At 46.2% G+C, this 57671-nt stretch carries 47 protein-coding genes, 5 tRNA genes and 1 other annotated feature (1 of these 53 cut by a window edge); of the genes, 20 read left to right on the plus strand and 32 right to left on the minus strand.

The genetic code is table 11. The features are described from left to right. The 3 genes from SCJ97_09505 to rsmD all read left to right on the plus strand — a co-directional run. Nucleotides 1-645: peptidase C11 (locus tag SCJ97_09505; protein MDW7740274.1), on the plus strand; the 645-nt coding region annotated here is incomplete at its 5' end. A 93-nt stretch (nucleotides 646-738) separates the two neighbouring features. Further along, entirely contained in the window at nucleotides 739-1191 is a 453-nt protein-coding gene (locus SCJ97_09510; GenBank protein ID MDW7740275.1) for a universal stress protein, read from the plus strand. Nucleotides 1192-1215: 24 nt separating this feature from the next. After that, on the plus strand, nucleotides 1216-1776 hold the full coding sequence (gene rsmD / locus SCJ97_09515; GenBank protein ID MDW7740276.1) for a 16S rRNA (guanine(966)-N(2))-methyltransferase RsmD: 561 nt from the start codon (nucleotides 1216-1218) through the stop codon (nucleotides 1774-1776). Here the strand turns inward: rsmD and hisC are convergent. Next, complete coding sequence (hisC, locus tag SCJ97_09520; protein MDW7740277.1) at nucleotides 1739-2845, minus strand: histidinol-phosphate transaminase; 1107 nt, start codon at nucleotides 2843-2845, stop codon at nucleotides 1739-1741. The genes rsmD and hisC overlap by 38 nt on opposite strands. A gap of 150 nt (nucleotides 2846-2995) precedes the next feature. On the opposite strand from hisC, the gene hisH reads away from it, so the two are divergent. The 4 genes from hisH to pdxT are packed head-to-tail and all read left to right on the plus strand — an operon-like array spanning nucleotide 2996 to nucleotide 5950. Further along, nucleotides 2996-3628 carry an imidazole glycerol phosphate synthase subunit HisH gene (gene hisH, locus SCJ97_09525; protein MDW7740278.1) on the plus strand — a complete coding sequence of 211 codons (633 nt, stop codon included), beginning with the start codon at nucleotides 2996-2998 and terminating at the stop codon, nucleotides 3626-3628. A gap of 28 nt (nucleotides 3629-3656) precedes the next feature. Beyond that, a complete protein-coding gene (hisF, locus tag SCJ97_09530) occupies nucleotides 3657-4445 on the plus strand; it encodes an imidazole glycerol phosphate synthase subunit HisF (GenBank protein MDW7740279.1) in 789 nt (262 codons plus the stop codon). A 33-nt stretch (nucleotides 4446-4478) separates the two neighbouring features. Then, nucleotides 4479-5363 carry a pyridoxal 5'-phosphate synthase lyase subunit PdxS gene (gene pdxS / locus SCJ97_09535; GenBank protein MDW7740280.1) on the plus strand — a complete coding sequence of 295 codons (885 nt, stop codon included), beginning with the start codon at nucleotides 4479-4481 and terminating at the stop codon, nucleotides 5361-5363. 5 nt (nucleotides 5364-5368) lie between these two features. Beyond that, nucleotides 5369-5950, plus strand: a complete 582-nt coding sequence (gene pdxT / locus SCJ97_09540; GenBank protein ID MDW7740281.1) for a pyridoxal 5'-phosphate synthase glutaminase subunit PdxT — start codon at nucleotides 5369-5371, stop codon at nucleotides 5948-5950. 56 nt (nucleotides 5951-6006) lie between these two features. Here pdxT and guaA read toward each other — a convergent pair whose 3' ends face one another. Genes guaA through SCJ97_09565 form a run of 5 tightly spaced genes read right to left on the minus strand, consistent with a single transcriptional unit; the run spans nucleotide 6007 to nucleotide 13629 of the window. After that, the gene (gene guaA / locus SCJ97_09545) at nucleotides 6007-7587 is read right to left on the minus strand and encodes a glutamine-hydrolyzing GMP synthase (protein MDW7740282.1); all 1581 of its coding nucleotides are present in this window, start codon (nucleotides 7585-7587) and stop codon (nucleotides 6007-6009) included. 7 nt (nucleotides 7588-7594) lie between these two features. Further along, nucleotides 7595-9004 (minus strand): amidophosphoribosyltransferase, encoded by a 1410-nt coding sequence (gene purF / locus SCJ97_09550; GenBank protein ID MDW7740283.1) that lies wholly within the window; start codon nucleotides 9002-9004, stop codon nucleotides 7595-7597. Then, complete coding sequence (locus SCJ97_09555) at nucleotides 8994-10364, minus strand: DUF5050 domain-containing protein (protein MDW7740284.1); 1371 nt, start codon at nucleotides 10362-10364, stop codon at nucleotides 8994-8996. The genes purF and SCJ97_09555 overlap by 11 nt, the downstream gene beginning before the upstream one ends. Beyond that, the gene (locus tag SCJ97_09560) at nucleotides 10365-11189 is read right to left on the minus strand and encodes a prolipoprotein diacylglyceryl transferase (protein MDW7740285.1); all 825 of its coding nucleotides are present in this window, start codon (nucleotides 11187-11189) and stop codon (nucleotides 10365-10367) included. 49 nt (nucleotides 11190-11238) lie between these two features. Next, nucleotides 11239-13629 (minus strand): DUF4339 domain-containing protein, encoded by a 2391-nt coding sequence (locus SCJ97_09565; protein MDW7740286.1) that lies wholly within the window; start codon nucleotides 13627-13629, stop codon nucleotides 11239-11241. Nucleotides 13630-13950: 321 nt separating this feature from the next. Between SCJ97_09565 and SCJ97_09570 the strand changes: the two genes are divergently transcribed. From SCJ97_09570 to SCJ97_09595, 6 genes are all read left to right on the plus strand, one after another. Further along, a complete protein-coding gene (locus SCJ97_09570; GenBank protein ID MDW7740287.1) occupies nucleotides 13951-15027 on the plus strand; it encodes a glutamine amidotransferase family protein in 1077 nt (358 codons plus the stop codon). Between the two features lie 18 nt (nucleotides 15028-15045). After that, entirely contained in the window at nucleotides 15046-16557 is a 1512-nt protein-coding gene (locus SCJ97_09575) for a glutamate synthase-related protein (GenBank protein ID MDW7740288.1), read from the plus strand. 9 nt (nucleotides 16558-16566) lie between these two features. Further along, nucleotides 16567-18780, plus strand: a complete 2214-nt coding sequence (locus SCJ97_09580) for an FAD-dependent oxidoreductase (GenBank protein MDW7740289.1) — start codon at nucleotides 16567-16569, stop codon at nucleotides 18778-18780. A 362-nt stretch (nucleotides 18781-19142) separates the two neighbouring features. Continuing rightward, nucleotides 19143-20897 (plus strand): ice-binding family protein, encoded by a 1755-nt coding sequence (locus SCJ97_09585; protein MDW7740290.1) that lies wholly within the window; start codon nucleotides 19143-19145, stop codon nucleotides 20895-20897. 167 nt (nucleotides 20898-21064) lie between these two features. Next, entirely contained in the window at nucleotides 21065-22387 is a 1323-nt protein-coding gene (glnA, locus tag SCJ97_09590; GenBank protein MDW7740291.1) for a type I glutamate--ammonia ligase, read from the plus strand. 129 nt (nucleotides 22388-22516) lie between these two features. Further along, nucleotides 22517-23080: an ANTAR domain-containing protein gene (locus tag SCJ97_09595; GenBank protein ID MDW7740292.1), complete on the plus strand. Its 564-nt coding sequence runs from the start codon at nucleotides 22517-22519 to the stop codon at nucleotides 23078-23080. On the opposite strand, the gene SCJ97_09600 is transcribed toward SCJ97_09595, so the two are convergent. Beyond that, a complete protein-coding gene (locus tag SCJ97_09600; GenBank protein ID MDW7740293.1) occupies nucleotides 23055-24665 on the minus strand; it encodes a CTP synthase in 1611 nt (536 codons plus the stop codon). The two genes, SCJ97_09595 and SCJ97_09600, sit on opposite strands and share 26 nt — an antisense overlap. Nucleotides 24666-25318: 653 nt before the next feature. Here SCJ97_09600 and SCJ97_09605 point away from each other — a divergent pair. The 4 genes from SCJ97_09605 to SCJ97_09620 all read left to right on the plus strand — a co-directional run bounded on the left by SCJ97_09605 (nucleotide 25319) and on the right by SCJ97_09620 (nucleotide 31574). After that, nucleotides 25319-28636 carry an LAGLIDADG family homing endonuclease gene (locus SCJ97_09605; GenBank protein MDW7740294.1) on the plus strand — a complete coding sequence of 1106 codons (3318 nt, stop codon included), beginning with the start codon at nucleotides 25319-25321 and terminating at the stop codon, nucleotides 28634-28636. Nucleotides 28637-28801: 165 nt separating this feature from the next. Next, complete coding sequence (locus SCJ97_09610) at nucleotides 28802-29449, plus strand: hypothetical protein (GenBank protein MDW7740295.1); 648 nt, start codon at nucleotides 28802-28804, stop codon at nucleotides 29447-29449. Between the two features lie 254 nt (nucleotides 29450-29703). After that, on the plus strand, nucleotides 29704-31008 hold the full coding sequence (locus SCJ97_09615) for an HD-GYP domain-containing protein (protein MDW7740296.1): 1305 nt from the start codon (nucleotides 29704-29706) through the stop codon (nucleotides 31006-31008). A 20-nt stretch (nucleotides 31009-31028) separates the two neighbouring features. Next, nucleotides 31029-31574: a DUF5317 domain-containing protein gene (locus SCJ97_09620; protein MDW7740297.1), complete on the plus strand. Its 546-nt coding sequence runs from the start codon at nucleotides 31029-31031 to the stop codon at nucleotides 31572-31574. 243 nt (nucleotides 31575-31817) lie between these two features. Here SCJ97_09620 and SCJ97_09625 read toward each other — a convergent pair. The 16 genes from SCJ97_09625 to SCJ97_09700 form a co-directional block, all read right to left on the minus strand. Further along, nucleotides 31818-31907: transfer RNA gene (locus tag SCJ97_09625), tRNA-Leu, on the minus strand. Between the two features lie 7 nt (nucleotides 31908-31914). Then, nucleotides 31915-31988 (minus strand) — tRNA-Cys (locus tag SCJ97_09630). Between the two features lie 7 nt (nucleotides 31989-31995). After that, nucleotides 31996-32070, minus strand: a tRNA-Gly gene (locus tag SCJ97_09635). Nucleotides 32071-32075: 5 nt separating this feature from the next. Next, a tRNA-Phe gene (locus SCJ97_09640) sits at nucleotides 32076-32151 on the minus strand. A 4-nt stretch (nucleotides 32152-32155) separates the two neighbouring features. Next, nucleotides 32156-32232, minus strand: a tRNA-Asp gene (locus SCJ97_09645). Between the two features lie 85 nt (nucleotides 32233-32317). Then, nucleotides 32318-33019: a redox-sensing transcriptional repressor Rex gene (locus tag SCJ97_09650; GenBank protein ID MDW7740298.1), complete on the minus strand. Its 702-nt coding sequence runs from the start codon at nucleotides 33017-33019 to the stop codon at nucleotides 32318-32320. A 43-nt stretch (nucleotides 33020-33062) separates the two neighbouring features. After that, on the minus strand, nucleotides 33063-34052 hold the full coding sequence (locus tag SCJ97_09655) for a polyprenyl synthetase family protein (protein MDW7740299.1): 990 nt from the start codon (nucleotides 34050-34052) through the stop codon (nucleotides 33063-33065). A gap of 67 nt (nucleotides 34053-34119) precedes the next feature. Continuing rightward, a complete protein-coding gene (locus SCJ97_09660; protein MDW7740300.1) occupies nucleotides 34120-34695 on the minus strand; it encodes a class I SAM-dependent methyltransferase in 576 nt (191 codons plus the stop codon). Between the two features lie 25 nt (nucleotides 34696-34720). Next, nucleotides 34721-35002 (minus strand): DUF503 domain-containing protein, encoded by a 282-nt coding sequence (locus tag SCJ97_09665; protein MDW7740301.1) that lies wholly within the window; start codon nucleotides 35000-35002, stop codon nucleotides 34721-34723. Nucleotides 35003-35029: 27 nt separating this feature from the next. After that, nucleotides 35030-36172: a radical SAM protein gene (locus SCJ97_09670; protein MDW7740302.1), complete on the minus strand. Its 1143-nt coding sequence runs from the start codon at nucleotides 36170-36172 to the stop codon at nucleotides 35030-35032. Between the two features lie 100 nt (nucleotides 36173-36272). Then, on the minus strand, nucleotides 36273-36650 hold the full coding sequence (locus SCJ97_09675) for a response regulator (GenBank protein MDW7740303.1): 378 nt from the start codon (nucleotides 36648-36650) through the stop codon (nucleotides 36273-36275). Nucleotides 36651-36653: 3 nt separating this feature from the next. Continuing rightward, complete coding sequence (locus tag SCJ97_09680; protein MDW7740304.1) at nucleotides 36654-37763, minus strand: PAS domain-containing sensor histidine kinase; 1110 nt, start codon at nucleotides 37761-37763, stop codon at nucleotides 36654-36656. 166 nt (nucleotides 37764-37929) lie between these two features. Continuing rightward, a complete protein-coding gene (locus tag SCJ97_09685) occupies nucleotides 37930-39354 on the minus strand; it encodes a hypothetical protein (protein ID MDW7740305.1) in 1425 nt (474 codons plus the stop codon). A gap of 33 nt (nucleotides 39355-39387) precedes the next feature. Beyond that, on the minus strand, nucleotides 39388-40845 hold the full coding sequence (locus tag SCJ97_09690) for an AMP-binding protein (GenBank protein ID MDW7740306.1): 1458 nt from the start codon (nucleotides 40843-40845) through the stop codon (nucleotides 39388-39390). 79 nt (nucleotides 40846-40924) lie between these two features. After that, complete coding sequence (locus tag SCJ97_09695) at nucleotides 40925-42583, minus strand: cation acetate symporter (GenBank protein ID MDW7740307.1); 1659 nt, start codon at nucleotides 42581-42583, stop codon at nucleotides 40925-40927. 30 nt (nucleotides 42584-42613) lie between these two features. Further along, entirely contained in the window at nucleotides 42614-42934 is a 321-nt protein-coding gene (locus SCJ97_09700) for a hypothetical protein (protein ID MDW7740308.1), read from the minus strand. 563 nt (nucleotides 42935-43497) lie between these two features. On the opposite strand from SCJ97_09700, the gene SCJ97_09705 reads away from it, so the two are divergent. From SCJ97_09705 to SCJ97_09715, 3 genes are all read left to right on the plus strand, one after another. Next, on the plus strand, nucleotides 43498-45174 hold the full coding sequence (locus tag SCJ97_09705) for a long-chain fatty acid--CoA ligase (protein MDW7740309.1): 1677 nt from the start codon (nucleotides 43498-43500) through the stop codon (nucleotides 45172-45174). A 141-nt stretch (nucleotides 45175-45315) separates the two neighbouring features. Then, nucleotides 45316-47244 (plus strand): DUF294 nucleotidyltransferase-like domain-containing protein, encoded by a 1929-nt coding sequence (locus SCJ97_09710; protein ID MDW7740310.1) that lies wholly within the window; start codon nucleotides 45316-45318, stop codon nucleotides 47242-47244. A gap of 20 nt (nucleotides 47245-47264) precedes the next feature. Next, the gene (locus SCJ97_09715) at nucleotides 47265-48086 is read left to right on the plus strand and encodes a 3'-5' exonuclease (GenBank protein MDW7740311.1); all 822 of its coding nucleotides are present in this window, start codon (nucleotides 47265-47267) and stop codon (nucleotides 48084-48086) included. A gap of 15 nt (nucleotides 48087-48101) precedes the next feature. On the opposite strand, the gene argH is transcribed toward SCJ97_09715, so the two are convergent. The 9 genes from argH to SCJ97_09760 all read right to left on the minus strand — a co-directional run. Further along, the gene (argH, locus tag SCJ97_09720) at nucleotides 48102-49478 is read right to left on the minus strand and encodes an argininosuccinate lyase (protein MDW7740312.1); all 1377 of its coding nucleotides are present in this window, start codon (nucleotides 49476-49478) and stop codon (nucleotides 48102-48104) included. Continuing rightward, complete coding sequence (locus SCJ97_09725) at nucleotides 49475-50710, minus strand: argininosuccinate synthase (GenBank protein ID MDW7740313.1); 1236 nt, start codon at nucleotides 50708-50710, stop codon at nucleotides 49475-49477. The genes argH and SCJ97_09725 overlap by 4 nt, the downstream gene beginning before the upstream one ends. 78 nt (nucleotides 50711-50788) lie before the next feature. Beyond that, nucleotides 50789-51037: a binding site (T-box leader), on the minus strand. A gap of 76 nt (nucleotides 51038-51113) precedes the next feature. Continuing rightward, on the minus strand, nucleotides 51114-52655 hold the full coding sequence (locus SCJ97_09730; protein MDW7740314.1) for an acyl-CoA carboxylase subunit beta: 1542 nt from the start codon (nucleotides 52653-52655) through the stop codon (nucleotides 51114-51116). A 45-nt stretch (nucleotides 52656-52700) separates the two neighbouring features. Next, the gene (gene mce, locus SCJ97_09735; protein MDW7740315.1) at nucleotides 52701-53099 is read right to left on the minus strand and encodes a methylmalonyl-CoA epimerase; all 399 of its coding nucleotides are present in this window, start codon (nucleotides 53097-53099) and stop codon (nucleotides 52701-52703) included. Nucleotides 53100-53115: 16 nt separating this feature from the next. Next, complete coding sequence (locus SCJ97_09740) at nucleotides 53116-53520, minus strand: cobalamin B12-binding domain-containing protein (GenBank protein MDW7740316.1); 405 nt, start codon at nucleotides 53518-53520, stop codon at nucleotides 53116-53118. Between the two features lie 31 nt (nucleotides 53521-53551). Next, nucleotides 53552-55225 (minus strand): methylmalonyl-CoA mutase family protein, encoded by a 1674-nt coding sequence (locus SCJ97_09745; GenBank protein ID MDW7740317.1) that lies wholly within the window; start codon nucleotides 55223-55225, stop codon nucleotides 53552-53554. 46 nt (nucleotides 55226-55271) lie between these two features. After that, entirely contained in the window at nucleotides 55272-56138 is an 867-nt protein-coding gene (sucD, locus tag SCJ97_09750) for a succinate--CoA ligase subunit alpha (GenBank protein ID MDW7740318.1), read from the minus strand. A gap of 47 nt (nucleotides 56139-56185) precedes the next feature. Beyond that, the gene (sucC, locus tag SCJ97_09755) at nucleotides 56186-57292 is read right to left on the minus strand and encodes an ADP-forming succinate--CoA ligase subunit beta (protein MDW7740319.1); all 1107 of its coding nucleotides are present in this window, start codon (nucleotides 57290-57292) and stop codon (nucleotides 56186-56188) included. A 30-nt stretch (nucleotides 57293-57322) separates the two neighbouring features. Further along, on the minus strand, nucleotides 57323-57671 hold the end of the coding sequence (locus SCJ97_09760) for a sigma 54-interacting transcriptional regulator (GenBank protein ID MDW7740320.1). 1340 nt of this gene lie beyond the right edge of the window; 349 of the gene's 1689 nt are visible here — the last part of the coding sequence; the start codon falls outside the window, past its right edge — the gene reads right to left on this strand; it ends in the stop codon at nucleotides 57323-57325.

Genomic DNA, 57671 nt, shown 5'->3' on the forward strand with positions numbered 1-57671 from the left:
TTCTATCAGAAAAACTATCTTGACGCAAGCAGTATCAAACTGACTCAAAAGGGAAATACCCGGGTTTTAAAACTCACGGACGATCAATGGGACCTGATCCAAACGATAGAACTTAATGTCTTTGTTGATGACGGTTACGGTTATATTGATTTAGGGCTCGATAACATCTATGAGTTTGACAGCGATGGCGATCTGATTATCGATTTTGACGGGACCTGGCTGGCTTTGGATAATCATGTTGTCGCATACTATGTAGAAAGCATTGAAGAATCCGGTGATTACTGGTCAATTACAGGACGCATCCCTGCCATGCTGAATGGAATGCTGGTAGATATAATCGTCCATTTCAACAACAGTTATCCCTATGGTATTGTTGCCGGCGCACGGATTAATTACGGCGAAATAACCGATACTGTAGCCAAGGGGTTAATCGAGATCAATCGTGGTGATGTTATAGATTTTCTATGCGATTTTTATTCATACAACCAGGAATATGAGGATAGCTACAACCTGGGTGAACAGATGATTGTTTCGGGCGATCTCATGGTTAGCAATGTAAGCATCGGTGATGCCCGCTATCTGGTCACTTATCGTCTGACCGATATTTACAACAACACTTACTGGACACCGGCAGTTGTGTATTAAATTATCCCACTGGCATGAGTAGCACAGCTAAAGGAGTTAGGCTCCATCCAATAGAAAGTATATCTTTAAATATAATTACGGAGAGTGATATTGATGAAAATCCTGGTATGCACCGACGGTTCAGCCCAAAGCCAGAAAGCTATAGATAAAACTCTCGAAATAACCGGCGGATGCAATGTTGAAAAGGTCACGGTAATTCATATTTATCAGAAGAGGTATGATTTTTTTGAAACAACGACAGACAGGCTTCCTATTACCCATGAAGACGTGAAGCATTTTCAAAATATAGAAGCAGAAGTAGAGAAAATGCTCCAGGAGATGCTCGATGATGCCATAAAGCCTTTTAAAGAAAGAAATATTAAAACCGATGCCGTTTTGAAGTCCGGCCACCCTTCCGAAACAATTGCCCGCTTTGCAGCCGAAGGAGACTACGATTTAATTGTGATTGGCAGCAGGGGATTGGGCGGTTTGAAAAAATTCTTTCTTGGCAGTGTAAGCAACGCTGTTCTGCAGGAAGCAGACCGTACAGTGATGGTTGTAAAATAAATTGATCGGTAAGTGGTGACTCCAGTGCGTGTTATAGCAGGCTCGGCAAAAGGGACAAAATTAAAAACGCCAAAGGGATTAACGGTCAGGCCAACAGCAGACCGGGTAAAAGAAGCGCTATTCAGCATTTTGGGATCATCTGTTATCGAATCGAACTTTCTCGATCTCTACGCAGGCAGCGGCGCTGTCGGCATTGAAGCTTTGAGCCGCGGGGCAGAAAGTGCTCTGTTTGTTGAAAATAAAAAGGAAAATATCGCTTTAATCAAGGACAATCTGGCCAAAACCAGGTTACTTGAAAGTGCCAGGTTAATTCATCTGGATGTTCTGAAAGCAATAAGAAAACTCGGTGATGAAAACTATAAGGCGGATCTGACATTTTTAGATCCGCCTTACGATATTCAGGATTTATCTTCAGTAGTTAAAAACATCTTCAAAGCAGAGATTATCGCCCGGGATGGGCTTATCATAGTCGAGCACTCCGTAAAAAACTGCGACTGGATAAAAAACTTCAGCAGTTACCGGCAGAAAAAGTATGGTGATACCTGCCTTACTTTAATTCGACCAGAACTTCTTTCAATGCGGTGAGGAAGCGCTTATTTTGTTCCTCTGTACCATAGGTTACCCTGATATATGTAGGATGACCGAAAATATCTCCGGTGCGGACAATTACACCCTTTCTTAGCAAGGCCTGAAAAGCCTGTTTCGAATCAACTTTGATATCGACAAAACAGAAATTAGCCTGATCGGGAACAGCTCTTAAGCCCAATTCAGCAAAGCCATCGGCCAGCTGCCTGCGGCTTTTCAGCACCAACTCACGGCTCTGCTCAAGGTGTTTAGTATCTCCCAGGGCTGCCCTGGCAGCAGCCTGGGCCATGGCGTTTACGTTAAATGGCTCACGGACCCGCCCCAGATCGGCAATAATTTCGGGAGTTGATATACCGTATCCGATCCGCAATCCGGCTAATCCGTAAATTTTTGAAAATGTCCTTAATGCTATTACCGGGTAACCCTTTTCGATATAATCCAATCCTGTCGGATGTTCCGGTTCATCAACATATTCAATGTAAGCCTGATCAAGAACAAGCAAAACATTATCCGGAAGTTTCTCAACAAACCGATCAAGGTCTTCTTTATAGACGATTGACCCGGTAGGGTTATTGGGACTGCAGATAAAAACAATTCTTGTTTTTTCATTAACCGCATTCAGGACTGCATCAAGATCGTAGGCAAAGTTCTCCCCGACCAGTGGGACTGCGCGGGGAATACCACCCATCAGCCGCATTGAAAAATCGTACTCGGAAAAGCTGGGCGCAACGGTAACAGCCTCTTCACCGGGGCTGACATAAAGCAGTGTAAGCAGAGCCAGCAGTTCGTCTGAACCGTTCCCGAAAACCAGCTGTTCAGGAGCAATCTTTATCTTTTCCGCCAAGAGCTGTTTTAGGTAAAAACAGTTTCCGTCCGGATAGATATGCATTTTCCTGACAAATTGCTGCATCTCTTCAATCGCCGCAGCTGAAGGCCCCAATGGGTTTTCGTTTGACGCCAGCTTGATAACATCTTTTAAACCTAGCTCTCTCTCAACTTCTTCCACCGGTTTTCCAGGCTGATATGGTTTGATCAATTGAAGGCATTCACGCATTAGCGGTTTCTTCATCAGATCCCCCCCTGACATATAAATTTATTATTATCTTTGCCGTAACCTTCAAATATCCTTTAAGATAAAAGATAATGATCAAATTTTAACTTACCGGGCAGCATCTTATGCTATATTATAAGAGCAGATGATTTGCGAAAGGGGTTGCCTATGTCTTCACTGGTAATCATTGACAGCGCATGCGCAAACTTAAACAGCATTTACAAGGCTGCGGCAAAAGCAGACTTATCACCGGTTATCTCTGATGATCCGCAGCAGATTAGCAACGCGGATGCAATCATCTTTCCCGGAGTCGGCTCCTTCGCCCATGCTTCAGGGATCATTGAATCCAGGGGCCTTACAAAAGCTTTACTGGCGGCAATTTCCCGCAACATTCCATTTTTGGGTATCTGCCTCGGTATGCAGCTCCTTTTTTCAGAAAGTGAAGAAACGGGCGAAAATTTAACTGACGTAAAAGGACTTGATGTTATTGCCGGAAAGGCCCGGCGTTTTCCAGATGGGCTGCCCGTTCCCCATGTTGGCTGGAACCAGGTTGAACCGGTAAAGGACAACAGTCTTTTTGAGGGTCTGGGAAAAGATACATTTTTCTACTTTACTCATTCCTACTATGTCCAGCCTGACATTAAAGAAAATACACTGGCACTGACCGAATACGGTTTTTCATTTACTTCTGCAGTAAATATAGGCAACCTGTACGGAGTGCAGTTTCACCCGGAAAAGAGCGGTCCTGCAGGCTTGCGCCTGCTCAGTAATTTTGGTAAGATTATAGCCGATCAACGATAGAAATTCGCTTAACTTTAGGAGATTTTCAATGCTGGCTAAACGGATTATACCCTGTCTTGATATACGCGATGGACGGGTCGTTAAGGGAACTAAGTTTGTAAATATCAGGGACGCCGGAGACCCCGTTGAACGGGCCTCCTTTTACGACAACGAAGGTGCCGATGAGCTGGTATTCCTTGATATTACCGCTTCTGTCGAAAAACGCCGGGCTATTATTGATGTAGTCCGAAAAACTGCAGAAGTAGTCTTTATTCCGCTTACAGTCGGTGGTGGCATAAACTCAACCGATTTTATGCAGGAGCTGCTGCAGAGCGGTGCGGATAAAATATCGCTTAATACTGCTGTCTTGAGCAACCCATCGCTGATCAGCGCCGGCGCTGATAAATTTGGCAGCCAGTGCATAGTAGTGGCCATCGACGCCCGGCGCATCCGGGAAGAAGGTCACAGCGACAGTTCGGCCCGGTGGGAAGTATACAGCCACGGCGGGCGTACTCCGACCGGCCTTGATACGGTTGAATGGGCCGCCAGGGCCGAACAGCTGGGCGCCGGAGAAATACTGCTTACTTCCATGGATGCAGACGGAACGCTTGACGGTTACGACACAGAATTGCTGCAGGCTGTTACAGGCGCAGTTAAGATTCCGGTTATTGCTTCCGGGGGGGCGGGAACGCTGGAACATCTTTATGAAGCCCTGACAGTGGGTAATGCCCATGCCGTTTTGGCTGCCTCAATTTTACATTACGGGACTTATAGAATAGCAGATATAAAGAAATATCTTTCCGACAAAGGGCTGCCGGTCAGGCCGGTAGCTGCATAACCAGATAATGAACCGTGAGAGGAGTATCAGATGATGAAAGAACAGGGAACTTACAGGGTTAAAAAGGGAATGGCCCAAATGCAAAAGGGCGGAGTGATCATGGATGTCACTACCGTTGAACAGGCAAGAATCGCTGAAAAAGCCGGAGCTGTAGCCGTTATGGCTCTTGAAAGGGTTCCGGCCGATATCAGGGCTGCCGGCGGTGTAGCCAGGATGGCCGACCCGGAAATGATTCTGAAAATAATGGATGCGGTAACCATCCCTGTCATGGCCAAAGTCAGGATCGGCCATTTTGCGGAAGCCCAGATCCTTGAAGAACTCGGTGTCGACTATATTGATGAAAGTGAAGTTCTCACTCCTGCCGACGAGCAGTACCATATAAATAAACATCTCTTCAAAGTCCCCTTCGTCTGTGGGGCAAGAGACCTGGGTGAAGCGCTCCGCCGCATATCGGAAGGAGCAGCAATGATCCGCACCAAAGGCGAGCCTGGCACCGGTAACGTTGTTGAAGCAGTTCGCCACATGCGCAGAGTTATGGATCAGATTCGCCAGGTTAAAGCCAAAGCCGAAGACGAATTGGTTGTACTGGCCAAAGAAATGGGTGTATCGATTGACTACCTCCTCGAAGTTAGAAAGGAAGGCCGCCTGCCGGTTGTCAACTTTGCTGCCGGAGGAATTGCATCGCCTGCTGACGCGTCGCTGATGATGCAGTTGGGATCTGATGGAATTTTTGTCGGATCCGGGATATTTAAATCTGAAAACCCTGAAAAAGTTGCCGAAGCCATCGTTCAGGCGACGCTGCACTACGATGACCCGAAAATTTTGGCCAAAGTATCCAGGGGTCTTGGTGAAGCCATGCCCGGCCTGGAAATGTCATCTTTGACAGAAGCGGACAGAATGCAGGAACGGGGCGTATAAGAAGAATGAAAATTGGAGTTCTCTCCGTTCAGGGCGCTGTCTCCGAGCACCTGAGACACCTTGAACGCTGCAATGTTGAAGCAGTTGCCGTTAAACATAAAGAAAGCCTGGATAGCGTTAGTGGTTTGATCCTCCCCGGGGGAGAGAGCACCACAATTGGCAAATTGATCGAGGTTTTCAGCCTGGCCGACTCAATACGCGAGCGGAACCGCAAAGGGAATCTGGCCATTTTCGGGACCTGCGCCGGAATGGTCCTTTTGGCTAAAGATATACTTGACGGCGCAGTAAATCAACCGACTCTCGGTTTAATGGATATCAAAGTGAAACGTAACGCTTTCGGAAGGCAGCGGGAGAGTTTTGAAACCGACCTTCAGTTTAATTCTCTTGATACACCTCTCAAGGCGGTTTTCATCAGGGCGCCGATTATAAAAGAAGCCGCCGACTCCGTGGAGATACTGGCTGATATGCCCGAGGGCATAGTTGCAGCAAGACAGGGGAACCTGCTGACCACATCATTTCATCCCGAGCTTACCGATGACCTGAGAGTTCACGAATATTTTATCAGGATCTGTAAAAATATAAGCTAACTAGAAAGGGCACGAATTTTTGTGCCCTGATGCATATTATTATCTTTTTTTCTGCCCTACTCCCACTCGATTGTTCCGGGGGGTTTCGAAGTTATATCATAGACCACTCTGGCCACTTCGGGGATTTCACCGGTTATTCTGGCTGAAACTTTCTCCAACAAATCGTGGGGCAGCCGGGCCCAGTCCGCTGTCATGGCATCTTCGGAAACTACTGCCCTGAGGGCAATAACCGGTCCGTAGTGGCGGTCGTCTCCCTTTACCCCGACTACATTTACTCCAGTCAGGACTGCAAAATACTGCCAGAGCTCTTCAGAATGGCCGGCGTTGATAATTTCCTCCCGGAAAATTGCATCTGCCTTTTTAAGCAGATCCAGTTTTTCCGACGTAATATCATCAATTATGCGAACAGCCAGGCCGGGGCCGGGGAATGGCTGGCGTTTCAATATGGAATCTGGAAGTTCCAGTTCAGCGCCGACCAACCTTACCTCATCTTTAAAAAGTTCCCGCAGAGGTTCAATCAAATCAAATCCCAATTCAGCCGGCAGCCCGCCTACGTTATGATGTGACTTGATCACGGCGGCGCCGCTGACAGTGCCACTCTCAATAACATCGGGATAGATGGTCCCCTGGGCCAGGTAAGTTATATCGCCCATGGAGAGCGCTTTTTCCTTGAAAACATTAATGAATTCGGCACCGATAATCTTTCTCTTTTCTTCAGGATCGGTTACTCCGGCAAGGCTGTTCAAAAAGCGTTCAACCGCATTAATATGAATAAACTGGCCTTTTAAACGCTCTTTAAACAACTTCACTACCTGTTCTGCTTCGTTTAACCGGAGCAGGCCGTGATCGACAAAAATAAATACAGACCTTTCACCTAAAGCCTGATCCAACAGAAAAGCGACCACTGACGAATCCACGCCCCCGCTTAAGGCACATACCACTTTCTCTTTATCGCCGACAGTTGTTCTTATTTTAGCCACAGCATCTTCTACAAAACTTCTGGGAGTCCAGGTATGGCTGCAGCCGCAAACCTGGTAAAGGAAGTTTTTCAGTACATGGTTACCTCCCGGTGTGTGAAAAACTTCAGGGTGAAACTGTACACCGTAAATTTTTCTGGCATGATCACCGATAGCGGCCATCGTATTGTTTTCTGTTCTGGCCAAAACTGAAAATCCGGGTGGAGGTGTCAGCACTTCGTCCTGGTGACTCATCCAACCACACTGCGCATCCTCCTTGCTGAAAACATTTCCACTGAACAGCGGATCCAGCTCAACTATTTGAAATGTCGTCCGACCGAACTCAGACCTTGTTCCTCTCTTAACCTCCCCTCCCATCTCTTTGGCCAATAACTGCATTCCGTAGCAGATGCCCAAAATGGGAATGCCGCCTGTAAATATAGCCGGATCGCAGCGCGGCGCATCTTCACTGTAAACACTGGCCGGGCTCCCGGAAAGGATCAACCCCAAAGGTTTCAACTCTTCTATTATATTCCAGGAAGTGGTGTAGGGTAGAAGCTCACAATAAACCCCGGCTTCACGCACTCTTCTGGCAATAAGCATGCTGTACTGTCCGCCGAAATCAAGGATTAGAACCTTCTCACGGGTACTTGCCGATTGATCATTCAAAAAATGTTCCATATTTATTTCACGCTCCCTTGTTTACTCCACGTTCGGGGTAATTACCTGAGAAGCAGGCGGTACAGAATTTATCATGATCGGCCTCGACTGCAATATAGAGATCTTCAGGTTCGGCAAAAGTTATGGAGTCTGCTCCAATCACTTCTGCAAGCCTGTCGAAGTTTTCATTCAGGGCTGCCAGTTCCTCGGCAACCGGTATGTCTATACCATAGTAACACGGGTTTTTATATGGTGGGGAAGCAATACAGAGGTGGACCTCTTTTGCCCCGGCATTTTTAAGCAGTGAAGTAAGGATCCTGGCTGTAGTTCCCCTGACCAGGGAATCGTCAACTACGGCAACTCTCTTGCCCTTGATTAGCTGGGCAATCGGGTTAAATTTAAGGCGTACTGCAACCTCCCGTTCACTCTGAGTCGGTTCTATAAATGTCCGCCCCAGATAGGGGTTACGGTGTACCGCCCACTCAAGCGGCAGGTTAAGTTTTTCAGCCAGGCCGATAGCGGCTGAAACCCCCGAGTCTGGAGACGGGATAATCATATCCAGTTTTGCTGAAATCCGGTTTGCCAGCAGGGCGCCAACTGCCTTGCGGACCAGGTGAACATTCCTGCCATCAATTACACTGTCAGGGCGGGCAAAGTAAACATATTCAAATATACACAATGCCGGTGGCTGTATGCTATCTGGCGGGTATGAGGTCAAGCCTTTTGAATCGATAACAACAATTTCCCCGGGAAGAACTTCACGCAAAAACTTTGCCCCAACTGTATCCAGGGCAGCTGTTTCCGATGCCAGAACATATGCCCCGTTGAGGGAGCCGATGACCAGCGGACGGAAACCCAGGTGATCCCTGAAAGCAACCAGTTGGTTTTCATCCATAACAACCGCTGCATATGCTCCCTGCGCAATACTCATTGTTTTCCGAACGGCATTGGCCAGTCCCAGTCGGCGGTATCTGAAAAGGTAAGTTAGCAGAATCTCCGTGTCTGACGAGGTATGAAAGATATGCCCTTCATCCAATAGTTCGTTGTAAAGACGCCTGGTGTTGGTCAGGTTGCCATTATGCGCAAGAGCAATTCCTTTTTGATCGTAAGAACGGGCAATCAGGGGTTGGGCATTTGCAGGGCTGCTTGATCCTGTTGTCGAGTAGCGGACATGGCCGAGTATAGTACTTTCATTAATCATCGAGAGTTCCTGTCGTGAAAATACCTGTTCGACCAGACCCATTTTTTTTATCGCCTGCAGGCCGGCAGCTCCCTTGAAAGCCATACCGGCGCTTTCCTGACCCCGGTGCTGAAGCGCCAGCAAGCCGAGGTAGGTCAACATTGCCGCATTGCCCGGCCTGGAATAGTTATAGATGGCAAATATACCACATTTTTCCTGCGGTTTTTCCGAAATATTTATTTCATGGTTAAAATTCATCTTCAGCATATCGCCTGCCGGTTCCATCAGTTTTGATCTTGTAAATCGTGTCCTCTTCATCAAAATCTAAATAGTAGATCCAATCACCAATCACTGCGTTGTAACGAGCTGAATCGGCAGTGATTTTTTCACTGCTGCTTCCATCGGCCTCTATCCTGTAAAGGGCAAAATTATCGGCTTCATTTGAATAGTAGACCCAGCCGCTGCTTGCATTGGCAAACCAGGCCGGGTGGTCGGTCAGCATTCTGTCACCGGTTCCATCAACCCTGACTCTGGCCAACCTTGAGCGATCAGCCTCATTAATATAATAGATCCAGCCATCTTCCGTAACAGTGATCCCGCTGGTAAATACATCATTAACCTGTTCTTTATCGCTGCCATCCAGACTTATTCTATAGATTGTATCACGATCACTCTGGTTAATGTAATAAATCCAGCCATCAACCACATTCAAAAACCAACTGTAATCGGTATTCAGTCGCTGTTCGTTGTTACCGGCTGTATCGATCCTGTAGAGGTTATAAGCATCATCCTCATTGACATAGTAAAGCCAGCCATCAACCAGGTTTAAAAACCAGACACTGTCAGCGATGACAACCGACCGGTCACTGCCATCGGTTCTAATCCTGTATAGATGGTTTTGATCGTCCCGGTTGACGTAAAAGATCCAATCATTCAGGACATTAATAAACCAGGCTGAATCGCTAGTAATCAGAGTTGTCTCTCCGGTGAGCATATTGCTCCTGGTCAGGGCACCGCCCTGATTTGAGCGAAAATATACCCAATTTCCTTCGACAGCAGCAATTCCACCATTCGATATATTACCGGGAGCATTACCGGATCCCATCGGGAAATTCAAACCGAGCTCCTCCTCAACTGAAATTTCTTCAACTGTGGGAGGGAGGATCTCTTCTTCAATCACCGGTCCAATATCGACGACCTCTTCGTCCGGACCAACTGCCGGTACACCGGTATCTCTAAGCAGAAAATAATATATGCCGGCACCTGACAGAAGAACTACAGCCAGAACAGCTATTATAATAATCGGTATCAGCTTGCCGCCGCTTTTTGCAGGTGCAGGCCCCGTAGCCTCGGTCTTCTTCTCCGTGACCTGTTTTTCAGGTTTCTGAACTGAAACCGATTTGACCAATTGGGCAGGCGGAGGGGGAGCTGACTTAACAAAATCTGGTATATTCGTCAAACCGGGGATCTGTCCTGCTTCAACCCAATTATCCAGCTCCTGATTCCAAACCTGATCAGTCGAATTCAGTTTTCCAGACTTCGATTCCTGCCATAACTGTTCCCAGGTGAATGGTCCATGCTGCGTACCATCTTTATAGTAGTACCATCCCTCTTTCATTTATACTACCTCCTGCCGTTTCTCAGAATTAAGTGCTATAAATATCCAGACAGAGAAAAAAAGAATTGCCAGGCTATATACCAGAGGCCCGCGGATCAAATTAGAGATATCACTGGCAATCGGAAAATCTCTAAAATAATAGGTTATCAAACGTCCTGCTGAAAAAATCAGTCCGAATACAGCTGCAGCCAAACCTTCCTTTACTCTGCTTTTTATTAGTATCCACGCCGCCAGGGATGCTATAAACGCTGCCCCCATTTCATAAAACTGAGTGGGATGAACCGCCCTGGGTGGTAAGAACATGGCCAGTGGCGAAACATAAATCTGGGCCAGGTGAGAACCGGAAGCTGCAGGAAATACTATACCCCAGGGAACAGTGGTTACCTTACCGTAACAACATCCATTCAGGAAACAGCCGGTCCTCATAAACATAACGGAAATACCAACATGAGGCGCCAGATAATCGGTCATCTTCATAAAAGGCACCTTGTTAAAACGTGTGGCAAGCCACCATGTGATCAGCGAAAGAAGAAGACCCCCGTAAAGTGTAAAGTTTGCCAGCCTCAACTGCCATATTATGGACGGATTATCAATAACATCCTGTAGATAGAGTACCAGGTAGAGCAGTCGTGAACCGATTAAAAAAGCGGCGATTGTCAAAGAAATTACGATAATGATTTTCAGATTCGAAAGCCTTTCCTCTCTTAAATGCTTAACAGCAAAAACTGTTAAATAAACTGCAGCAAGAAAACCGAAGAAACGGTAAGCGCCTACAGTAAAAGTACTTCCTTCAGCAAATGCTATTTCGAACAAGACTGGATACATAAACTTATCCTTCCGGAATGCTTATTCTCAGCCATCTTAACAAGTTCGCTTAACGACCCGCCCTGACCGCTCTCCAGGTGCCCGACATAAAAGTAGAACCGCTGCCTGATGGAACATTAAAGGTTCCGCTTATACTGTCGCTGCCCTGGGCTGTTCCTTCAAATACAGTAGTCCATCCCTGATCTGCCAAACTGAAACTGATTTTGCCGTCTTTATATACTGCCTTGAAGCTTTGTGGCTCTTCGTCTGCACTTACTCCATCAGGCAAAACCTGATCAAACTGGATTACTATAGTTCCGGTATAAGAATCTCCTACATCGGTCGGTTGAAATTCAAGTACCATGGGCACATCCACATTTAGCAGTGATCGAAAAACTTCCTGGATCATTTCGACAATACCTGCGCCCATAGCCTCTTCACAACCTTCGGCAGCTTCCTGTGCCACCGCCGGGTTTTCATCCAGGATGGCGCAGTAAGTCATCACCCAATAACCTTCCCACCTTCCGGTCAGATCAATTTCGTCCAGGTTGAATGTTACATCAACTCTTGCACCCGGTTCCTTAAGTTTAAATTCTGCTTCCATCGTATCTTTTCCGTCAGGTCCGAGGCCGGAGAGAACTACCAGGCCGGTTGGTTCGGCATTTAGCAGCCCCAGCAGGGTAAACTTCATTTCCCATATACCGTCTTTATCGGTTTCTCCCTGCCAGAGAGCCTGATTCCGACCGGTTCCAATCATAACCGGCATACCCTCAACGCTGACCGGTTGACCGTCGATCTCACTGGGTATTACAGTAACCCGCAGTGTATATACACTGTTGAGCAAGCTGCCGATTCTTCTAACCTCATTGTTATAATAGCTCTGCTGCCTTTCTATCCTGATCTGTTTGGCCAGCCGCTGAAAAACAGGCTGCAGTGAATTAACCAGCTCGGCTTTATGGTTTTCGGCAATTCGCTTTTCCAGGGCCTGGTTGCTTCCCCCTGAATAGGTAAAGCCCTGGCTGGTATCACTAAAGGCAAAAGTCATCCCATCTGTATCGTTCCAGAAAGCGTAAACATAGCGGTTAATTTCTTCGGCGATCATTTTTTCAGCCTCTTCGGGTGAAGGTGCCTGGTTTGTTATTTTATAAAATGTCTTATACCAGTCAACATTATTCCTGACTTTAAACCCGGGGATGGTCGAATAGTCTGAGCCTCTGTAATAATAGCGACTGTAGGCATCAACATACATCTGTTCTCTACCGGCAATTGCCGTCGTGGCAAATTTATTCAAACTGTAATCGATGGCAAAGACACCGACAGAAGCAATTTTCATTGCCGAAGTACCCCATTTGCCGATGGCATAGTTTCCAAGGTCTTTGGTAAAGGTTAGAACAGCGGGAGCAGGGTTCTGGCCGTCAAGATTTATCGCCAACTGAACAAAGGCCAGACCCAAACCGAGATCGCCCATCCAGTTATTGATCGTATTCAGGGTGCCAACTTCAAATACTTCTTCCATGAAGGTCAAAGTCGGCCCCATTACACCAAACATTTCGGCAGCCGCGTCCCAACCGGCCTTGATCGCGCTGTCACCGGCAGCGCCACCCGAACCCATAGATGAGATCATGTCGGCAATTTCCTCCGGGTCGGCTGTATAGGCGCTTCCAGGCAGGTATATTGGCGTGCGGACCCGGGCCATCGGGGAATCAGGATCGGTCGAAGATCTTCTCACCCTGGCAAATTCTGATAGGTGGTAAGTAAAAATAGTTATCGTGTTTTTCTGTGGGTTAACTTCATAAACAACATGTTCCCATTCTCCCGAAACTTCATTGTAATAAAGGGCTCCAATATAATCTCCCGGGTTGACACCCTGGGGAATAGAAGCCGGATCATAAGGTATTTCAATTTCAAGGACTCCGGCCAGTTCATCGTAGCTGCCGAGAGTTATGTTATATGTATCGTCCAATTGGGCATCCTGCGGAGCTGCACTAAAATTACCCCTTAACGTAACATTCAAGTCCGCAGGTTCGTCAAGCATATCACCCGGAATGGTGATCCGGATCTCATCTGCCCTTCCAAATACCTGGGCATCTTCTGAGGGCTGCACGGTTTCCGAGATTAATACTTTATCTCCGCCTCCAAAAGGCAGCCCAATAAACCGAACCAAAATAAAAGCGGCCACAACAATTAAGAGTGCTGCGCCGCCGATGATAGCAAGTTTGGTAAAAGATTTTTTCTTTTGAGCCTTTACAGGGCTGCCGGCTTCAATTACTTCTCCGCCATAAGCATCAGCCGAACCGGAAAGCTCCGGAACTGTATCCACCCGTCTCCACTCACCAAGGTGTTCACTCCAGACGAGATCGTTGTTGTAAATATTGCCTGTCTGCAAAAAGTACTGCATTTCTTCAAGAGTATAAGGGCCATAGTTATTACCTTCCCGTGAATAGAACCATTGAGTGGACAAGTGTACTCATCTCCTTATATTTCGGCTGGTAAATTATGAAGTTAAATCATAGTTTCAATTATAAACTATACCTCAATTTGATAGAAGCATTTTTCATTAATTCATAGAAAAATAATCCGTGTATTATGAGAATAGTCATTAATTATCGAAAATATAAACTTATTCATTTCCCTTGACATCACATCATAAAAGTGATTAAAATGATTTTTACACCCATTTATTCAATCCGGTAAGCACCGGTATATAATACACGTTCACTTAACCGGGTTATGGGCTCTTTTAATACCATTAAACATATCGAATAAGGAGGCTTTACCCCGGATGTGTGGAATTGTCGGTCTCATTAACAGCAACAGAATAAAGGAAAACGGCACACGAATCAAAAAGGGCATCCATCTGATGAATGATCGGGGTAATGGCCTCGGTGCAGGATACGCTGCCTACGGGATTTATCCCGATTATCATGATTTTTATGCCCTGCATATCATGAGTACGGATGAAAAATCGATGGATAGGGCAAAACAGTATATTGACCGGTGGTTTAATATTGAGCACGACAGTTCTATCCCGGTTTGGTCCGGTAAAATTATTGACCATCCTCTCTTTCATCTTTTCTTCGTCAAGCCCTCACTACCCCCGGGTGAACGTGGCTCGGGAGAAGAGAGCGACGATGACTATGTCGTCTCCAAATGTATGGAACTGAATAAGACTATCGATGGGGCGTACACGTGCTCGAATGGAAAAAACATGGGAGTGTTTAAGGGCGTGGGTACGCCTCTTGATATTTATGACTTCTTCCAGCTCGATAACTACGAAGGTTACAGCTGGTTGGGCCATAACCGCTTTCCGACAAATACCCCCGGCTGGTGGGGTGGAGCTCACCCTTTCAGCATTCTTGAGTGGTCCATCGTCCATAACGGCGAAATATCTTCATATGGCATCAACAAGCGTTACCTCGAATCTTTTGGCTATTTCTGCCAGCTTCAGACAGACAGTGAAGTTATCGCCTACCTGATTGATCTCTTGATCCGCCAGCACGGCTTAAGCATTACGGAAGCCACCACGGTTTTGGCTCCGCCATATTGGAGCACTATCGAACGGATGGAGGAGTCTGAAGAAAAAGATAAATTGACCACACTCCGGGTGATCTACGAACAGGCAATGCTGAACGGGCCCTTTGCGGTTTTAACCACATTTGACGCTGGAATGTTCAGCCTGACCGATAATACCAAGCTGCGCCCGATGACCGCAGGCCGCCATAATGATTATACCTATTTTGCCAGTGAAATCGCTTCACTGTACGAAATGGATAACGATATAACCGATATAGTTACTCCCCGGGCAGGACAACCGATAACTGCCCTCTTTAATGAAGAATCTGCCGGGGTTAATCTTTAAGGAAGGAGGATTATGATAATGGAGCAAAGGATTGATCAACCGGGACAGTATTCAAACTTTCAACCGGTGTTTGACCTGGAACTCTGCGATGGATGTGGCGAATGCGCGGTCCAGTGTACATTTAACGAGATCAGAATTGAACCGCGCGGCGACAGAAAAATTCCTGTGGCCAACCGCCAGGCCTGTGGCGCCTGCCACCGCTGTGAGGTAATGTGCCCGCGACGGGCTATTTATATTGAAGAAAAACCGCTCGCCCTAAGAAAGCATGCTGTCTGGAAAGCGGCTGATCTTAAAAGGGTCCACTATCAATCTTCTTCCGGGGCGGTAAACCTGACCGGTTTCGGTTCTGACAAGGACCTGCCCACATACTGGGATAACCTCGTTTTTAACGCCTGCCAGGTGACAAATCCCTCTATCGACCCCCAGCGGGAGCCGATGGAAACAGTGACCTACCTTGGGCGGAAAGCGTTATCAAGGCAGGAGGCTATCAAAAGCGGCAGTAATGGCAGTTTGATCAAGTTAAAGCTTCCGGTCGTCTTTGCCCCTATGTCTTACGGCAGTATCAGCCTTAACCTTCAGAAAGCCATTGCCCGGACGGCAGTAGAGAAAGGTTTGATCTGGTACTCCGGTGAAGGCGGACTTCATGAAGATTTATATCCTTTTGCCGGCCATGCTGTTTTACAGGTTGCATCCGGTCGTTTTGGTGTTAATCCTTCATACCTGAAAGTTGCCCGGGCATACCAGATAAAAATCGGGCAGGGCGCAAAACCCGGAATCGGGGGACACCTGCCCGGGGAAAAAGTGCTATCCGGTATATCACAGACAAGAATGATTCCGGAAGGCAGCGATGCCATTTCACCGGCACCCCAACACGACATTTATTCAATTGAAGATCTGCGCCTACTTATCTATGCTATCAAGGAAGCCAGCGGATATAAGCCGGTCTGTGTAAAGATTGCGGCAGTTAACAATTCTGCCGCCATTGCCAGCGGCATTGTCAGGGCCGGGGCCGATATGGTTTACATTGACGGATTCCGCGGAGGTTCGGGAGCAACCCCTTCCATAGTAAGAGATAATGTTGGAATTCCCGCCGAACTCGCCCTGGCAGCAGTTGACCAGCGACTTCGGGAAGAGGGAATCCGCAACCAGGCATCGATCATTATTGCCGGGGGATTCCGTAACAGCGCGGATGTTATGAAAGCAATTGCCCTCGGAGCTGATGCGGTTGCCATAGGCAGTACCGTTCTGGTTACCTGCGGCTGCCACGGCTGTCAGCGCTGCCACAGCGGAAAGTGTCCCTGGGGAATCACCACCAATGATCCCGAAATCAGCAAACGACTTGACGAAGATTGGGCATTCGAACGCTTAAGCAACCTGATCGATGGTTGGAGTCACGAAATGAAAGAAATCATGGGTTTAAACGGAATTTACGATATCGGCTCTTTCAGGGGTAACAGGCTGATCCTGCGCGGGGTCGGACTTTCAGAAAAAGAACTTGACATCCTGGGCATTAAACACGCCGGAGAATAAGGTGATAATATGGTCCAAAAAGTTGTTCAACAAATAGATGCTAAAGGAATCTACTATCGTGAATTAAATGAAATGATCCGGCAGTCTGTAGAAAAAGGCAGCCGCCACATCAGGATTATTAATGTCCGGGGCCAGAGGTATCTGTCTGCAGGTTTGACAGAAGAAGACCTGCTGCTTGAGATTGAAGGGGTCCCCGGCGACGATTTGGCATTCTGTCTTGGGGGACCTACTGTAAAGGTTTACGGTCACGGACAAAACGCAATTGCCAACACCATGGACAGCGGCAAGGTTTATGTCCATGGAATGGGCGGGGATGCCCTGGCCTATGGAATGCGCGGAGGGAAATTATTTATCCGCGACAATGTTGGCTACAGGGTTGGAATTCATATGAAAGAATATAAGGATTCGAAACCGGCAATTGTAATCGGCGGAACCACCGGTGACTTTCTTGGAGAGTACATGGCCGGGGGAACCATTCTCATTCTTAACAGTAAAAATATTACCGATAATGTTGCCGGTCAAGCCGATAAAACACTGGCGACCGGTATTCATGGTGGAGAAATATACATCTTTAATTACGAAATTCCGGATTACATGCCCGGGATTGGCGCTGTAATAAGAAGTGTCAGCAAAAAAGAGTCCGAAACCATCAGACCCCTCGTGGAAGAATTCTGTGATGAGTTTGATTTTAATTCAAATGAACTGCTTGAAAGAGATCTGGTTAAGATAGAACCGGCCGGAAGCAGACCCTTCAGTAAATTTTATTATCCGGCATACCCGGTTAACACGGGGCTGGTCCCTGTCCAAAAAGAGATGGCCTCTCCCTGTGAATCAAACTGCCCGGTCGGCATTCCAACCGGTCGTTTTCTGGGCCATATTCGTCACGGCGAGTACAGCGAAGCGCTGGAGCTGATTGACTCTTACACTCCTTTCCGCTACAGCAATTGCGGCTTCATCTGCGCTTACCTCTGCATGGATGCTTGCAGCAGGGGCAAAATCGATTTTTCTGTCCGTACTGCTGAACTGGCCCGCGGTTTTCACGGCAAACACAAAGTGGGTAAGATAGGCGAGCACAAGGGTAAAATTATTATCATCGGAGCCGGCCCGGCCGGTTTAAGCAGCGCATATTTTTTGGCCCGCCTCGGCTATGACGTAGAAATTTATGAAGCCGGTGATCAACCGGGAGGTAAAATGTACCAGGTAATTTCAAGGAAGAGGCTGCCCCTGGAAGATCTCGACCGGGACATTAAAAATATTACCGATTTGGGTATAAAATTTCATTTTAACCAGAGGGTGAACAGTAAGCTCTTTAAAGAACTGATGGAGAGAGCTGACCATATTATAGTTGCCATCGGCGCCCATCACCCCCTTCTTCCGCCGGTTAAAGGCAGGGAGCTGATCAAGGGCGGTATAGATTTTCTGAAATCTTTCAACTTAGGCGAAGAGATAAAGATCGGCCCCAGGGCAGTTCTGATCGGCTGCGGTGATGCCGCACTCGACGGAATGGAAGCGCTTTCAAAGCTCGGATTGAAACCGAACCAGATAACCGCAATCGACATTCAGACCCCCTCTGCCAAACCGGAAGAACTGCAAAAATGGGTAAGTGCGGGTGTGGAAGTGATGTACCCCTACTTCCTGGAAGAAGTAGTTGAAGAAGGGGTTGTAGTTCGCGACAGTACAGGCAGCAAGACTTTTCTTCCCGGAGATGCTATCGCCTTTATCAACGAAAAACCAAAACTCGACTTTCTCCCGGCCGACCTTACCGATCATCTCAATGCCCGCGGTTTTTTTGAAACGCTTGATGATACCGGTGCAACCACCCATCCGAATATTTCAATCACCGGAGATGCCGTCGGGCTTGGCCTGGTGGCCAATTCAATCCGAAAGGGCCGCGAATGTGCCAACCGCATCCATGCAAGCATGCAGGGCGAGGTTTACAAACCTGAAATTAAAGAAGCGATCGATCCTTTTGACCTACGCCTGCACACCAACAGGCCATACAATGATCCAGAGGAAATAACTATCAGGGAAGAATATACCCGCTGTCTCCACTGCGGGATTTGTGTCCGCTGTGACGAATGTGTCGAGGCCTGCCCACGGGAGGCCAGGACAAGAGAAGGAACAACATTCACCATAGACCTAAGCAAATGCGGAGGCTGTGGAACCTGTGCTGCAACCTGCAGGGGCGGGGTCATCAGAATGGTTCCCCGGGATAAAAACTGACAAAATCTTCAGTTATTACCTGTCAAGAATATGTGAAATTGTCACTTTGAGCGTAATATATGGTGAGGCTGAATGCCTCACCTTTTTACGTCAGCCCTTTGATTTAGTTCTTAATAACTGGGCTAACCATAATTCCTCTGCATCAGCTGATTGTTACGGGATACTGGCATTAACGGGGTTAAAATATTTATTTTCAGGTGGCCTGAAATTATAATGTTTTTTTCTATTTGACCAGCAAATTAATTAGAAAAATGCGAATAGTGCTAATTTACATCTGCGCAACTAATTCACTATTATTATGTAAACATGATTTAGAATTATTATTCTAAATCATAATAAATCATAGAAGGGGGGGAAATGAAATGACATTACGAATTAGAAAATTTAAGAAGTTTTGGATTCTGACTGCGGTCCTTATCGCAGCAATGCTGTTGCTTATTCCGGCGATTGCTTTCGCCGAAAGTGATGACAGTGTTGCTGTTGACAGCAGCTCTGATTCAGAAGAACTATCTAATTCCGATGATTCTACAACAGAATTACCCTCCACAGATGCCGAAGCTAATGACAGTGAAGATGCTGGCAGCACAGAAATCTCAACCTCAGACAGTTCTGATACAGATGAAACATCTGATTCCTCTGATTCCTCTGATTCCTCTGATTCTACAACAGAATTATCCTCCACAGATGATGATGCAACTGAAGAGAACACCATTCCTGACGAGGATGATCCCCTGTTACCGGAGAATGGCTCAACTGAAATCTCTGGCAGTGGAGGTAACTCCTACTCCGCAGTGATAACGCCAGATGACGATGACGAACTCGGGGTTAATGAACCAGCCAGTTTCACTGTTACTTTTACCGAGGAAAGTGACAGCACTCCACTAATCTCGGCACAGTTGATCATTCCAGATGAATTCACATCCATTAGCCTGGGTGCAATTACTGCCTCTGATGACAAGAACTGGAATGGAGGGCTGGTTGGTCAGGTAATTTCTTTATGGGCTGATGCTCAAGATCACTATCTTGGCCAGGATGACTGGGTTTCGGTAGTATTTACTGCCACGACCCCGTCAGTTCCCGGAGATTACACCTTTGAAACGCTGGCCTGGACGGATTCATTAGGAGACAACGATGAACCGGATGGGACACCAAAGAAATTAGAACTCGGAACAGCCGAATCTTTTGCGGTTTTAGCCGGCTCGGGAATTACCGTTGATGGAGCAGTCAACACTACCATAATCTATGGTGATATCGGTTCACATCCAATTGATACATACACTGGTGATGGAAACGTTGTTCAAACTGGTGGATTTGTATACCTTGCTGATGAAGGTGGTGTTGCAGAGCAGGCTAAGGCTGATCTGCTAACTGCTTATCTTGACGCTGCCGGAAGAGACAGTGATACGGATATTACCGGACTCGATCTGGGCAACCTTAGTTCATTGGCGGAGCCTTTAGAGCCCGGTGTATACACAGCAAGTTCCAGTTTGGGCTTGACGGGGACTCTCTATCTTTATGCCGATAGCCCATACGACGCTTTTATTTTCCAGATCGGAACAACGCTCACCACAGCATCATACAGCAACATTGTCCTTCTGGGTGAAGCTACTTTCTGCCAGGTTTTCTGGCAGGTCGGCAGCTCTGCGACCCTGGGAACATACTCCACTTTTGTGGGGCATATTCTGGCCTTGACAGATATCACAGCAACTACCGGTGCGACAGTGATTGGTCAGTTATTAGCTTTAAATGGCGCAGTCACCCTTGATACTAATACCATCACGAACCGCCCTTGTAGTAGTATTAACGCTCCTGCTGATGGTTATGATGAAACCCTGGTTGTTACTATCGTTAATGGTGACGGAAACGGAACTGGTGACGGAAACGGAACTGGTGACGGAAACGGAACTGGTGACGGAAACGGAACTGGTGACGGAAACGGAGACGTAGATGGTACAACACTCTTGGGGTCGGAATATGACAGCAATTCAGATACTCTATCGGCCGGAATAGTTGCCCTGCCTGCAACAGGCGGACTGACGCTCGCACATGTTCTTTATGCTCTAGGTGGGATGATGATGACCGTTGGAGGAATTATGCTCAAAAGAAAAATCAAGTAAAATTTCTCGTTAATGTCTATAATATATAAAAATGTCACCTTGACATAGATTAACGGCTCATATATAATGATTTTGGGCAAAGGCGCCCGCATAAACAGTCTGATGACTGCAAGCGGGCGTCTTCTCTTTTTATTCATAAACATTTTAAGGAGATGATCCAATTGGGAATGACAAAAGAAGAAATACTGGCAATTGCAAAGGAATCCGGAGTTAAATTTATCCGCCTTCAATTCACCGATCTAGTAGGCCAGCTAAAAAACGTGGCTATCACATCCGATCAGCTGCCGAAAGCACTCGATAATGAATTGATGTTCGACGGTTCTTCAATTGAGGGGTTTGTTCGAATTGAGGAATCTGATATGTACCTGCGGCCGGATCCCGATACCTTTACCATTTTCCCCTGGCGTCCCCAGGAAGGTGGGGTTGCCAGACTGATGTGTGATGTTTATACCCCCGAAGGAGAACCCTTTGCCGGGTGCCCCCGCAGCCAGCTTCAGCGGGTTATTGCCATTGCTGCAGAAGACGGCTATTCCATGAACTGCGGACCGGAAGCTGAATTTTTCATGTTTCATACAGATGATCACGGCGCGCCCACTCTGCATACCCATGACCAGGGCGGATATTTTGATCTCGCACCTACCGATCTCGGCGAAAACGCCCGCCGCGACATGGTATTGAATCTCGAACAGATGGGCCTGGAAATAGAAGCCTCTCACCACGAGGTTGCTCCCGGCCAGCATGAAATAGATTTCAAATATAGCGATGCTCTGCGTACAGCCGATGACCTGTCAACCTTCAGATTTGTTGTCAGAACTGTAGCACAGCGCCACGGACTTTATGCTACCTTTATGCCGAAACCGATAGCCATGATAAACGGTTCCGGTATGCATACCCATCTTTCATTGTTTAAAGACGGAAAAAATATATTCTATGACCCCGATGCACCTGAAGAGATGAGCCAGGAAATGCTATACTTCGTCGGAGGCCTTCTCAAACATGCCAAAGGTTTCACCGCCGTGACCAACCCTCTGGTCAATTCATATAAAAGACTGGTTCCCGGTTATGAAGCCCCGGTGTATATCGCCTGGTCTCATCGTAACCGCAGTCCGCTGGTAAGGGTACCGGCCCGCAGGGGAATTGGCACAAGGGTAGAACTACGCAGCCCTGATCCTTCCTGTAACCCCTATCTGGCCTTTGCCGTAATGCTCAAAGCAGGTTTGGATGGAATCAAGAACAAGATTATGCCGCCCGATCCGGTAAATCTTAATATCTACGCGATGACTGATGAAGATAAGCAAAATCACAAGATTGAAAGCCTGCCGGGAACTCTTTTTGAAGCGATCAAAGAGCTTGACAAAAGCCCGGTAATCCAGGAAGCGCTTGGCGAACATATTTACGACCGCTTCCGTGAAGGCCGGATGAAAGAATGGATGGATTACCGTATACAGGTCCATGACTGGGAAGTCAAACAGTACCTGGCCCGGTTCTAATCGAAAATTAAAAGTAAAACTATAAAATCTTTACTTTGAAGCCGCCCTTAATGGGCGGCTTCATGGTTTATGCACTCTTTCTCATGTTATAATATTGAAAACCATTTTCACTTGCCGAGGTCCTTGCAAATGGCGGCACATAATTTTGATTACTGTATTGGTACAGCCAACTCTGCTTTCAAAAAAGTTGTATCAGGGATGTTAAACAGCTCCGGTTTCATCTCCGCCGGAGACGGAACAAGCACCCCTCTATTATTGCGTACTCTGCGTTCAGTTCAACCATGGCTTGCAGTGATCGATACAGAGCTACCGCCCGGAAACATTGAAGAACTGGCCGATATTATTGAAGCGGATAATCTGTCGGCTGCCATATTTATTAGCACCCGCGGAAGAAGTCTCAAAAATTACGTTCAGCTAGACTGGCCTGTTGAGCCTCGGGTTCTTACTGCCGTGGCCGAAGCTGTCTGTAACGAATTTGCCCGGAAAAAGAAACTGCAAAACCGGATAAATGATCTGCAGAGAAAGTTAAATGAGAGAAAACTAATCGAAAAAGCTAAAGGCATCATAGCTGATAACCTAGGCTTCAACGAAGCAGATGCATATAATTATTTAAGGGAAAAAAGTATGGAGCGGAGAATATCGATGGCCGAAATGGCCGGTCTGGTAGTTACCGCGCCTGGCCTTTTTTCCTGATAGCCGCACCGATGAAGTCTCTGAAAAGAGGATGTGCCTTTGTCGGTCTCGATTTAAATTCAGGATGGAACTGTACAGCCACAAACCAGGGGTGATCTTTTAATTCAATCATTTCAACCAGGTCGGCTTCTTCGTTGATCCCGCTGAAGACCATTCCCGCTTTTTCCAGCACCGGCATAAATTCATTGTTAAATTCATATCGGTGCCTGTGTCTTTCATTAATCTGGCGTTCCCCGTAAGCTTTTTCTGCCAGTGTTCCCGGTCTAATCGTGCAGGGATAAGCACCCAACCTTAAAGTCCCACCTATACGGGTAATTTCTTTCTGCCCCGGCAGGTAATCGATAACCGGTCCCGTGGTATCGGGACAAAACTCCGTACTGTGTGCTCCATTTATGCAGGCTACATTACGGGCAAACTCGATAACCGCACACTGCATACCAAGGCATAAGCCGAGGAATGGAGTTTTACTTTCCCGGGCAAAACGAACTGCGTTGATCTTACCCTCTATTCCACGTTCACCAAATCCTCCGGGGACGAGAATACCATCAACTTTGTCTAATTTACCGCTTGCTGAAACCGATTCGAGATCTTCAGCCGGCACAAGAATAGTTTTAACCGCAGTATTGTGTTCCAATCCTGCATGGAAGAGCGCTTCGTTAATGCTGATATAAGCGTCTCGCAGCTGAACATATTTGCCAACCAGGGCTATGGTTACTTCTTCATTAAAATTATATGACTCGTGAACAAGATCCTTCCACCGCTGCATGTCTGAGGATTTGCAGGAGAGGTTAAGTTTGTCCAGAACCATCTGATCGAGATTTTGTTCCTGCAGTAGCAGTGGCACTTCGTAAATAACCCTGGTATCAAGGTTTTCAACCACTTCATTGGGCTGAACATTACAGAAGAGGGCTATTTTTTTTCTAAGATCATCCGAAAGCGGATACTCGGTCCGGCAAACAATAATATCCGGCTGAATACCGATACTGCGCAGTTCTTTTACACTGTGCTGTGTCGGCTTTGTCTTCAACTCACCGGACATTCGCAGATAGGGTACAAGAGTAACGTGAATAAAAATCACATTTTCCCAGCCAAGATCGTAACGAAGCTGTCTGATCGCTTCCATGAAGGGCAGGCTCTCTATATCACCAACCGTCCCACCGATTTCAGTTATTACTACATCGAGATCAAGGTTACGGTCCAGCTTGGTAACACAGTCTTTGATCTGATCGGTGATATGGGGAATAACCTGGACTGTATTGCCATGATAATCACCGTCCCGTTCACCCTGAATAACCGACCAATATACCCTGCCGGCAGTAACGTTGTTGTCACGGGTTAAATGTTCGTCAATAAATCGTTCATAATGCCCCAGGTCCAGGTCTGTTTCTGCCCCGTCATCGGTAACAAAAACCTCACCGTGCTGGTATGGGCTCATTGTTCCCGGATCATAGTTGATATAGGGGTCAAATTTTTGAATGGTCAGCTTTAAACCTCTGTTTTTCAGCAAGCAGCCCAGAGAAGCAGCTGTAATTCCCTTACCAAGAGATGAAACCACACCGCCTGTAATAAAAATATACTTTGTCATAAGCGCCCCCCTTACCGGCTCAGCAACTGCTGCAGCTGGTTTTGCTTCACCCGCCGCAACCTGAGGAGGCGGTTCCACTGTCAGAACTTCCTCCCGAGGTTCGAAATGTAGAGAAGATCTTCTTTGCATCCCGTCCGCACGAAGGACAGCTTACACTTTTTACTGTACTGCTGCACAACTCTTCGATTTTCTTTTTGCACTCAGAACAATAAAACTCGTAAAGAGGCAAAACCACACCTCCTCCCTGCAATAATCTATTCTCATGAATATAATTTATGCCGCCCAGGGCGGCTTACTAGGTCCGGCCCTTCAATCTCTTTCTTTTTTTGGCCCTTCTTCTTTTTTTGCGCTGTCTTTTAAGCTGTTTGCGTGATTTTTCTTTTGCCATAGTCTGAACCGTTCCCCTCCTTTGCTCTACTTAAAGATTACTCTACATGAAAATCAAGCCTTTAAAAACCTATGTGATATTATATCATTGCTTTACCAGTGAAAAAAGAGTTATTTTAAATCTGATTAATAAATATAATATTTTAAAAGGAAAAAAAATCTAAAAATAGAATGAATAATAGATTACAGGATCGCAAACCACTATAAATCTTTTCCATAAGTACTTCGGTTTGTAATCCCCAACACCTTCCGGGAGGAGCCGTCTAATGGAACTAAGCCCAAATGCCCGCATCACTTTCGAGAAAAGGTACTTGATTAAGGATGAAAAAGGTAACCCCACTGAAACTCCAGAAGATCTACTGCACAGAGTGGCTGCCAACATCGCGTCTATTGAAAAAAATTATGGAAAAACCAATGCTGAGATCAAGGCTATCGAAAAAAGTTTTTTCAAGATAATGGCCGATGCCCTGTTCATGCCGAATTCACCGACCCTGATGAATGCCGGTCGTGAACTACAGCAGTTGAGTGCCTGCTTTGTACTGCCTCTCGAAGACAGCATGGAAGGAATATTTACCGCTCTGAAAAATATGGCGCTGGTTCAGAAGACCGGCGGCGGAACCGGTTTTTCATTTGACCGCCTTAGGCCGAGCAATGATATAGTGCGCTCAACCAATGGAGTGGCCAGCGGTCCAATTTCATTCCTCAAAATATTTGATGCCGCTACAGAAGCGGTTAAGCAGGGTGGAACCAGGCGGGGAGCCAACATGGGCTCACTGATCTACAACCACCCTAATATACTTGACTTCATCTGCTGCAAAGAAAAGGAAGATGAGATCAATAATTTTAATCTCTCCATCACCGTATCGGATGAATTTATGAGCAAAGCTACCGGAAAAGATCCGGACCCCATATACAACCTGATCAACCCGAGGACCCAACAACCTTATAAAGATCCCGAAACAGGAAACATTGCTCAACTGGATGCAAAAGCAGTTTTCGATCTGATCGTTCAGAAAGCCTGGGAAAAGGGCGACCCCGGAATTATCTTTATCGACGAGATGAACAAATTTAACCCAACCCCGGCCATCGGCAAATACGAGACGACCAATCCCTGCGTACCGGCTGATACATTTGTAATGACCTCTGAGGGACCAAAGATGGTCAGGGATCTTATCGGGAAAAGAACCACCCTTATCGTCAATGGCAAATCTTTCCAGTCAACCGCTAAAGGCTTTTTCTCAACCGGTGTAAAACCGCTGCTATCAATTAAAACCCGTGAAGGTTACCAACTGCGCGCAACGGGAGATCATCCTGTATTAAGAATTAAAGTGAAAACAAGACACAAAATTGAAACCGAATGGGTCAATACCATAAATCTTAAACCCGGTGATGAGATAGTTCTAAATGATCACCGCGAGCTTACCGGCTGGGAAGGGCTTTACGGGGAAAAAGAAGGTTACCTGATTGGCCTGTTAGTTGGGGATGGAACCCTGAAAGAAGATAAAGCTCTCCTCTCCGCCTGGCCGGATCAAAACGATTTGGGCATGATGAATGCCGCTTACGAAGCTGCCGTTTCAATGCCTCATCGCCAGGATTTTAAAGGCTGGTGGAAAGTCAGCGGAAGAAATGAATTTCGGATGAGTCTGGCCGCAATTAAAACAATGGCCTTTAACCTGGGAATGAGACCGGGAGACAAATCTATAACTCCCTACCTTGAAACCAATACTTCATCAGCATTTACAAAAGGATTCTTAAAAGGGTTCTTTGATGCTGACGGTTCCGTCCAGGGGTCCCGGGAAAAAGGTGTTTCCATCAGATTGGCTCAGAGTGATATTGATCGTTTGGAAGCTGTCCAACGCATGCTGCTCCGCTTCGGCATTGTCAGCACTATTTACAGAAATCGTCGTAACAACAACATTACCAGCCTGCCAAATGGTAAAAACGGGATTGATCTATATGAAACTAAACCCCAGCACGAGCTGGTCATATCCAGAAACAATGTAGCAGTATTCGCCGATCGAATCGGCTTTAGCGATACAGGAAAGAAAACACGGCTCTCAGATATCTTGACCGGATACCGCCGTGAGCTGAACCGGGAACGTTTCACGGCAATAGTAGACACTGTTGAATCAAATGGCATTGAAGAGGTTTACGATGTGCAGGTTCCCGGAATAAATTCATTTGATGCAAATGGAATTGTCGTTCACAATTGCGGCGAACAACCTCTACTCCCCTATGAAGCATGCTGTCTCGGTTCCCTGAACCTTGGGAAATTCGTTACCAGAAAAGGCGCCATCAGCTGGGACAAACTGGGCGAAGTGGTTCGGACAGCCGTCCGCTTCCTCGACAATGTTATCGATGCCAGTAACTACGTGATTCCGGAGATCGCCGCCATGCACAAGGAAGGTAACCGCAAAATAGGTTTGGGTGTGATGGGCTGGCATGATATGCTGGTCAGGCTCGGCATAAACTATGACAGCGATAAAGCGATTGAAACAGCCGAATCGGTTATGAAGTTTATTAATACCACGGCCAAAGAAGAATCAGTCCTCATAGCTGAAGAAAGGGGGACCTTCCCCAATTTCTCCGGCAGTATTTGTGATACCGGAAAACAGGAAGATATAGTTCGTAATGCCACCAGGACAACCATTGCCCCGACGGGTACAATTTCTATCCTGGCCGGTGCCAGCAGTGGTATCGAACCCTATTTCAGTATTGCCTTCATCCGTAAAAATATATTAGGCGGGCTTGATCTGCCCGAAGTTAATCCACTTTTCCTTGAAATTGCCCAGGAAGAAGGATTTTATTCAGAAGAACTTATCCAGGAAATAGCATCCAGCGGGAAAATACCGCAGGGTGCAGATGTCCCCGATAATTATAAAGCGCTATTTAAGACAGCCATGGAAATTGATTTCAGCTGGCATGTAAAACATCAGGCGGCATTTCAGAAATACACGGACAACGCAGTCAGTAAAACAATCAATCTGGATAAAGATGCAACCGTGGAAGATGTCAGGTATGCCTATATAACTGCCTGGGAAGCAGGATGTAAAGGCATAACCATCTACCGGGACAGTTCAAGAACAAAGCAGGTTCTCAATGTGGGTGATGGCGCAAAAGATGACAACCTGAAACCGACCAAGCGACCAAAAACCTTAAGCGGTAATACAACCAGTATCAGGACTGCCCTGGGCAACCTTTTTGTTACGGTCAACTCTACTGAAGGAAGACCGTTTGAGCTTTTCGCCCAGATCGGCAAAGCCGGTAGTGACGTTATCGCCTTTACCGAGGCAATCGCCCGTTTGATATCCCTTGCCTTAAGGTGCGGGGTTAGTGTTGATGAAATAGTTACCCAGCTCGAAGGGATCGGCGGCGCCCGTTCGGTAGGATTCGGGCCAAACCGAATTATGAGCGTGCCGGATGCCATCGGTCAGGCTTTAAGGAAACTTTCACAGTTTGAAACAGGATCCGAAGTAGTAAATAACAGCCATACCCGCGAGATTTGCCCCGATTGCGGGACCTGCGCCCTGATCAGGGCTGAAGGCTGCCTGAAGTGTGAAGCCTGCGGTTTTAGTGAATGTTAGTAAAATGTCAAAATATATAAACTTTTTTACGCATAAAAAAAGGAATTTCGACCTATTTGTAGAATTAATGGTAGTTGATATATAAATAAAGAGAGAGTAACCTGAAATGCCAATTATGCCCAATAAAGTGGTTGGTATACAGGTATTTAGTTTTTCGTCAGGGGGATGAATATCATACGAGTTGATGAGAGACAGTTAAAAGATATTGAGTCTATTGTCGCTCAGGTTCAGGGAGTTATATCAGGAAGGTTAGTCTGCCAGGATGGTGAAATTGTTGAAATTCATATCCTGTCGGATTCGAGCCGAGCGCCAAAACAGGTTGTCAGAGATATTGAATCTGCTGTTATGGTAAAAATGGGTTTAGCCCTGGATCACAAACGGATCAGCGTAGCCCAGCTTGATTCCGATTCCACATCACACCCCTCCAACGGTATAAGACTGCAGTTCAGAGCCATGAACTACAGTGCTGAAAACGGCACGGCAGCAATTACCATTACAATTAAAAAAGGTGATAAAAAATATTCAGCTACCGCCACTGGTCCCAATAGTATAAAAAACCGCCTAAAATTGGCTGCCGAAGCAACTATTGCCGCTGTAGGCCAGTTTATCAGTTTTGAGGGTAAACTGTATATCGGTGATATTCAGAAAATTAAACTCTGTAATTACGATGTGATTGCAATAGCAGTTTGTGTAAACAGGGACTGCCAGGAAGAGATTTTGCTGGGAACAGCTTTAAATAAAGGGGATGAACTTGAATCGACCGTCCGTGCTTCTCTGGATGCAGTAAACCGAAGAATTATGATCATGACTTAAATTATATTTGAAGCCGGCAGTGGTTTTTCTGGGAAAGCAATTTTTTAACGAGCGGAACAAACGAGCGGAGCGTCGCCAGCGGCAAATAGCGGAAAACCGCTGAGCACCCATTAAAAGGGGGCTTAAACACATGAAGCTGACTCTGGCGAAAGCTCTAATCGCACTGGCTGGTCTTATCCTTGCTGGTGCTGCTGTATTTAGATGGTAAATAAATAACTTAACTGCCGGCTTCATTAACAACTAGGTGAATAATAATGGAAAATAATATATCTAAAAAGTCAATTATTTATATTACACTACTGGCGCTCGTATCTCTTTCTATAACTCTTTACTCATTCTTCATAATGAACTGGTCGCTCGCGTCCTGGTTTCCAATAGTTGTCTTTCTATTGCTTATTGCCCTCTCTGACTCTTTCCCGGTCACCTTACCCCGCGGAGGGAGTGTTTCTGTAAGTTTTGCCACGATTGCAGCGGCTATATTATTATTCCAGCCGTTTATTGTAATCATTATAACAATCGTCCGAGATACTTTTTTTCTGATTAAAGAAAAACCTCGGATTAAGTACATCTTCAATATCGCACAGCTTTCTGTTTCTGCCGGATCCGCTTCACTGGTTTACCGGAATTTTATTCCCGCCGGCTCAGATTTTAATTTCAGTCATATCCCTGCATTTATTGCGTCAATGGTTGTATTTTTCCTTCTGAACAGCTCCTTTGTTACATTAATTTTAGCCTTTGTTCAGGAAGAGAAATTCAAGGCCATCTGGCTCTTCAATATCAAATGGTGTACTTTAACCTTTCTTAGCATGGCACCTCTTGGTGCTCTAATTGCTGTCATATATGTCAATATAGGTTTCTGGGGACTGGTCCTGTTCCTGCTCCCACTAATTCTGGCCCGTCATTCTTTCCAGTCTTACATGAATATGCGTCAGACCTTTCTTGATACCATCAAGAGCCTCTCTGTTGCCATTGACGCTAAAGATCCTTATACCAAGGGACATTCGTCACGTGTAGCCGACTATGTGGTTTCTCTGGCCAGGGAGCTGAAATGGCCTGAAGACAGGGTAGAATTCCTGCAGTATATCGCCCTGATTCATGATGTGGGTAAGGTAGCCGTACCGGAGGATATCCTTAAAAAGGATTCAATCCTATCCGCCGAAGAATTCGCCATCATGAAAACTCACAGTGAAGCAGGGGCAGAAGTTATCAAGGGGATTAAATACTTTGCCTCCGGATCAGATATAATTAAACATCACCACGAACGCTGGGATGGTAACGGTTATCCGGAAAGAGTAAAAGGCGATGAAATCCCTGAAGGGGCCCGCATACTTGCCGTTGCCGATGCATTTGATGCCATGACCAGCGACAGGCCGTATCGCAAGTCTTTACAGCCAAATTTAGCTTTAAAAGAACTCGAAGACTGCTCAGGCACACAATTTGACCCGAAAGTGGTCGAGGCTTTCATCCGCATTTATCCACAGATAATAATAGAAGAGGCCCAGGAATCAGCTGCTGATCCATTTGCCGAGAGTGCCGCCGCTGCTGACTTATATCAATAAAAACTGACGGGGAGACTTAAATGCTCTGGGAAGCTGTTCTGATCGGTTTGATAATCGGCTGGCTGCGTAATGGAAAAGTCAAAAACCTGGGTAAAAGCTCCTTCTCACTGTGGTTTATAATGTTTATAGCCATCGCCATACAGATTTTGATCTGGGTTGACTATACCTTTCTACCGGGTTATCTGGCTTCTTATTACCCCTATCTCTACACCCTCTCTTTTTTCCTGCTGGTGACATTTATTATTTTCCAGGGCTGGCAGTTTGGAATCGTCATCATCGGTATCGGCATCCTGCTTAACTTCCTGGTAATCGCCGCCAATGATGGTAAGATGCCTGTCGATATTACAAAAATGCCGCCCGAGGCAGCAGAAGAACTGATAGCAAGTGACAGCAGCCCCTTTCACACCGCCATGACAGAGGAAACACCCCTGGCGATTTTAGGTGATCGCATCAGTGTTCCGTATAAAAAAAATCAGCTCCTCAGTATCGGCGATATCATCCTGGCGGCCGGAGTCACCTTCTATATCCAGCATAATATGCGCAAGAAAAAGATCCCCAAACATTAAAATAATTTCGGGACACATTAGTTAATTATATTTTCTGACAACTATTCCACCTGATTTATCCCTGGAATAAATATCAATAATTATCTTTATTACATAATCACAAGCATATAAGAATGATTTGCTACAAAACAACCATTTAAAAATGGGGAGTTAATTTTTTGAAAGTTTAATTAACTAATGTGTCCCGAAATTATGAGAGAAAAAATCAGGGCTTGATGCCCTGATCTGGTGGGAAAATTCGTTTGGTGCCGGAGACCGGAATCGAACCGGTACGATCATGTTATGATCGAGGGATTTTAAGTCCCTTGCGTCTGCCTGTTCCGCCACTCCGGCGAAATTTTGGAGGCGACACCCGGATTCGAACCGGGGATGAAGGATTTGCAGTCCTCTGCCTTACCACTTGGCTATGTCGCCAAAAAAATGGAGCGGAAGACGGGATTTGAACCCGCGACCCTCGCCTTGGCAAGGCGATGCTCTACCACTGAGCCACTTCCGCAAGTTTGGTGCCGAGACCCAGAGTTGAACTGGGGACACGCGGATTTTCAGTCCGCTGCTCTACCGACTGAGCTATCTCGGCCATATGGCGGAGCTGACGGGACTCGAACCCGCGGTCTTCGGCTTGACAGGCCGATATGTTAACCAACTACACCACAGCTCCATTCGCATAAATAAGTATACAGAAGCAATAATTAAAAGTCAATACAAACAGCCCTTTAAAGGGAAAAAACTTGGCTTAAATCAAGCTATTCCAGGGATAGAGTCTTCGGTGATTTTTTAGTCACAGATTCATGTTCATGCTGCAGCCTGGCTATTCTTTCATCCTCTGCTGAGCTGTAGTAGATGAGGCTCTGGAGTTCTATAGTCAGGTCTGCATTATGGACATGGACGCCTTCAGGAACATGCAGTTTTACAGGAGCAAAGTTCAATATGGCTTTTATACCGTGTTTTACGATCAGGTCTACTACTTCCTGGGCAGCAACTGCCGGAACTGCGATGATGGCAACCTTCAGTTTCCTGTCAGCCATATATTCACCGATATAATCGAGAGAATAGATTTCTACTTCGTCAATCTTTTTCCCGATCAGCCTCGGGTCTTTATCAAATACGGCAACAACGTTGACGTAAGGATTTTTTGTTGTATTATACCGGGTCAGGGCAGTTCCCAGGTTACCGGCGCCGATGACGATAGTATCAATGGTCGTGTCGAGGCCGATGATTTTCATCACCTTATCCCTCAAAAATGATGTGTTATAGCCTGCGCCCCTGGTACCAAAAGCACCAAAATATGCCAGATCTTTCCTGATTTGTTCAGCGGTAAATCCTGACTCATTGCTCAATTCCTTGGAGGAGATCATATCCACGTTTCTTTCAACCAACTGATCGAGAATTCTTAAATAGATCGGTAATCTTTTGATTACAGATTTTGAAATGCTCTGGTTTGGCATATGTTAAACCTCCTTAGCATGAAGCATAATTTTTAGTTTAAATCTACCTGGTTCTCTTTAATATATCTCTAGCAAGTTCAATCAAGACTTCTCTATGGTGGTTATCCGGTACAGAAAGTTTGTCAACCGCTGCTATGGCTTTATTGATATATTCTTCAGCCTTCCGGTACGTATAGCCCGGACCGTCACCTTCAAGTACAGCATTTGCCACAACAGAAATTTCCTCACCGGTAACCTTGTCGGCATACATCAGGCTGTTGACCAACCTGTTACTTTGGGTGTCGCCGAGCGCGCGAATCAGCGGCAGGGTGATTACCCGGTTGCTTAGATCTCCATAAAGCGGCTTACCGGTTTGATCTTTTTTCCCTGTATAGTCGAGTAGATCATCAACCAACTGAAATGCGATACCCAGGTTATAACCGTAATCAAACCACCGGCTTGTTTCCCGAGGGCTGTCTTCTCGCATATGACTTCCAGCCTGGCAACATCCGGCGAAAAAATAAGCGCTCTTTTTGCCGATCCATTTAAAATAGCGCTCCTCAAGCATAGCTGTATCACAATTTGCGAAAGCCTGTTCAATTTCACCTTCAGACATATTTTCCACAATCTTGACTATAATATCCATCAAGCCCCAATTGTGATAGCTGACCAGCATTTCAAGAGCTCTGCTGAGCAGGTAATCGCCGGTAAGAACTGAAATACGGTTGCTCCACTTGACATGAACTGTATCCTTGCCCCGCCTGATTGAAGCCATATCGATAACATCGTCGTGAAGCAGGGAAGCGGTGTGCACTAATTCCAGCGCAACTGCTGCATCGATATATTCTGTCAGGCTTCTACCGGGACGATAAGCTGCAAGCAATAATAAACCCGGCCGCATTCTCTTACCGGCACCGTTAAAAATATAGCTGCTTACTTCAAATATCTCCGGACTGGCTGTATCTGTAAATTCTTGAAGTCGAGTATCAACTAAAGCCATTTCGTCTTTGATTAATTGCCATTTGTTTGTCAGGTTACCCGAGCTCCTATTCATTTTACGAGTTATATCAGAATATACCACATTTTCGACAAATTAGGTATTAAATCCTTGTTCAGATATGTTAATCGTAAAAAAGACTTTTTTGGATTACTATCAGTTCCGGCGGTTCGTTTTCCTGGTTCAGCAGGTTGAGATGCAAAACAGTGTACTCGGCCGGAAGCAGACTCTTACCCATCTGCATTATTTTATCCAACTCAATTTTCCCTTCAGCGTGCCCTCTATAGGCTGTAATGACAATGATACCTCCGGGAGCAAGCAATTTTAAGACTTCTTTCAAACTGTGGATCGTTGTTGTGCACCTGGTTGTTATTTGCTTGTTTCCTCCAGGCAGGTAACCGAGGTTATAAATCACAACGCTTATTCTAATATTTATATATTCGGCTATATTTTCATGGCTGTCGTGAATTAGGAGTACCCGTTCCGAAAGTTTTCGGTTCTTTAAATTTTCGGCTGTCTTTTGCAGGGCTTCTTCCTGGATATCAAAGGCAAATACCTTACCTTCCGGTCCGACTTTTTCAGCCAAAAATAGAGTATCAATTCCGTTGCCGGCCGTAGCATCGACCACCGTATCTCCTTCATTTATGGCCATTCCGGCCAGGTGATGTGCAAGTTCTGCAATCTGCCTGAATTTAATCACCGACTGGCTCTCCTTATAAGGCAAACTAGTATTTTTCTGAATGAAAAGAGATAATCTCGATCCCGTTTTCCGACTCAATGAAGGAAAAGATCTTCTCCATAATGCTATCGGCCCCGGCCCCGTTGTAGCATACAGCTGCTATACCCAGTTCTGTTCTCTGCCATAAGTCCTGGCTGCCTGTTTCAGAAACAGATATATTGAATTTGTTACGGAGGCGTTGGATCAGGCTTTTTACCACCTGCCGTTTACCTTTCAACGATGTAACCCCTGGAATATGCAGTTCAACAACTGCTACTGCGACGCGCATAATATACTCTTTTCCCCTTTGTTAATGTCAGATAAACCTGAGCATAAGTTCGGCAATATACCGATCCATATCCATTCCATTCTGCCTCAGCTGTTCGTAAATCTCTTCAACTGCTGATCTTCGCCGGATATCAGAAAGATCTTTAAGCTGCCGGAAGTAGCCCATTCTTCTCCCCAGCCTGAAAATTTCGCGCTCCCGATCAGGATAGGACAGGTATGTTCTGATCAGGTTTATCATATGCTCTTTCTCTTCAGGGAACCTGCCGTTAACCTCTTCCAAAAGGTTTAATACATGATCGCTGAAAAAGTGGGAGTTTATATTATCCAAATGCTCGATCAGGAGCAGTTCTTCTTTAACTGCAGTATCATCATCCAAAGGAATAAATGTACCCTGCTGAACCGCTTCATAAAGCGGCGCAACCGGATGAACAGCCAGGGTTCTGACCCTGATAAAGTCAGGATTGATCTCATTTAAAACTTTCGCTGTATCCAGTGCATGTTCACGCCAAAGGTTTCTGCCGCCCAGACCGATCAAGACATATTCACTTAAAGAGATACCGGCCTTGACTACTCTTTGGCCTGCCTCAACATGCTCGGCAGCACTTACCCCTTTGTTCATGAATTCAAGGACCCGGTCATTTCCGCTTTCCAGGCCGACATGGATACGGCTTAAACCAGCATTCTTCAGTTTGCTTAAATCTTCCACAGAATAGCGAAGAATACTTTTTGAACGGGCATAAGTGGTTATTCTGGTGATTCCGGGTATTTTTTCGTTAAGGAATTTAAGTATTGTCTGCAGCTGCTCCCTGGAGAGTCTCAGACCGTCTCCGTCCTGCAGGAAAACATTCTCTCCGCCATGATAAAGCCAGAAAGCAACAGATATATATTCCGGAAATCGATTCTGTACAAGATCAAAAACGCTGGAGTTAACCACGCCGTTGAAACCCTGTTTATGCGATATGGTTTTTATCTTATCAACCGCGTCAGCAATAGCTGCAATATCTTCTTTAATCTCATCGACTGAGCGGCGGCTGAACTTTTCACCCTTATAAATAGGACAAAAAAGACATTTGTTCCAGGGACAATTGCGGGTGAGTCGCAACAACAGGCTGTGCGCTTCGCTGGGCGGGCGTATCGGCCCCTGTTCATATGCCGGTTTCCGAACAGCCATAGAAACCTCCTTTTTAAAGACTATAAGTAATAGTTTTATATTTTTTAAAGGGCACAGTTAACTGTGCCCTTGATTTACTTCATTTTATATATTGTAAAGTTTATTCGACCTTCCCGGGGAGATAATGTTTAAGTAAATCCCAAAGCTCCTGGGGTTTAAAAGGTTTGGTCATGTAATTATTTGCTCCCAGATCCATCACTCTTTGACGGTCTTCTTCCTCTGCTTTCGCGGTTAAAACGATAACCGGAATTTCACTGGTTTCAGGATTTCCCTTGATAACTTTCAATACTTCAAAACCGTCAACTTTGGGTAAAAGAAGATCGAGAAGTATAAGATCTGGTTTTTCCCTGCCAATATATTTTAAAGCTTCCTCTCCGTCTTCCACTATATCTACCTGGTAGCCAACAGCATCAAGACAGGTGCGAACTCCCAATATTACATTTTTTTCATCTTCAACCAGTAACACTTTATTAGCCATAACTTACCCTCCTTCTTGATCTTTGTCGGTTAATGTAACTGATTCCGGCCCCTGGTAGATGGGAAAAGTAAATGTAAAGGTTGTTCCCTCACCAACCTTGCTATCAACCCAAATTTCTCCACCGTGGGCCATAACAATATCTTTGGCTATGGCCAGGCCTAATCCTACTCCACCTGCACCTTTTCGGCCATGCCCGCGAACCTGAATATATTTGCGGAATATCTTTTCCTGATGCTCAACGGGAATACCGCACCCGGTATCCTCAACCGAGAAGAAAAGTCGTTTGCCTTTTTGCCTGACCCTGACTGTAATTGTTCCCCCGGGGTCTGTATAACGCATTGCATTCCCGACCAGGTTAGCCAAAACCCATACCGACTTGTTAAAATCGGCGACTACAGGAGGCAGTTCCGGCGGAAGATCGGTTATCAATTCAACACCCTGAGTATCTGCCTGGATCTGTAACGGTCGCACCGCCTCTTGCACCAGATCGGCCACATCGGTTGGCTGGGCATCAACATAAATAGTGCCCGATTCAATCCGGGATAGCTCCATAAGGTTATCAATCAACCTGCTCAGTCTTTCGCAATCGGCCCCGATAGCTTCCAGAACTTCCTTGCCCCGGGGAGTCAAATCACCGAGCATGCCTTCTTTAAGCATTTCCACACCAACTATTATAGTTGTCAGCGGAGTCCTAAATTCGTGGGAAACAATAGATACGAAATCAGATTTAATCTTTTCCATTTCATGAAAACGTGTAACGTCGGTTAGCTGGATGAGAGCACCGTACATCTTTTCCTCATGGAAAATAGGGTTAATGGCAATTTTAAAAAAATAGCGCTGGTCGAGCCGCTTGACCTTGACTGATGCTTCCTCGTAAGAACACTTCAGTGCCGCTTCCTTCTCAATTACATCTTTCAATAAATTTTCAAGTTTATCAAATCCGGTCAATTCAACAACTTTTTTATTTTGTGCTGTTTCGAAGCTGGTATTGAAGAATTCTTCAGCCTGTCGATTCAACCAGATAACCTTGTGATCCCTTCCAACCAAAAATAGAGCATCATTTAGATTATTGGTGATTGTATCCAAGTTAACAAATTCCGGTATTGTACTCAATATTACACCTGCCTTTCTCAAACTGCCTGAAAAGTGCTGTCATCCGAGACGCTGTGTTTTCCAATTATATCATTATCGTGGATTTATGAAAAGCGGTCCAACCAGTAGAATACGGGAAAAAAGAAGAAAACCCCTGCTGAATACAGGGGTTTTCTTAATTTGTTAGTTATTTTGTACGGATATCGAAAATATTCTGTTCTGTAATAAATTTTTCGAGTCCGATTTTATTTGCTATGGCATCCAGAGAACTGCTTTCCAATGTAAATGGCAGTTTAAATTCACCCTCCAGATCCTCTTTCAAACTTCTTAGCAGCGCCTCCTCATCGCTACCGGAAACACCCTTAACCACAACTTTAATATTATCTTTTCCATCCGTATTTTTAATTTCAGCATACCAGATCAGTACATCATCATGAGTAAACATCATTTTGCGCATCTGGTTGCCATTAAAGATAACCTTACCCTCTCCGGTTTGCAGTTCGTAGTACATCGATTTCCGTTCGATGTCACCCATAATACGGGGAACCGTTCTCTTACAGTTAGGGCAGGGTTCATGCACCAAACCACCGGTTGCAATATCTCCTGTTCTGAAGCGGAGAACAACTGTGCCGCGGGAATCGAGGTTTGTAACGACAATCTCGCCTCTTTCTCCCTCGCCGAGGACGGTATCGCCATCGGGATCGACCACTTCGATCATTATGTGATCGGGGTTCGTATGATAACCAAAATCGGGAGCACATTCTGCCCAACCTGATTTAGCCTCAGAAATGAAATATATACGCTGAACCCGGTCTACCTTGGCTCCTACAGATTTCATCAGCTTTTTAAGCTTTTCAACTGCAGCAAGGGGTGCAAAATCTGTTCCGATTATTATTCTTTCCAGGTTTGAAGCGCTAAACCCGAAATGCTCCAGTGTGTGCAGGGCAAATCTTGCATAACCCGGAGCCATCGTCAGAACAGGAGCCTCGGTACTGTCAAGGGCTTTTAGTATTTTTTCCAGCCCAAGAACCTTACCGCCACCTGTCTGAAGGGCCGTACTGCCAATACCAATGGTACTGTAGAACATCTGCCAGAAATGCACATTGGGTGCAAAAGTAAAAGCATTGATCAGGGTATCATCCCGGGTAAGCTCCATAATATCAAAAGCCCTTGAACCGGCTTCACGCAGGTTATCAAGGTCATAATGGGTATATTCAATGGGAACGGGCTTCGACGTTCTCCCGGCGGTGAAATAGAGCGTATGAAATTTATAATCCGATCTTTCCGGTTCGCTATCTTTTTTGCCAAAAAGAGAAAAGCCTTTTTTCTTGGTTTGTTGTCCATCATCCGAGGGAACTTCAATCACGAATTTTTTCGGAAACATCAGATCCCCGTCTGGTGTAAGCATATCTTCCTTACAGGTGAAGGGAATTTTTCCCAGATCAGCTTTTCCCCTGATTTCCCTGGGATCAATGTTATTGGTTTTAAAAAGATCACGATAGTAAGGGTGCCTTACCGCCAGTTCATCATTGACCATTTTGTTCAGAAGTTCATCCTGCATCTTTGATATTGCCGGTGCCGGCATCCTGCTTATTTTACTCCACGCCTGCATACTTTGCCTCCTTTCTTCCTCACGGTGGTATTTTTAAGATGGCCTGTTGTCGATTATACGTTTTTCTTTCAGTTCGGTTTCCATACCAAGTTGTGAAACAAGCTCCGGGACCGACTTGAAGATAATATCGGTCAGGGAGACCTCAGTATCTCTCAGCACTTTCTGCTTGATATCTCCAGTGAATTTTTCCTTGTCAATTTCACCTTTGGTAGCCACATGAAGATATATTTCATCCAGGTCGAAGGGGTCATCGTTACGTTTACGCATTTCAACCTGCCACTCTTCAATGTCGGGATGGCTCATCATCAAGGGGAAGAAGTTATTTAAGTTAACCAGTGTCCCCTTGACCTTGGTCATGTTAAATTCTTTCAGTTCCGACTTACGTTGAATGTTTGAACTGATTCGCGGAACTGTCCGGCCACAGTTGGGACAAGGCTCATACAATAGACCACCCTTGGCAATATCACCCGTCCGGTAGCGCAGAACCGCTGTACCGCGCCAATCCAGTGCGGTATAGACTATTTCCCCCTCTTCTCCTTCTCCCACCGGCTCACCTGATTCGGGGTCAACCGTTTCGAATACTTCCATGTCGGGATAGAGATGATAACCGAAATATTCATCATGGGATGGACATTCAGCCCAGGCAACCTTTGCCTCGGTCATACCATAAGTTGCAAGAACCGTAACCTCTTTTGCCCCGAGTTGGGCGAAAAGCTCTTTGATCTTATCCTTCAGTCCGGGAGGTACTCTTTCCCCGCCGAAGAATATTTTATTTACGGAAGAGAAATCCCGTCCCTGTTTTACTGCTTCCCTGAGGAAGTAATAACAATAACCGGGGATGAAAACAGCTACAGTCGGCTGTAAATATTCGAAAGCATCCATCAGGTTATTGGTCCCCACTATTTTTCCTCCACCGCTGTGAAAGCCGGCAACATTCATCTTCTCACCTGCAAAAAAGGTCTGCCAGAATGCGAGATGCGGGGCAAAGGGAAAACAGTTCACCACAATATCATCGCTGGTTACCTTAAAGACATCCAGAAGACGGTATCCCGATTCTTTCAAATTTTCAAGGTCACGTTTTGAATAAACAAATGGTGTGGGCAGAGCCGTTCGTCCGGTAGTAAAATGCATGTGTACCGGCTTAAAATCATAAAGCTTTTCCTCCACCAGGGCTTTCCCGCCGGTCATCGACATTTTGGCCAGATGACCGTATTTTTCGGTAACTTCTTCGTCGGGACGTATAACAAAGTCTTTTGCTTTCATTGGCTCTTCGTCTGTTGGCGCGATATCCCATTTATAAGTAAACGGAAGATGACGCAGATCATCAATGCCCTTTACTTTGAAAGGATCGATCTTCTGTTCCTTCAGCAATTTGCTGTAATACGGGCTGTGTAAATATATCTGGTTGGCGATAAAGGCCCGCAGTTTGCGATCCTGCATATCTTTGATATCCTTGTAGGGCATTTTACTTAATTTCTCCCAATTCTCCATAAAGCGACCACCTCCTGTACATAAAATAATCCGGCTAAAGCGGCCCTCCATCAGGGGAGAGCCGCTTCATGCCGCAGGGTTACTTGGGAAACACATCATATAGAGTAGTCATGAACCACATAATAACCACGGAAAGGACCAGAATTGTAATGGGCAAGCCTTTCCCGTTGTAACGCTTCGGGTCGTAATCAGACCAACCGTGCATTTCATCCACCTGTCTCTGGAGAGATTCATCAGGTGGCGGTGTAAACCAGGATACCAGAATTGTCAGGATGAATGACACCGGAACGGCTACCGCTGTAACCTTGATAAAGCCCAGCGGCCCGTAGAAATACTTGGCGAAAAACGGGAAGGGAATATCGACCGGGTTCATTCCCATATAATCGATCATGATCCAACCCAAAAAACCGATCAGGGTGCCAACGATCATTCCGGCCCCAACACCATACTTGTTTGTCCTCTTCCACCAGATACCGAGTACGATGGGAACACCTAAACCGGCAGCGGCAATCCCGAAGGCCCACATGATCGCTTTCAGAATAAACTCCGGTGGGTTCAGGGAGAAGATGATCACCAGGACGCCGACCACAAGCATCGCGGCATAAGACAGCTTAAGTTTCTTCTCATCATCTACGTCAGGTTTTAGTTCCCCGTAGAGGTCATGGATCAAGCCGGCACCCATAATCATCAACAATCCGGCCACGGTGGAGAGTCCGGCCGCTACTGAACCGGCAACAGCCAGGGCCAGCCAGCCCTGTCCGGCCAGGGCATCAACCAGGATAAAGACCATGTAGTCGTATGCAGATGCAGGGATATTAACTCCCTGGGTATTCATATAGTAGACAGCGGCAAAACCGGTTGCATATACAGTCGTATTTACCAGACCAACCAGGAATACGCAGAGTACTGTGCTCCAGCGGGCTTCCTTGGCATCACGGACAGTAAAATAACGCATCACAAAGTGCGGCAGGCCGATAATTCCAAAGAAGGACCCAAGGAAGATGGCAATATAAACTACCGGGTGGACCAGCATGGGCCAGAAATAATGTGGGACAGTTTGAGTCATCAGCGGAACCATGCTACCGTATCCAAGCGGTGGAAAAGCCCATCCGGTAGCGCCCAATGCCCTCAAAACGATCGCAACGGGAAACATCAGGCAGAAAAGCAGAACGATGGTCTGGAATGTCTGGTTGTAGGTAACACCATACATACCGCCGAGTGTAACATAAAGCGTAACAACCAAACCACCGACTATGATACCGACAATTTCCGGCACACCAAGCAGGAAGTAGAAAACAATCCCGATACCTTTCAGGTTACCGGCAAGGTATAAAACGCTGACAATCATCATGACAATCACAGAGATATAGCGTAGCGTTTTACTGTTATATCTTTCAGAGATAAAGGCCATTGTGGTAAATGATTTATGCCGCCTCAGGTATGGAGCCGCCAAAATCATTAAACCGATAAAAGCTGCGGTAAAGGAAGCATATACGGCTACTGCAATGTAAACCCCTTCTATAATCAGGGCTGTTAAACCGACAAAAGTTGTCAGACTTAGCGCCAGTGAAACCATGGCCAAACCATTATTAATAGCACCGATACTACGCCCGGCCACATAATAGTCTCCCAGGTTCCGGGTGAACCTGCGAGCCCAAACAGAAATTAATACCGATATAACAAGAACAATAATACTGAGAATCAGACCTAAAACAAAAACTTCACCTCTTGGTTCCATGAATTATAAATCCCTCCTTTCAGCAGATAATTAAGCTCTCTGTTTTTCTTCCAATCGATCCATAACGATACACCAGATCGCACCGATTACAGTTGCGCCGATCCAGCTGAGTACAATTAACAAGAAATAATGCAGGGGGAAACCCATTACTGTCATACCTTCTTTGACAACAAACATCGATTCACCATAGAAAGGCACCAGCTGTTCGGGCGTAGGGATCTGGTTAAAGAAACGTTCGTTAAGGATAACTACGAATGAACTGAAAAAGCCGCCGGTTATAGCGACAATTATAAAGCAGATGGCAGTAACCCATACTTCAAGCTTATAACTTCTTTTACTTTCATTGCTCACCGAAAGTCACCTCCTTGCTTTGATCGATAATATCACTTTATTCTAATTTATTATATTATTTTAATATTTCTCCTCCTTCCCAATTTATTCATATTGTTATAAATTGAGTATATTTATTCTACGCATCACTAAAAATATCCTTCTTGAAGGAGAAGGCAAATCATTTTTTTGGTTATATTTTTTCTGATTTTTTATCTGTTATACTTGTCGACAGCCATGGGGAGCAGGGTTAGGTCTATTTGTCGGTTTTTTCTTTTTCCCATTCGGGAACAGCACCGACCCCTTTCCGGGAGCCACCCTGGCTGAGCTGATCTTTAACCGCCCCTCGGATCAGGCAGTGCGTGCCGGAATAGGTGCATCTGTAGGATTTTGGATTGCCGTGCCAATTAAACTTACTATTGAAGCAATTATGATCATTTGGTTTGTTTTTAGAATTATATGATATTACTCCTATATTGTTTATAATTTTTTAAACTAAAAAGGAAATCTTAATATAGTATCGAATAGGATTATTAACAATAATCATACCAGTGCGTTACAGGCGCAAAAGGAGGAGTAATTATATGGAAAAAATTTGGCTTGAGCATTATGAACCAGGAGTTCCCCACAGTATTGACTACCCCAAATCTTCCGTTTACCAACTTTTTCAGGAATCAGTAAAAAAATATAAAGGCCAACCGGCTGTTCATTTTATGGGCCGTGAACTGACCTATGGAGAACTATCTGCCCAGGTTGACGCATTAGCTTCTGCTTTGGCAGAGATGGGAGTAAAAAAGGGCGATCGCGTTGCCATTCATTTGCCCAACAGCACTCAATTTCCGATTGCTTATTTCGCTGCCCTTGCGCTCGGAGCAATTGTCGTCCCCTGCAACCCGCTCTACGTTGCCAGGGAGATGGAGTACCAGTTAAAAGACTCCGGAGCTGAAACGATTATTACTCTGACCCGATTCTATAAAATGATCAAGGAAGTCCAGCCGAAGACCAACCTGAAGAATATTATTGTTTCCAATATAAAAGACTATTTCCCGGGATTTTTAAGCTTTTTATATACCGTGGCTAAAGAGAAAAAAGAAGGAGACAGGGTTGAACTGGCCAAAGAAGATCACTCATTTACCGATCTGATTAATAAAAATGCCGGAAAAGTTCCTCCAGTCGCAGAAGTGAAACCCGAGGATCGTATGCTCTTTCTCTATACCGGTGGAACAACAGGAGTCTCGAAGGGTGCCGTCCTTCAGCACAGAAACCTCGTCGCTAACATGTACCAGGTTAAAGCCTGGTGCACGGACTTTCAGGATGGAAAAGAAGTCGTCCTCGGCGTGCTGCCTTTCTTCCACAGTTACGGGTTGACCACTATCCTGAACCTGGGAATGTTGAGCGGGGCCAAACTGGTCCTTCTGCCTCGCTTTGTTCTGGAAGATGTCCTGAAGACTATCGATAAGCAGAAACCGACCCTCTTTCCCGGGGTTCCAACCATTTACGTGGCGATCAATAACGCGCCAAATCTTGACAAATACGACATAAAATCAATCCGGGTCTGCATCAGCGGCGCTGCACCCCTGCCGGTCGAAGTCCAGCAGCAGTTTGAAAAGATTACCGGCGGCAGGCTGGTTGAAGGTTACGGTCTCTCAGAAACATCACCGGTAACCCATGCCAACCCGGTTTACGGCAAGAGAAAACCGGGCAGTATCGGTTTACCCATGCCCGACACGGAGTTTAAAATTGTCGACGTGGAAACCGGTGAGAAAGAACTGCCCATCGGTGAAATAGGTGAAATATGTTTACGCGGACCACAGGTAATGGAAGGCTATCTGAATATGCCGGAGGAAAATAAGCAGGCGATCAGGGATGGCTGGTTCTATACCGGTGATATCGCAAAAGCCGATGAGGAAGGCTATGCATATATCGTCGATCGCAAGAAGGATATGGTCATCGCCGGAGGGTTCAACATTTATCCCCGGGACGTTGAAGAGGTCCTTTATACTCATCCAAAAATTATGGAAGCTGCAGTTGCCGGAATTAACGACCCCTATCGCGGGGAAACAATAAAAGCTTACGTGGTCTGCAAGGAAGGTGTGGAGATGACCGAGCAGGAAGTTTTTGATCACTGCAAAGAACACCTCGCACCCTACAAAGTGCCGAAACTGGTAGAATTCAGATCTGAACTTCCGAAAACCATGATCGGCAAAGTCCTGCGCCGGATGCTGCGCGAGGAAGAAGAAAAGAAACACCAGGCCGATTAATTTGTAGAACAGATTTATTTAATTTAACGCATATCAATGAAGCGGGTTCCCGTCCGGAACCCGCTTCTTCTTGCCCCTCAATCTATGCAGGGTTATAATAAATAGCATAAGATTCTTAATATTTTTTCGGAGTGTTTACCGATGCCGCAAGTCAGGGAAAATACCATTGAAATTACGGAATTCCTGAGCGAAATGCCTCCCTTCAGCTTTCTGGAAGAAAAAGTCCTGAAAGATGTAGCAGGGGGAGCTAAAACCGCCCATTTCCCTGAAGGAACTTATATATTCCGTGAGGGGGAAAGATCGAAAAAAACGCTCTATATTGTCTACCGGGGACAGGCTAAATCCCTTGTTTCAATCGGCGGCGATGAAACGGTAACGACAGTTAGAAACAGGGGTGATTTCTTCGGAATAACCGTCCTGCTTACCGACGAACCCTACCCCATATCCATGCTGGCCTCCAAAGATTTAACCTGCCTGTTGATCAGCCGTAAACTGTTTCATGAGGCTTTGAGCAGCAGTGAACGTTTCGCTGACTACTTTACAAAAATACTGGCTTCCAGGCTTAAGGAACTCTACCAGACCATTACCGATAATTACTTCGAAGGAAGAATTGACAGCGGTCAATCGTTGAAACGAAAGATTGCTGAAATACTGACTGAAAAAGTTATTACCTGTCTGCCCATGGATACGATAAGTAAAGTGGCCAAAAAAATGGCTGAATATAATGTGAGTTCGGTTGTCGTCACTGCCTTTAACGGTAAACCGGTGGGGATAATAACTGAGAAAGACATGGTCAATAAAGTTCTTTCCGCAGATAAACCCGACCTGGAGCAACGAGCCCACAAAATTATGTCTCATGAATTGATCACTGTCCAACCTAACGATTTCAGTTACCAGGCGCTCTTAATGATGACCAAACATAATATCCAGCATGTTGTGGTTACTGATGACAACGACGTCCTGCACGGAATTGTTACTGTAAAAGATTTAATCCGCAACCGCGAAAGCGGGGCTATTTCCATTGTCCGGCAGATAGAACACCAGGATTCTTTCTCAGGGCTGGCTGCTCTGATAAAAGAAGTGGATCAGGTAGAACAGGCCCTGATAACCGACAGGGCTTTTGCCTCTGAAATCTGTGCTCTGGTAAATGAACTCTATGATCGGATTATCCGAAAGATGGTGCGCCTGTCAGAATTAGAACTTGAGAGCTCCGGACTGGGGCTTCCACCGGTTAAATACTGTTTCATCAACATGGGCAGTGGCGGAAGAAAAGAGCAGTATTCACGAAGCGACCAGGATAACGGGATTATTTATGAAGATTCCACAGGTGATCTGTCAGTACTTTCAGCAGAATACTTTTTAACTTTGGGGCGATTAATTGTTAAGGGTCTGGAGGAATGTGGTTTTAAACGCTGTGCCGGCGACGTTATGGCCGAAAATCCGGCCTGGTGCAAACCTCTTTCGGCATGGAAAGCCGATACCCTCGCCTGGGTTGACAAACTTGATCCGAAAGATATACGCAACATGACAATATTCCTTGATTACCGCCCGATTACCGGCGATATAAAGCTGTATGAAGATTTAAAAATATTTACAGCCGACCTTTTTAAAAAATCGAGACATGCCCTGCAATTTCTGGCCGAGGATGACTTAAGACAGCACACTCCGCTCAATCTATTCAGGCAGATAATCACCGGAAAATCAAGCAAAGATCGCAATAAATTGAACCTGAAAAATGCCGTAATGGTTCATCTTGTTGACTGCCTGCGAATTTTTGCCCTGCGGGAAGGGATCAACGAAACCAACTCGTTTGAGCGAATTCAGAAGTTAAAAGAACGGGGAGTTTTTAAAGTTGAAGATGCGGAATATATTGAAGCAGCTTATGAAACACTGATGATGTTTCGCATCCGCAATGCCCTGGAAAAAGTTAAAGCGGGCAAGCAGCCCGATAATTTAATCAACCTGAAAACACTGAGTAAAAAAGAGATGACTATGCTTAAAGAATCACTGCTGGTTGTTAACCGCCTTCAATCTTTAACCATGCATGCTTTTCATGCACATAAAGCTTAAAGAAAGCAGGAAAACCGGGTATGGACAATAAAACACATTTTGAGCCGGACTATCAAAAACTGAATCGCCAGGCAAAAAGAACTGCAGTCAACGGAAAGAAATTTATCCCCGATAAAATTTTCGACCGGATCATGCCTGGCAGTAAAAAATCAACTGTAGTTTCTTACGATACCGCGTTGCTGGAAAACCTTGACAGCCTTATTACTTTTATCAAAAGCAAAATTGATTGGGACCAGGAGCTGCAGGGAGGAACTTATGTTGTTTTTGACACCGAGACAACCGGACTATATCCCTACCGCGGAGATGAGATCATATCGATTGGCGCTGTAATTGTTGAAAAGGAACAGGTTATCAGCCAGCCTGCTTTCTATCGTCTGGTTAACCCGGGCAGGTCCATTCCAGCCCAGATTACAAAGCTGACCGGAATAGACAATGAAATGGTCAATGATCAGCCCTATGCGATTGAGGTAATAAAAGATTTTCTGGAATTTTGCGGCCCGCGGGTTCTTGTTGCCCATAATGCTCCATTTGATCTTGCTTTCCTGAACAGGCAGATTGGCGAAGTAATCGGCAGGAGGGTGGTTAATCCCGTCATCGATACCGTTCTCCTCACTTCGGCGCTTTTTTATGCGCTGGGAGATTACTCTCTGGAAAATGTGGCCAGGAATTTTAAGCTGGATCTGGAAGGTCGGCATCATGCATTAAGTGATGCCCGTATAGCTGCTTCACTCTTTATTAAACTGTTACCGACTTTAAAAGAAAATGGAGTAACCAGGTTACCCCATCTTGCTTCACTCTTCTCCGATATGGATTTGACCAGGGGTTATCCCCTGATCTTTTAACCCTTTAATATTTTATCAACCCCGCAGTTTCTCATAAGCCAATTCAAGCTGTTTCTTTACCGCTTCAGGAGCAGTCCCGCCCCGGCTTTTCCGGGCTTCGACTACCCGTTTGGGATCGAGCAGGTGCGAAATATCACCGGTAAGCGATGGGTGGAATTTTTTTCGTTCATCAGATGAAAGATCTTTTAAGCGGATATCCCTGCTTCTGCAGTAAGCAATCATTTGTCCCACCAGGTGGTGGGCATCCCTGAAGGCGACCCCCCGGGTGACCAGATAATCTGCCAGGTCCGTGGCGCATAGATAATCGTCGTCGACTGCATATTCCAGGTTTTTATGATTGATACTCATGGTCTGCAGCATTTCTCCAAAGAGCGGTAAGATCTCTTTCAGATTATCAATAGTATCAAACAGGCCTTCCTTATCTTCCTGCATATCCTTGTTGTAAGCCAGAGGCAAACCTTTCATCATGGTCAGTATGGATAGAAGAGAACCGTAAAAACGACCGGCCTTGCCCCTTATTAATTCTGCCACATCAGGATTTTTCTTCTGGGGCATCATGCTGCTGCCCGTTGTGTAGGCATCATCAAGCTCGATAAAGGAAAATTCCGTTGAAGACCAAAGGATCAACTCTTCACAAAACCGGCTCAAATGCATGATCAGGATCGAGGCAAATGATAAAAATTCAATGATATAATCCCGATCACTGACAGCATCGATACTGTTTTCATATAATTCCCGGAAACCGAGGCTACTGGCTACCATTGCCCGGTCGATATCAAAACCGGTACCGGAAAGGGCCCCGGCTCCCAGGGGCATCAGATCTGTCCTTTTTTTAACTCCCTGCAGCCTCTCCCGGTCTCTCTGGAACATCCAAAAATAGGCCAGCAGGTGATGTGCCAATAGCAGTGGTTGAGCCCGCTGAAGGTGTGTATACCCGGGTATAAGCACTTCTTCATACTTTTCGGCAAGATTAAGCATGGTTTCCTGAAGCTGATACAGCTGATTTTCGATTTTTCCAATTTCATCCCTGACATAGAGGTGCATATCCAGGGCAACCTGGTCATTGCGGCTGCGGGCGGTGTGCAGTTTTCCTCCGACCGCACCGATCTTATCGGTAAGCCTCTTTTCAATATTCATATGAATATCTTCAAATTCCAGTGCATAGGGGAAACTGCCTTCTTCGATTTCTTCTTGAATTTCTCCCAGGCCTTTGATGATCAGGTCGCGCTCTTCCCGGGTGATAATTTCCCTTGTTTCAAGCATTTGTACATGGACAATACTGCCCGATATGTCGTAAAGGGCAAGACGCTGATCAAAGGGCAGTGATGCCGTAAAACGGAGCACTGAATCAGCAGTATTTTTTAAAAACCTTCCCTGCCATGACTTTTTCAGCTTCCCGCTACCTCCCTGAGCTCTTTTTTCTTCTTCTGATCCATCATTCCCTTTATGGTCAGCGGTAAACCATAAAGATTGATAAAGCCCTGGGCATCTTTCTGTTCAAAAAGTGTATCGGCTTCGAAGGTTGCCATCGCCGGATGATAGAGAGTATGTTCAGACTCCCTTCCGGTTACTTCTATGTTCCCCTTGTAAAGCCTGAGACCGACCGATCCGGTAACCGGTTCCTGCGTTTTTTGAATAAACCCATCCAGCGCTTCACGCAGCGGGGTAAACCAGAGACCGTAATAAATCATCTCTGCATACTTCAGGGCAATAACTTCCTTGTAATGATATGTTTCACGGTCCAGGGTATACTGTTCAAGTTCCCGGTGGGCAAAAGAGAGCAGTGTGCCTCCCGGTGTTTCGTAAATGCCCCGGGATTTCATGCCGAGCAGGCGGTTTTCAACCATATCAATCCGGCCAATACCGTGTTTTCCGCCGATCCGGTTCAACTCTTCTATCAATTTAACAGGAGGTAGTTTATGACCGTTCACGCTAACAGGAATACCCTGTTCAAAGCTGATCACCAGATCTTCAGGTTCATCCGGTGCATCTTTCGGTGCAACTGTCAAACAGAACATATCGCTTTCAGGCTCAACAGCCGGATCTTCCAATATTCCGCCTTCAAAGCTGATATGCCAGATATTGCGATCTATGCTGTACGGCTTTTCAATCGTTGCTGACACAGGAATACCATGGTTGCACGCATAATTCATGCAGTCACTGCGCGATTCCAGTTCCCATTCACGCCAGGGCGCAATTATTTTCAGGTAAGGATTCAGGGCTTTTATGGCAAATTCAAAACGAACCTGATCATTTCCTTTTCCTGTTGCCCCGTGTGCTATTGCTTTGGCGCCAACTTTTTCGGCGATCTCCACCAGCCGTTTCCCGATCAGGGGGCGGGCAATAGCAGTCCCCAGCAGGTATTTCCCTTCATAAACCGCTCCCGACTGAACCATGGGGTAAATGTAATCGGTTACCAGTTCTTCACGGATATCCTCAATAAACAGCTGGGATGCCCCTGTTTTAAGTGCTTTCTCTTCAAGGCTGCCTAAATCATCATCCCCCTGGCCGACATTTGCAGTCATCGCTATAATTTCATAATCATAGGTCTCCTGCAGCCATTTGACAATAATAGATGTGTCGAGGCCTCCTGAATAGGCCAGTACTACTTTTTCTTTCGCCATTGTAAACTCCTCCTTAATTTCACCGCGTGACACTTATGTTTAAGATTTATAAATATAAAATAAAAAACCCCTCGTCGGTTAAAGGACGAGGGGTTCGCGGTACCACCTTTATTGATCAACAAAATGGTTGATCCACTTACGCTGTTTTCACGAAAAACAGCCTTGATAACGGTATAAAACCGGATCGGCCTACACACCGGTAATTCTAACCGGCTTCAACCGTCACCTCCGGGGTGCGCTTCGCCGCCTGTTTCTGGTCCGGACTTCCACCAACTCCGGCTCGCTAGGCCTCCACAAAACGGATACTCTCCCCATCAACGGATTCATATAACATTGAATGTTATTTTATAACATTCCGGACAGTTATGTCAATAGCTGTTTCTGCTATTTATGATCGAACCCTTTACAGCGGTATATTGCCGTGTTTACGGACCAGCCTCTGTTCACGCTTATGTTCTACCATTTCAAGGCCGCGGATCAGGTATTCACGGGTCTGGCGGGGGTCGATAACTTCATCGATCCACCCCCTGGCTGCAGCAATATAAGGATTGGCATATTTGTTCTTGTACTGGTCAACCAGTTCATTACGTTTCTGATTTGCATCTTCAGCCTGATCGATTTCACGCCGGTTGACAATATTAACCGCACCTTCCGGGCCCATCACAGCAATCTCTGCCGAGGGCCAGGCCAGGCATAGGTCCGCACCCAACGACCGCGAATTCATCGCAATGTATGCCCCACCGTAGGCTTTCCTGAGGATGATCGAGATCTGGGGAACAGTGGCTTCTGAATAAGCGTAAAGGACCTTGGCGCCGTGACGGATAACTCCTCCCCATTCCTGTTCAACACCGGGAAGGTAACCGGGAACATCCACAAAAGTAATCAGGGGTAAATTAAAGCAATCACAGAAGCGGACAAAACGGGCAATTTTATCTGAAGAATTAACATCAAGGCATCCCGCCTTAACCTGGGGCTGGTTGGCAATAATCCCGACCGGCCTGCCGTTAATCCGGGCAAAGCCGACTACCGCATTCTGGGCATAGCCGGCATGAACTTCCATCAGATCACTGCCATCAACAATTCGTTTGACTACTTCGCGAACATCATAAGAGCGGTTTGGGTTATCGGGAATAATCGAAACAAGATCTTCCGCACTTAACTCGGGGAGAAGAGGCTCAACCAGGGGAGGGTCATCCACGTTATTGGAGGGAAGAAAACTGAGCAGCCTGCGGATCTGGCTGAAGCAGTTCTTTTCATCTTCAGCAAAGAAATGAGCCACCCCGCTGGTCTGGTTGTGGGTAGCCGCTCCGCCCAGATCTTCGGCCGAAACTTCTTCGCCGGTAACAGCCTTGATAACCTGGGGACCGGTAATAAACATATTCCCCGTACCACTGACCATAAATATAAAGTCGGTGATCGCGGGAGAATATACGGCGCCCCCGGCACAGGGACCCATGATAACTGAAAGCTGTGGAATTACTCCGGAGCAAAGAGTGTTGCGATAGAAGATTGACCCGTATCCATTCAGAGCATATACCCCTTCCTGTATACGAGCCCCACCTGAATCATTGAGGCCGATAACCGGTGTGCCGTTCTGAGCAGCCAGATCAAGGATACGGCAGATCTTTGATGCATGCACTTCACTGAGCGAACCACCGGCCACAGTAAAATCCTGGGCATAAACATATACACTACGCCCACTTATTGTCCCGTAACCGGTAACAACCCCTTCGCCGGGATTGGGGTAATCGAGGCTGCTGGCATCTTCCAGGCCGGTCTGAGCAAAGGTCCCCAGCTCAACAAAGCTGTTTTCGTCGAGCAGCAGTTCAAGTCTTTCCCGGGCTGTAAGTTTCCCTTTCCCGTGTTGATCATTAATTCTTTTTTCTCCACCACCGGCTGTTGTTAGCCGGCGACGCTCTTCAAGATGCTTTAACTTTTCATCCAATTACTTCACCACTTTCTGCAAAAAATTCAAACCCTGCAGCCATGATCATCGTTCGCACAATTCGATCAAAATGCCACCGGTTGATTTAGGATGAAGAAAGGCTATCCTGGCCCCACCTGCGCCATACCTGGGTTTTTCATCAATCAATTCAACACCCTTATCTTTAAGCTGAGCAAGTTTCTCTTCAATATTGGTGACCCGGAAAGAGAGGTGATGAATACCTTCACCCTTTTTCTCAATAAATTTTCCAACCGGTCCATCGGGAACGGTTGATTCAAGCAGTTCTATTTTGCTCTCACCTACCGGGAAAAAAGCGACCTTAACCTTCTGTTCGTCAACTACTTCGGTCCCTTTGAATTCTATACCGATCTGATCCCGGTAAAAACTGATTGCTTTTTCCAAATCCTTTACGGCAACACCAATGTGGTCTACCTTCTCGAACAAAATAACCACCCCTGCCTTATTGATTTTGCATAATCCTGTCTTTTATAAAACTAATTATATTTTCGGTGGACGAACCGGGCGTAAACACTTCTGCAATGCCCTGATCTTTTAAGTAAACTATATCTTCTCTCGGAATAATCCCACCAACAATGACAATTATATCATGGCTCCCCTGTTCACGCAGCATTTCCAGCACCGGGGGAAGCAGCTGCATATGGGCACCGGACAATATACTTAAGCCGATTACCTGAACATCTTCCTGAAGGGCTGTTTCTACAATCTGTTCCGGGGTTTGTCTCAACCCGGTATAGATCACTTCCATACCGGCATCACGCAGCGCCTGGGCAACTACTTTGGCTCCGCGATCATGACCATCAAGACCAACCTTGCCAACAAGCACCCGCAAAGGTTTTTCTGCCATTATCTTAATCCTCCTTATGCAGCCTGAATATTTATAAGGTTATCTGCTGCTGATATTCGCCAAATACATCCCGTAAAACACCGCATATTTCACCCAGTGTCGCATACGCTTTAACAGCATTCAGTATATGGGGCATAGTGTTTTCAGATGTTTTGGCTGCCTTGCGTAACTGCTGCAGCGCTTCTGAAACCTTGCCCTGATCACGGCTGAGGCGGACTTCTTTTAACCGTTCAACCTGGCGCTGGCTCGTGGCCGGGTCCATCCTAAGCAAATCGATAGGTTGCTCGCCGCTGACGGTAAAGCTGTTCACACCAACTACAACACGTTCTTTCGATTCGACCTCTTTCTGGTAGCGATATGCGCTGGCCTGGATCTCTTTCTGAATAAATCCCTTTTCAATTGCTTCCACCGCACCGCCAAGGTCATCGATACGTTTAATATATCTGAGCACTTCTTCCTCGATATGATCGGTAAGTTTTTCGATAAAATAAGAACCTCCCAGCGGATCGACCGTATCGGTAGCCCCTATTTCATAGCCGATAACCTGCTGAGTGCGCAGGGCAAGCAGCACGGATTGTTCACTGGGCAAGGCCAGCGCTTCATCCCGGGAATTTGTATGCAGCGACTGGGTTCCCCCGAGGACAGCGCTCAATGCCTGGTAGGCAACCCGCATCAGGTTTACATCAGGCTGTTGGGCAGTAAGTGTAGAGCCGGCTGTCTGGGTATGGAAGCGCAGCATCATGGAACGCGGATTTTTGGCGCCGAACCGTTCTTTCATCAAGGCTGCCCATACCCTTCTGGCCGCCCTGAACTTGGCAACTTCTTCAAAGAAGTTTGAATGGGCGTTAAAGAAGAATGAAAGGCGCGGACCGAACTGATCGACTTCCATGCCGGCCGCAATAGCCGCTTCAACATAAGCAATGGCATTGCTCAGGGTAAAGGCAACTTCCTGAACAGCCGTGGAACCCGCCTCCCTGATATGATATCCACTGATGCTGATTGTATTCCAGGCCGGAATATTCTCACCGGCAAAAGCGAAGATGTCAACAATCAGGCGCATCGATTCCCGCGGGGGGAATATATAAGTTCCCCGGGCGACATACTCTTTAAGTATATCGTTCTGGATCGTTCCGTTTAATTTATCCATGGGGATACCCTGTTTTTCGGCAACGGCCATATACATGGCCAGCAGGACGGCTGCGGGGGAATTAATAGTCATTGAGGTGCTTACTTTATCCAGCGGTATCTTTTCCATCAGGATTTCCATATCCGCCAACGTATCGATGGCTACGCCAACTTTCCCCACTTCACCGCGGGCCAGGGGATGATCGGAATCGTACCCGATCTGTGTCGGCAGGTCGAAGGCAACACTCAGACCGGTCTGCCCCTGATCCAGTAAATACCTGAATCTTTCATTGGTTTCTTCGGCGCTGCCGAATCCGGCATACTGGCGCATGGTCCACAGACGGCCCCTGTACATGGTCGGCTGTATACCCCTCGTGTAAGGGTATTCGCCCGGCCAGTTCAGTTTGTCGGTATAATCAAAACCATCTAAACTGAGCGGGTCATAAACTGTTTCAAGTTCGAGATCTGAATCAAGTTTGAACTGCTTGCGCTCAGGATATTTCTCCAGAATCTCATTCAGCTTCCCGAGCCATTCTTTTTTTCTCTCATCTAATTGTATTTTGTTGTCCTGATCAGACAATTTACCTGAATCCTCCTCTCATAGTTAATCTCATTAATGTAATTTCTTATAGAATATTTTTCAGCAATCCGGGCACTTCGGTCGGCAGTTCGGCAACACGGACACCGGCTGCGGAAAGAGCTTTCACTTTGCTTTCAAAAGTACCGCGGCCCCGCTCGATAATAGCTCCGGCATGACCCATCCTTTTGCCCGGAGGTGCGCTTTTACCCGCAAGATAGGCAATAACCGGCTTTTTCATCGAGGAGCTGATATAGGCTGCCGCCTCTTCCTCGGCGCTGCCGCCGATTTCACCAACCAGGATAATCGCTTTCGTTTCCTGATCTGCTTCAAATTGCTCTAGGACATCAATAAAATGCATACCCACAATCCGGTCCCCTCCAAGCCCTACAACACTTGTTGTCCCGATGTTATGTTCTGTTAACTGGCCAACAATTTCATAGCACAAGGTTCCGCTGCGGGAGACAATGCCGACCGGACCGGGAATAAAATAGCGGTTAGGCATGATCCCGATTTTCGATTTACCGGAAGATACCAGGCCGAAGGTATTTGGACCGACAATTACCGCCTCTTTCTGCTTCGCATAGGCCATAATATCCATTGCGTCATGCAGGGGAATATGTTCAGGGATCAAGACTAAAATTTTCAAGCCCGCTTCCAGCGCTTCGTAGGCGGCGTCACGGACAAATGGCGCGGGTATGAATAAGATACTGGCATCCGGCTTCTGCTCTTCTACGGCAGCAAATACAGTATCGTAAACGGGAATACCTTCCACCGATTGACCGCCTTTTCCGGGAGATATGCCACCGACAATATTTGTTCCGTAAGCGAGCATCTGGCCCGTATGGAAAGAGCCCTGTTTGCCGGTTATCCCCTGAACTATAACACGTGTTGATTGATCTATATAAATTGACATTTACTAAACTCCCTTCTTATCTGCTCGATGATCTGTCCCGATTACTATCAGGCCCGGGAAAGTTCGACAGCATGTCTTACAGCATCATCCATCGAACTGAAAGCCTGAATACCGGCTTTTTCAAGAATAGCCCGGCCTTCCGTCTCGTTGGTGCCGACCATGCGGAATGCTACCGGCAGGTCTATGCCTTTACTCTCTCTCGTTTTGACAAAGGCTTCTGCAACCACATCACAGCGGGTGATTCCGCCAAAAATATTGATCATCAATACCCTGGGGTTCGTTCCCAAGAGTAGTTCAAGCGCCTGGGCTGTCCGCTCGATATCAGCCCCGCCGCCAAAATCAAGAAAGTTTGCCGGTGAGCCGCCATAATGCTGGACCATATCGAGGGTAGCCATGGTTATTCCGGCCCCGTTGGCCATTACAGCAATATCTCCCCCGAGTTCCACGTAGGCCAGATCGAGTTCCTCTGCTTTAAGTTCAAGGGCAGTTTTCTCCGTTACCCTGGGAAGCTGCGGGTGCCGGTAGAGAGCATCGTCATCGATGGTAACTTTCGCGTCGGCCGCAACCAGTCCTTCAGGGGTCAGCGCGAGGGGATTTATTTCGGCCAGTTCTGCGTCAAGTTCCCTGAACATCTTGTAGAGCTTGGGCAGAAATTTTAAAAATTCTTTCTGCAGATTCCCGCCTACTCCCATCAACCGGCAAATTTCACGAATCATGTAGTTCTGCAGACCGATAGAAGTGTCAACCGGCCACTTGATCATTCTCTCTTCGGCCACTTCCTCAACATCCATTCCTCCATCCAGCGAGGCAAGAACCAAGGGACAGCGGGCTGCTGGATCAACTGTAATCGCCAGGTAAAGCTCCTGTTCAATGTTTAATTTTTCTTCCACCAAAATCTTGTCAACTGTTACATCATTTAAGCGCATCTTCAGAATTTTTTCCGCTTCATCTTTCGCTTCAGCCGGGGTTGCAGCAAAGGCAATGCCTCCCGACTTACCCCTTTTTCCGGATAGAACCTGCGACTTTATAACAACTTCTCCAAACTCAGCCGCAGCCTCAGCTGCTTCTCCAGCACTTTCCACCAATTTTCCCCGGGGCACGGGAATGTCATAACGATAAAAGAGTTTTTTGCCCAGATATTCATAAAGTTTCAATTTAAATCCCCCATTCTGTTCATTAATCTTCTAATCGCTGTACTTTTTCAATTTATTATAGAGGGTTGCCAAAGAAATATTCAAAGCCTGTGCTGCCTTCTTTTTACCTTGCAGTGACTCACCATATCTGGTTAAAGCCAGTTTTAACATCATCTCTTCCATTTTATCGATTGGAAGAATCTCGTCAAAAAGTGGAGCTTCCCGGACACTCTGCCGCCCGATATAGGGTGACAGGTGATGAAATTCTATTGTATTGCTGTCAGAGACTACTATCGCCCGCTCCATAACACTTTTCAATTCGCTTATATTTCCGGGCCAGTCGTAGACAGTTAGCTCCTGAAGGGCCCGTGGGGAGATTTCGCAAACTTTCTTACCCAGT

It is taken from the genome of Bacillota bacterium, assembly GCA_033549065.1.
In the GTDB taxonomy this organism is placed as follows: domain Bacteria; phylum Bacillota; class Dethiobacteria; order DTU022; family DTU022; genus JAWSUE01.

Excerpts from the sequence above, each read along its gene's own strand:
- SCJ97_09620 (MDW7740297.1), top strand. The coding sequence starts at position 31,029 with ATGCTCTGGGAAGCTGTTCTGATCGGTTTGATAATCGGCTGGCTGCGT.
- SCJ97_09585 (MDW7740290.1), top strand. The coding sequence starts at position 19,143 with ATGACATTACGAATTAGAAAATTTAAGAAGTTTTGGATTCTGACTGCG.
- SCJ97_09600 (MDW7740293.1), bottom strand. The coding sequence starts at position 24,665 with ATGACAAAGTATATTTTTATTACAGGCGGTGTGGTTTCATCTCTTGGT.
- SCJ97_09710 (MDW7740310.1), top strand. The coding sequence starts at position 45,316 with ATGCCGCAAGTCAGGGAAAATACCATTGAAATTACGGAATTCCTGAGC.
- SCJ97_09610 (MDW7740295.1), top strand. The coding sequence starts at position 28,802 with ATGAATATCATACGAGTTGATGAGAGACAGTTAAAAGATATTGAGTCT.
- SCJ97_09670 (MDW7740302.1), bottom strand. The coding sequence starts at position 36,172 with ATGGCTGTTCGGAAACCGGCATATGAACAGGGGCCGATACGCCCGCCC.
- SCJ97_09605 (MDW7740294.1), top strand. The coding sequence starts at position 25,319 with ATGGAACTAAGCCCAAATGCCCGCATCACTTTCGAGAAAAGGTACTTG.
- SCJ97_09650 (MDW7740298.1), bottom strand. The coding sequence starts at position 33,019 with ATGCCAAACCAGAGCATTTCAAAATCTGTAATCAAAAGATTACCGATC.
- SCJ97_09685 (MDW7740305.1), bottom strand. The coding sequence starts at position 39,354 with ATGCAGGCGTGGAGTAAAATAAGCAGGATGCCGGCACCGGCAATATCA.
- purF (MDW7740283.1), bottom strand. The coding sequence starts at position 9,004 with ATGAATTTTAACCATGAAATAAATATTTCGGAAAAACCGCAGGAAAAA.
- SCJ97_09705 (MDW7740309.1), top strand. The coding sequence starts at position 43,498 with ATGGAAAAAATTTGGCTTGAGCATTATGAACCAGGAGTTCCCCACAGT.
- pdxS (MDW7740280.1), top strand. The coding sequence starts at position 4,479 with ATGAAAGAACAGGGAACTTACAGGGTTAAAAAGGGAATGGCCCAAATG.
- hisH (MDW7740278.1), top strand. The coding sequence starts at position 2,996 with ATGTCTTCACTGGTAATCATTGACAGCGCATGCGCAAACTTAAACAGC.
- hisF (MDW7740279.1), top strand. The coding sequence starts at position 3,657 with ATGCTGGCTAAACGGATTATACCCTGTCTTGATATACGCGATGGACGG.
- SCJ97_09580 (MDW7740289.1), top strand. The coding sequence starts at position 16,567 with ATGGTCCAAAAAGTTGTTCAACAAATAGATGCTAAAGGAATCTACTAT.
- guaA (MDW7740282.1), bottom strand. The coding sequence starts at position 7,587 with ATGGAACATTTTTTGAATGATCAATCGGCAAGTACCCGTGAGAAGGTT.
- SCJ97_09725 (MDW7740313.1), bottom strand. The coding sequence starts at position 50,710 with ATGGCGAAAGAAAAAGTAGTACTGGCCTATTCAGGAGGCCTCGACACA.
- SCJ97_09695 (MDW7740307.1), bottom strand. The coding sequence starts at position 42,583 with ATGGAACCAAGAGGTGAAGTTTTTGTTTTAGGTCTGATTCTCAGTATT.
- SCJ97_09560 (MDW7740285.1), bottom strand. The coding sequence starts at position 11,189 with ATGTATCCAGTCTTGTTCGAAATAGCATTTGCTGAAGGAAGTACTTTT.
- SCJ97_09665 (MDW7740301.1), bottom strand. The coding sequence starts at position 35,002 with ATGCGCGTCGCAGTAGCAGTTGTTGAACTGCATATTCCAGGGGTTACA.
- SCJ97_09615 (MDW7740296.1), top strand. The coding sequence starts at position 29,704 with ATGGAAAATAATATATCTAAAAAGTCAATTATTTATATTACACTACTG.
- hisC (MDW7740277.1), bottom strand. The coding sequence starts at position 2,845 with ATGAAGAAACCGCTAATGCGTGAATGCCTTCAATTGATCAAACCATAT.
- SCJ97_09655 (MDW7740299.1), bottom strand. The coding sequence starts at position 34,052 with ATGAATAGGAGCTCGGGTAACCTGACAAACAAATGGCAATTAATCAAA.
- SCJ97_09675 (MDW7740303.1), bottom strand. The coding sequence starts at position 36,650 with ATGGCTAATAAAGTGTTACTGGTTGAAGATGAAAAAAATGTAATATTG.
- pdxT (MDW7740281.1), top strand. The coding sequence starts at position 5,369 with ATGAAAATTGGAGTTCTCTCCGTTCAGGGCGCTGTCTCCGAGCACCTG.
- SCJ97_09510 (MDW7740275.1), top strand. The coding sequence starts at position 739 with ATGAAAATCCTGGTATGCACCGACGGTTCAGCCCAAAGCCAGAAAGCT.
- SCJ97_09715 (MDW7740311.1), top strand. The coding sequence starts at position 47,265 with ATGGACAATAAAACACATTTTGAGCCGGACTATCAAAAACTGAATCGC.
- SCJ97_09740 (MDW7740316.1), bottom strand. The coding sequence starts at position 53,520 with ATGGCAGAAAAACCTTTGCGGGTGCTTGTTGGCAAGGTTGGTCTTGAT.
- SCJ97_09690 (MDW7740306.1), bottom strand. The coding sequence starts at position 40,845 with ATGGAGAATTGGGAGAAATTAAGTAAAATGCCCTACAAGGATATCAAA.
- sucD (MDW7740318.1), bottom strand. The coding sequence starts at position 56,138 with ATGTCAATTTATATAGATCAATCAACACGTGTTATAGTTCAGGGGATA.
- SCJ97_09555 (MDW7740284.1), bottom strand. The coding sequence starts at position 10,364 with ATGAAAGAGGGATGGTACTACTATAAAGATGGTACGCAGCATGGACCA.
- SCJ97_09595 (MDW7740292.1), top strand. The coding sequence starts at position 22,517 with ATGGCGGCACATAATTTTGATTACTGTATTGGTACAGCCAACTCTGCT.
- SCJ97_09570 (MDW7740287.1), top strand. The coding sequence starts at position 13,951 with ATGTGTGGAATTGTCGGTCTCATTAACAGCAACAGAATAAAGGAAAAC.
- SCJ97_09575 (MDW7740288.1), top strand. The coding sequence starts at position 15,046 with ATGGAGCAAAGGATTGATCAACCGGGACAGTATTCAAACTTTCAACCG.
- glnA (MDW7740291.1), top strand. The coding sequence starts at position 21,065 with ATGACAAAAGAAGAAATACTGGCAATTGCAAAGGAATCCGGAGTTAAA.